We start from the raw sequence: 50,974 nt of genomic DNA on the forward strand, positions 1-50,974 counted from the left end.
GGATGAAGCGTCTGGTGATTGCTGGCGGCGTCAGCGCCAACAAGGCCTTGCGTGTTTCGCTGGAAAAAATGCTCGGCGACATGAGCGGCGATGTGTTCTATGCCCGCCCCGAGTTCTGCACCGACAACGGCGCGATGATCGCGTTTGCCGGTTGCCAGCGTTTGCAGGCGGGTCAGAAGGAAAGCCTGGCGATCAGCGTGCAGGCACGCTGGCCGATGGAACAGCTGTCGGCACTGTGATGAGCGCTATTTAAAAATGCCGTTCGCGCCCGGCAAACAGGTCGCGTAGATTGCCGCGGTGGCGCCAGACGATCAGTAGCGTCAACGCGCTCATCGGCAGCAGCGCTTCCGGTTCCTGCCAGGCCAGCAATGGCAGGGTCAGGGGCGTGGCGATCAGCGCCGCCAGCGAGCTGGTGCGGGTCAGGTAGAACGTCAGCAGCCAGGCGCACACCGCCAACAGCGCGGCGGGCGGATACAGGCCCAGCAGCATGCCGGCAGCGGTGGCGACGCCTTTGCCGCCGCGAAAACGGAAATACAGCGGGAACAGGTGACCGATCACGGCGCACACGCCGATCCAGGCCTGATCCTGCAGCGACAGGCCCATGGCCGCTGCGATCAGCACCGGCAACAGGCCTTTGCACAGATCACCCAGCAGGGTCAGGATCGCGAGTTTGCGGCCGGCCAGGCGCAGCATGTTGGTGGCACCGGCATTACCCGAGCCACTCATTCGCGGATCCGGATTTCCGGTCAGGCGGCTGAGCAAAATGGCGAAGGACAGAGAGCCGAGCAGGTAGGCGAAAGTCGCCAATAACCAAAACATGCTAACTATTCCGGGCGAGGACGCCCTGATTCTAACGGCGCATTGCGCCCTTGTCGTGCAGCGGAGAAAAGTGCTTGGACAGAGTGTTTATCGAGGGCCTGGAAGTCGACACCGTAATCGGTGCCTACGACTGGGAGCGCGGCATCCGCCAGTGTCTGCGTCTTGATCTGAGCTTCGCCTGGGACAATCGCCCGGCCGCGGCCGGTGACGACCTGACCCTGGCGCTCGATTACGCCAGCGTGTCTACGCGCATCCAGGCTTTTGCCGAGCAGGCACAGTTCCAATTGGTCGAGACCTTTGCCGAGCGGCTGGTCGAAGTGCTGATGGCCGAGTTCAAGATCACTTGGGTTCGGCTGAAACTGACCAAGCCCGGTGCCGTGCCAGCGGCCAAGGGTGGCGTGGGCGTGGAGATCGAGCGCGGATGTCGCTGACTCAGGTGTATCTCGGGCTCGGTAGCAATATCGAGCGCGAAACCCATTTGCGCGCCGGGCTCGACGCTTTGGCGACATTCCTCGTGGATATCCGCTGTTCGGCGGTGTTCGAGAGCCAGCCGGTGGGCATCAAGAGCGGGCCGTTCTTCAATTTCGTGGTCTCGGCGTTTACCGATCTGCCGTTGACGGAGCTGGATCGGCGCTTGAAATGCATTGAGGCCGATAACGGTCGCTATGCACCGGACCGCAAGGGGTTGCCGCTGGATATCGACGTGCTGTTGTACGGCGATCTGACGGGTAACTTCGACGGTTTGATCCTGCCGCGTGCCGAGATCCTGAAAAACGCCTTTGTGCTGTGGCCGCTGTCGCTGATTGCGCCGGATCGGGTGCATCCGGGTGTGGGAAAAAGCTTCGCAACGCTGTGGGCCGAGGCGCAGATCGATCAGGTGTTGGCGCCGGTGGCTTTTGAATGGCGCGGCGAACAGCTCACCCCTCCGAATCTTTAAAAGCAAAAGATCGCAGCCTGCGGCAGCTCCTACACGGGAATATGCGTTTCTCTGTAGGAGCTGCCGCAGGCTGCGATCTTTTGATCTTGCTTTAGCGGTTTTCCTTGTAAGCCTTCAACGCCTTGAGCCGCTCGCGCTTGAGCGCCTCACCCAATTCCGGGCCTTTGAATCCCTTCTCCAGCAGCGGCTGCACCGCGACTTCCCGCGCTGCCTTGGCCGCGCCGCGCAGGTAATCCGCCTGTGGATAACTGCGCTGCTCCAGTCCCTTGCGTCCGCGCGCATCCATCTCGCACGCGACGATGAATTCCTCAAAACGCTGCGGGCGGCGATACACGTCAAAGCTCTGTAACAGCTCCAGCAGGGTCGACGCCTTCAGCTCCAGAGCGCGGTGGCCGTGGGTGTGATACTGGCCGACCAGCAGCGCGAGTTCCTGGCAATCTTTCGGCGCCTTGAAGCGTTCGTTGACTGCTTTGATCAGCTTCAGCCCAGTGTGCTCGTGGGCGATGTGTCGCGGCCATTCTGCTTCGGGCGTCAGGCCTTTACCGAGGTCGTGCAGCAGGCAGGCCCAGCGCACGGTCAGCGGCTGTTTGTGAAGTGCCGCCTGTTCGAGCACGCTCAGGGTGTGGATGCCGGTGTCGATCTCCGGGTGATGGGCCTCCGGTTGCGGTACGCCAAACAGCGCATCCACTTCAGGCATCAAGACCTTCAATGCGCCGCAGTCGCGCAGCACCTGGATGAACACCTGTGGCTGATCCTCCATCAGCGCCCGAGAAATCTCCTTCCAGCTGCGCTCGGCGGTCAGTGCTTGCAGTTCGCCGGACTCGCTGAGCTGACGCATCAGTTCAAGGGTCTCCGGGGCAACAGTGAAACCCAGCGCGGCATAGCGAGCAGCGAAGCGCGCTACGCGCAATACCCGGAGCGGATCTTCGGCGAACGCCGGGGAAACGTGGCGCAGGATTCGGTTTTCCAGATCACGCTGGCCGTGATAAGGATCGGTCAGATTCTGCTGGCCGTCCTCGGCCATCGCGTTGATCGTCAGATCACGGCGAATGAGGTCTTCTTCGAGGGTCACTTCGGGGCTGGCGTGAAAGGTGAAGCCGCCATAACCGCGACCGCTTTTACGCTCGGTGCGGGCGAGGGCGTATTCCTCGCCAGTCTTGGGATGGAGAAACACCGGAAAATCCGCGCCAACCGGGCGATAACCCTGGGCAAGCATCTCTTCTGTCGTGGCCCCGACCACCACCCAATCGACATCGGTAACCGGTAGCCCGAGCAGGCGATCACGTACTGCGCCGCCGACCTTGTAAATCTGCATAAAAAACCTCCGTTGGCCCGACAGGATAACCCTTGCGTCGGACTTTCGGAGGCCAAAACCGGATCAAAGATGAATCACGGCCAGATCGAGCCTGCCGTAATCCCCTTCGCTGTGTTCACTGCGTGGCGGTACGTGGTGGGTTTTCATGATCTGGTCGCCCTGCAGGGTTTCCAGGTGAATGTCGAAGCCCCACAGGCGGTGCAGATGTTTCAGTACCTCGTCGGTGGAATCGCCCAAGGGTTTGCGGTCGTGCTGCTGATGACGCAGGGTCAGGGAACGGTCGCCACGCCGGTCGATGCTGTAGATCTGCACGTTCGGTTCGCGGTTGCCGAGGTTGTACTGTGCGGCCAGGGTCTCGCGGATGATCCGGTACCCGGTTTCGTCGTGTATCGCCGGCACCAGCAGGTCATCCTTCTGGTCGTCATCCAGAATGCTGAACAGCTTGAGGTCGCGGATGACCTTGGGTGACAGGTACTGCAGGATGAAACTCTCATCCTTGAAGCTGCTCATGGCGAACTTGATGCTCGACAGCCAGTCGGAGCCGGCGATGTCCGGGAACCAGCGACGGTCTTCCTCGGTCGGGTCTTCGCACATGCGACGGATGTCGCGATACATCGCGAAACCCAGTGCATAAGGGTTTATCCCGCTGTAGTAAGGGCTGTCAAAGCCCGGCTGGAACACCACGCTGGTGTGCGAGGTGAGGAATTCCATCATGAACCCGTCGGTCACCAGGCCCTCGTCGTACAGGTCGTTCATCAGCGTGTAGTGCCAGAACGTGGCCCAGCCTTCGTTCATCACCTGAGTCTGGCGCTGTGGATAGAAGTACTGGGCGATCTTGCGCACGATGCGCACGATTTCCCGCTGCCAGGGCTCCAGCAGCGGTGCGTGTTTCTCGATGAAGTACAGGATGTTTTCCTGCGGCTCGGCCGGGAAGCGCGCGTTGTCCTTGTCGCTGTATTTGTCCGCACCTTTGGGGATGGTGCGCCACAGGTCGTTGATCTGCTTCTGCATGTGTTCTTCGCGATCTTTCTGCCGCCGGCGCTCCTCTTCGGCGGAAATCGGATAAGGACGTTTGTAGCGGTCGACGCCGTAGTTCATCAGCGCATGGCAGGAGTCGAGCAGGTCCTCCACGGCATCAATGCCATGGCGCTCCTCGCACTGCATGATGTACTGCTTGGCGAACACCAGGTAATCGATAATCGAACTGGCGTCAGTCCAGGTGCGGAACAGGTAGTTGCCCTTGAAGAAGCTGTTGTGGCCATAGCACGCGTGCGCCACCACCAGCGCCTGCATGCAGATGGTGTTTTCTTCCATCAGGTAGGCGATGCAGGGGTCGGAGTTGATCACGATCTCGTAGGCCAGCCCCATCTGCCCGCGGCTGTAGGATTTCTCGGTACTGAGGAAGTGTTTGCCGTAGGACCAGTGGTGATAGCCCAGTGGCATGCCGACCGAAGCATAGGCGTCCATCATCTGCTCGGCGGTGATCACTTCGATCTGGTTGGGATAGGTATCCAGGGCATAGCCGGCCGCAATCCGGGCAATCTCGCGGTCGTAGGCCTGAATCAGCTCGAACGTCCATTCGGAGCCGGTGGAGATGGGTTGGCGTTTCTGCTCTTTGGCGGTCATGTCACTAACCTGCGCTGGAAGAGTTCACGGAAGACCGGATAGATATCCCCGGCCGAGACCAGCTGCTGCTGGGCAAACGTGTCGGAAAAGGCTTCGGCGATGCGTTCGTATTCGTACCAGAGGGCCTGGTGTTCGCGCGGGGTGATCTCCACATAAGTGTAGTACTGCACAAACGGCATGATCTGGTTGATCAGGATGTCGCGGCAGATGGGCGAGTCATCGTTCCAGTTGTCGCCGTCGGAGGCTTGCGCGGCGTAGATGTTCCATTCGTTGCTCGGATAACGCTCGGCCATGATCTCCTGCATCAGTTTCAGGGCGCTGGAAACGATGGTGCCGCCGGTTTCCCGTGAATAGAAGAACTCTTCTTCGTCCACTTCCCGGGCGCTGGTGTGATGGCGGATGAACACCACATCAATCTTGTCGTAGTTACGCTTGAGAAACAGGTACAACAGGATGAAAAAGCGCTTGGCGATGTCCTTGGTGGCCTGGGTCATGGAGCCGGAAACGTCCATCAGGCAGAACATCACCGCTTTGGAGCTGGGGTTGGGTTGCTTGACCAGCAGGTTGTATTTCAAGTCGAAGGTGTCGAGGAATGGCACGCGGTGAATGCGCGCGCTGAGTTTCTCGATTTCCGCCTCGAGTTCCTGAATATCGCCGAAGTTATCCGGTTCTTCCCGTTTGAGTCGCGCCAGTTCCTCTTTGGCTTCGCGAAGTTTGGCGCGACTGCTGCCGGACAGCGCAATGCGCCGGGCGTGCGCCGAGCGCAGTGTGCGAATGATGTTGATCCGCGACGGATTGCCTTCGTTGCTGATCCCCGCGCGCACGGTCTTGAAGGTGTCGGTGCCGCTCAGGTTGCGTTTGACCAGGTTGGGCAGTTCGAGATCTTCGAACATGAATTCGAGGAATTCTTCCTGAGTGATCTGGAAGACGAATTCGTCCATGCCTTCGCCGGAATTGCCGGCCTTGCCTGGGCCGCGTCCGCCGCCACCGCCCGGTGGCCTGGCGATGTGCTCGCCGGCGGTGAATTCCTTGTTGCCGGGGTGAACCACAGTCTGCTTGCCGCCACGGCCGTGGTGAAGCACCGGTTCGTCGATGTCGCGACCGGGAATGCTGATCTGTTCGCCGTGCTCCATGTCGGTGATGGAGCGCCGGCTGACCGCCTCTTCGACAGCCTTTTTGATGTGATCACGGTAACGCCGCAGGAAACGCTGGCGGTTCACCGTGCTCTTGTTCTTGCCATTGAGACGTCGGTCGATCACATAGCTCATAGACCCCTCCGGGGAGCTTCAAGTCATAAGCTTCAAGCTGCAAGAGAAAGCGCCCCCGTTCTCGAGATCGGTTGTTGCTGTTCTCTTGCAGCTTGTCGCTAGAAGCTTGCAGCTGCTTTATTGCGATTTGCGGACCCGTAGGTACCATTCGGAAAGAAGCCGTACCTGTTTGTCGGTGTAGCCGCGTTCGACCATTCGAGTAACGAAGTCGTTGTGTTTCTGCTGATCCTCTTTACTGGCCTTGGCGTTGAAGCTGATGACTGGCAGCAGATCTTCGGTGTTCGAGAACATTTTCTTCTCGATGACCACCCGCAGCTTCTCGTAGCTGAGCCAGGTCGGATTCTTGCCGTTGTTGTTGGCCCGGGCACGCAGGACGAAGTTGACGATTTCGTTGCGGAAATCCTTCGGATTGCTGATACCGGCCGGCTTCTCGATTTTCTCCAGTTCTTCGTTCAGCGCGACGCGGTTGAGGATCTCGCCGGTCTCCGGATCGCGGTATTCCTGATCCTGAATCCAGAAATCCGCATACAGCACGTAGCGGTCGAAAATGTTCTGCCCGTATTCGCTGTAAGACTCGAGATAAGCGGTCTGGATCTCCTTGCCGATGAATTCGATATAACGCGGCGCCAGGTATTCCTTGAGATAACGCAGATAACGCTCGCGGGTCTCTGCCTGGAACTGTTCCTGTTCGATCTGCTGTTCCAGCACATACAACAGGTGTACCGGGTTGGCGGCAATTTCATGCGGGTCGAAGTTGAACACCTTGGACAGGATCTTGAACGCAAAGCGGGTCGACAGACCGTTCATGCCCTCGTCAACGCCGGCCGAGTCGCGGTATTCCTGGATCGACTTGGCTTTCGGATCGGTGTCCTTGAGGTTTTCCCCGTCGTAGACGCGCATCTTCGAATAGATGTTGGAGTTTTCTGGCTCCTTGAGGCGCGACAGCACGGTGAATTGCGCCAGCATCTTCAGGGTATCGGGTGCGCAGTGGGCTTTGGCCAGGGAGCTGTTGAACAGCAACTTGTCGTAGATCTTCACCTCGTCGCTGACTCGCAGGCAGTACGGCACCTTGACGATGTAGATCCGGTCGATGAAGGCTTCGTTGTTCTTGTTGTTGCGGAAGGTGTGCCACTCCGATTCGTTGGAGTGAGCAAGCAGGATCCCGGTGAACGGAATCGCCCCCAGACCTTCGGTACTGTTGTAGTTACCTTCCTGGGTGGCGGTCAGCAGTGGGTGCAGCACCTTGATCGGTGCCTTGAACATTTCGACGAATTCCATCAAGCCCTGGTTGGCCCGGCACAGTGCACCGGAATAGCTGTAGGCGTCGGCGTCGTTCTGTGGGTATTCCTCGAGTTTGCGGATGTCGACCTTGCCCACCAGTGCCGAGATGTCCTGGTTGTTCTCGTCACCCGGTTCAGTCTTGGCCACGGCGATCTGGTTGAGGATCGACGGGTACAGCTTGACCACGCGGAACTGGCTGATGTCACCGCCGAATTCGGCCAGGCGCTTGGTCGCCCACGGCGACATGATGGTGTTCAGGTAGCGCCGTGGAATGCCGAAGTCTTCCTCGAGGATCGCGCCATCTTCGGTGGCGTTGAACAGACCCAAAGGCGATTCGAATACCGGCGAGCCCTTGATCGCGTAGAAGGGCACTTTTTCCATCAGCTGTTTCAGCTTCTCGGCCAGGGACGATTTACCGCCACCGACGGGGCCGAGCAGGTAGAGGATCTGTTTCTTCTCTTCCAGGCCTTGGGCGGCATGGCGGAAGTACGAAACGATCTGGTCGATGCATTCTTCCATTCCGTGGAAGTCTTCAAAGGCCGGATAGCGACGAATCACCTTGTTGGAGAAAATCCGCGACAGCCGCGAGTTGGTCGACGTGTCGAGCAGCTCGGGTTCGCCGATGGCCATCAATAGACGCTCGGCGGCGGAAACGTAAGCGCTGCGGTCCTTTTTGCACAGTTCCAGGTACTCCTGCAGCGAGAGTTCTTCCTGGCGTGTGGACTCGAAGCGTTGTTGGAAGTGGCTAAAGATACTCATGACGTCACCTCGCTCGATACGTGGAGCCGACGCCGGATCACTCAGTCGATGCTGGCAAGCAGCCGCGGTGGCCGCTTGTTTACCCCCCAGAACACTTTCGCGGTCGACAACCTTGAAAGTCACTCCCGATGACCCGTGCGCCGGTGTACCGGCTCTCCCCTGTTTTGGATGGCCTGGGCTTAAGGATAGTTGGGAATTCGGGAGGTAAAGGCGAGATACGTAATTATGTGTGGCAGACCGTTCGTCTGCCCCGCGCAGGCCCACGGCAGCCGGGGCCTGCGCGCAACAAAAAAATTATTCGGCGGTGCCTTGCGCGGTTTCCGACGGATAAGTCGTACGCCACAGCTCGAAGCCGCCGTCCATGCTGTAGACGTCGGAGAAGCCTTGGCTGATCAGGTAGGCCGCTGCACTTTGACTGGAGTTGCCGTGATAGCACACCACGACAGTCGGTGCGTCGAGGTCGGCGGCTCGGATGAAATCCGAGATAGAAACGTTATCCAGATGCTTGGAGCCGGCAATGTGCAGCGCGGCATAGGTTTGCGGATCGCGGATGTCGACCACTACGGCGCCCTGCTCGCGCAGGGCCTGGGCCTGTTCCGGGGGGATTCGTTTGAATTCGCTCATGGCGGGTTCCTGTAGCTCGGCAGAATGCGCAGTCTAACGCGGGACGCTGACTGGCGACGTTTCGGGGATAAGTGGTGCGACGGTTGGCGCAAGGCCGCCGTGTTCATCGCATTTGCATGACACGCGCTCGCCGCTGTCGACGTTCATCAGGGTCAGGCTGCCGCCCCAGACACAACCGGTGTCCAGCGCCGAAATGCCCGGTTCATGCACATCACCTTCCAGCGCGGCCCAGTGGCCGAAGATGATCCGCAGGCCGCGGGTCTTGCGCTCTTTATGCAGGAACCACGGCTTGTAGCCCGGCGGTGCGGTGTCGAGGCCTTCCTTGCTCTTGAGATCGAGCTTGCCGTCGGCAGTGCAGAAGCGCATGCGGGTGAAGTAGTTGGTGATGACGCGCAGCCGGGTGACGCCGGTGAGATCGCTGTCCCATTTGGCCGGCTCGTTGCCGTACATGCCATCGAGGTACAGCGGGAACAGGTTGTCGTCACGCAGCGCCGCTTCGGCTTCGGCGGCGTACTTCAAGGCCTTGCGCAGTGACCATTGCGGAGGAATGCCGGCGTGGACCATGGCGACTTCGCGTTGTTCGTCGTAGTGCACGAGTTTCTGCTGTCGCAGCCACTCGAGCAGATCGGCGGCATCGGGAGCTTCGAGAATCTCGCGCAGGGTGTCGGACTTCTTCAGCCGCTCGATGTTGTTGGCGGCGGCAAGCAGGTGCAGATCGTGATTGCCGAGCACGCAGACCAGTGACTCGCGCATGCCATAGAGAAAGCGCAGGGTCTCCAGCGATTGCGGGCCGCGATTGACCAGATCGCCAACCAGCCACAGCCGATCGAGCGCCGGGTCGAACGCGACTTGCTTGAGCAGGCATTTGAGCGGTTCGAGGCAGCCTTGCAGGTCGCCGACGGCGTACGTCCTCATCAGTGCAGGGCTCCGGGGACGGCGAGGCGGAAAGGCTTGATGATCGCGTCGAAATGTTTGCCATCGGTGGCGACCATTTCGTAGGTGCCCTGCATGGTGCCGACCTTGGTGGTCATCACTGTGCCGCTGCTGTAGGTATGGCTTTGGCCAACGTCGATCAGCGGTTGCTGGCCGACGACACCTGCGCCGCGAACCTCTTCGACATGGCCGTCACCGTCGGTGATCACCCAGTGCCGCGACATCAGGCGAGCCGGCTGCTCTCCGTTGTTCTGCACGGTGATGGTGTAGGCGAAGGCGAAGCGGTCGTGCTCGGGTTGCGATTGGTCTGCCAGGTAGTGGGTAACGACACTGACGTCGACCTGATAACGAGGATCGGACATGCAAAAAGGCCTTAAGCAAAGCGGAACGCGGGGCGTAGCTGATGGGAGTCAGTCTAGGCAAGTATCGGGCAGTAAACCAGAGTGGCGTCCTGCCCGATAGCGTTCATCGCCGGTCAGTCGGCGGCAGGGGAGGCCGGGACCTGTTCGGCGAGCTTGTCGGCCAGGCGCACGAAGGCGGCCAGGTCCAGTTGCTCCGGACGCAGGCTGCCGTCGACGCCGGCGGCTTCGATCTCGGCGGTGGTCATCAATTGCTTGAGGGTGTTGCGCAGGGTCTTGCGGCGCTGGTTGAAGGCTTCGCGAACGACGCGCTCCAGCAGGCGATGATCCTTGGCCGGGTGTGGCAGGACTGCGTGTGGCACCAGACGGACGATGGCCGAGTCGACTTTCGGCGGCGGGTTGAACGCACCCGGGCCGACATTGAACAGGTGTTCGACGCGGCAGTGGTACTGAACCATGATCGACAGGCGACCCCAATCACCGCCACCCGGGCCGGCGGCCAGGCGCTCGACCACTTCCTTCTGCAGCATGAAGTGCATGTCGCGGATGATGCCGGCGTTGTTCAGCAGGTGAAAGATCAGCGGTGTGGAGATGTTGTACGGCAGGTTGCCGACCACGCGCAGGCTGTTCGGTGCGGCATTCAGCGTATTGAAGTCGAACTTCAACGCATCGCCCTGATGCAGGTTGAAATTGCTCTTGCCGGCAAACTGCTGGTTGAGGATCGGGATCAGATCCTTGTCCAGCTCCACCACGTCCAGTTGCGCGCCGGAGTTGAGCAGGCCGGCGGTCAGCGCGCCCTGGCCCGGGCCGATTTCCAGCAGGCGGTCTTCGGACTTGGCACTGATGGAGCGCAGGATGCGGTCGATGACGCCGGCATCGTGCAGGAAGTTCTGGCCAAAGCGTTTGCGCGCCTTGTGTTGGTATTGCTCGGTCATAAACGGGTCTCGGCCATCTGGTAAGCGGTTTCCAGGGCGACCTGCAGGCTGCCGGTGTCGATCTTGCCGCTGCCGGCCAGATCCAGGGCAGTGCCGTGGTCAACCGAGGTGCGGATGATCGGCAGGCCGAGGGTCACATTGACCGCCGCGCCGAAGCCTTTGTACTTCAGCACGGGCAGGCCTTGGTCGTGGTACATCGCCAGCACTGCGTCGCAGTGCTCCAGATATTTGGGGGTAAACAGAGTGTCGGCAGGCAGCGGGCCACGAAGGTCCATGCCCTCGCCGCGCAGGCGCTCTAAGGTAGGTTCGATGATGTCGATTTCTTCATGGCCCAGATGCCCGCCTTCACCGGCGTGCGGGTTGAGTCCGCAAACCAGAATGCGTGGCCGGGCGATGCCGAATTTGTCTTGCAGGTCGGCGTGCAGAATCCGCGTGACCCGCTCCAGCCGCTCCGGTGTGATGGCGTCGGCAATCTCGCGCAGGGGCAGGTGGGTGGTGACCAGGGCCACGCGCAAACCGCGGGTGGCGAGCATCATCACCACTTGGGCGGTATGGGTCAGATCAGCCAGAAACTCTGTGTGCCCGGAGAAGGCAATGCCGGACTCGTTGATCACGCCCTTGTGTACAGGGGCGGTGATCATCCCGGCGAAGTCGCCGTTGAGGCAGCCGTTGCCGGCACGGGTCAGGGTTTCGAGGACGAACGCGGCGTTGGCCTTGTCCAGTTGCCCGGCAACCACGGGGGCGCTGAGCGGGGTGTCCCAGACGTACAGGCTGTCGGCGGGGGCCGGCGCGTCCGGCCAGTGACCGGGCGCCACCTCCAGCAAGGTGACGGCCAGCCCCAGCTGCGCGGCCCGCTCGAGGAGCAGGTCGCGGCTGGTGATGGCAATCAGGGGGTGTGGCTGGGCTTGCGAGGCGAGCAGCAGGCACAGGTCGGGACCGATGCCGGCTGGTTCGCCGGGTGTCAGCGCGAAACGCTTGGGTTTCACTGCGCTGCCTGGTCTGCACCAGGGAGTTTGATTTCTACGTAGGCTTCTTCACGAATCTGACGCAGCCAGTTCTGCAGCTCTTCATCGTACTTTTTGTTACGCAGAACGGTCATCGCTTGTTGCTCGCGGGCTTGTGCGGTGCTGTCGGTGGCGCGGCGGCCAAGGACTTCCAGCACGTGCCAGCCGTACTGGGTCTGGAACGGCTTGGACAGCTGACCTTGTGGGGTCTTGGCCATCACTTCGCGGAATTCCGGTACCAGTGCGTTCGGGTCGATCCAGTTCAGGTCGCCGCCGTTGAGCGCCGAGCCCGGGTCTTCGGAGTAGTTCTTCGCCAGTTCAGCGAAGTCCTCACCCGCCAGAATGCGGTCGTACAGCGATTGCACCAAGGCTTTGGTCTTGGCTTCGTCGCGGATCGGGCTTGGCTTGACCAGGATGTGGCGCACATGCACCTCATCGCGCATCTGCGCTTCGCCACCACGTTTGGCCAGCAGCTTGAGGATGATGAAGCCACCCGGCGTGCGTGCAGGTTGGGTGATATCGCCAACCGCCATGCTGCTCAGTTCACGGTCGAACGGCGGTGGCAGTTGCGCGGCTTTACGCCAGCCCATGTCGCCGCCTTCCAGCGCGTTGTCGCTGCCGGACTTGGCAACGGCCATCTGGCCGAAGTCAGCGCCTTGCTTGAGCTTCTGGTAAACCTCCATGGCCTGACGCGCGGCATTCTGAATCGCTTCAGAATTGGCGCTTTCCGGCGTAGGAATCAGGATGTTGGCCAGGTGCAGCTCTTCGGACAATTGCATCTTGCCCAGGTCGGAGGCTAGGAAGTTCTTCACTTCCTGCTCGGAGACCTGAATGCGTTCTGCCACACGGCGCTGGCGCACACGGCTGATGATCATTTCGCGCTTGATCTGGTCACGGGCGTCGTCGTAGTTCAGACCGTCGTGAGCCAGAGCAGCGCGGAATTGATCCACAGTCATGTTGTTACGCTGGGCGATAGTGCCAACAGCCTGGTTCAGCTCTTCATCGGTAATGCGGATGCCGGAACGCTCGCCGATCTGCAATTGCAGGTTTTCGACGATCAGACGCTCAAGCACCTGTTGATCCAGCACGCCCGGAGGCGGCATGCCGCCGCCACGCTTGGCGATGGTCTGCTGAACTTCGTGGACACGCTGGTCCAGTTGGCTCTGCATGACTACGTCGTTATCAACGATCGCGACCACTTTATCGATGGACTGTACTGCGGCGTTCGCCGCAGTACCCAGGAACAGCGCGCCCAGCAGCAGCGGGCGCAGAGAATCAGAAAGCTTGGTCTTCACGTTGACGATAACCTTGGATGCCTTTGTCGAGGAAGCTCTCTACCTTGGCGCCAGTCAGGCCGCCGAGTCCCTTCAGAACAATTTGGAGGAAGACGCCGTGGTCGCCTTTTTCGTTTTCCGGGGCGTTCTGACTGAATTCGTCATAGCTGACCCAGTAACGGTTGATCAGGCGCAGTTTCCAGCAGCAGTTGTCGTATTCGAAACCACCGAAGGCTTCCAGCGTACGGTTGCGGTTGTAGTCGTACTGCCAGCGGCTGATCGCGCTCCACTGCGGAACGATCGGCCAGATGACCGAGAAGTCATGCTGCTGGATCTTGTAGTAGTCCTTCACGTAGCCAGGCTGCCCCGGGGTTCCGTAGTCACCGCCGCCCACCGACCATTTACCAGTGTTCTGGTCGTAACGAACCTGGTCGTTGCGATAACGATAACCGACGTTGACCACCTTGTTCGGGTTGTCTTCAGGCTGGTAGTGGAACATCGCGCTGCCGGAGCGTGGGCTGCGGCTGTCCGGGTCCCAGTTGTAGTCGGCCGTGGTGCGCCAGTCGCGGTTCCAGCGGTATTCGTATTCCAGCGCGTATGGCGATACGTCGGACTGGGCATCTTTACGATCATTGAACGCGATGCCTGGCAGTTGTACTTCACGATCCTTGAAGTAGTAAGCCTGGCCGACGCTGATGCGCTGACGCTCGAAACCATTGTCTTCGATCCAGCGGCTGGTCACGCCCAGCGACAGCTTGTTCTCGTCGCCGACGCGGTCGGAGCCGGAGAAGCGGTTGTCGCGGAACAGCGAAGCGTAGTTGAAGGTGTATTCGCTGGTGTCGAAGACAGGGATGTCTTCCTGATCGACCTTGGGTACATACAGGTAGAACAGACGCGGTTCCAGGGTCTGGCGATAGTTCTTGCCGAAGTAGGACGTGTTGCGGTCGAAGTACAGGCCGCTGTCGACGCTGGCGATCGGTACGCCACGGCTCTGGTTGCTGTCGAAGGTGCCGTTGAGTTTGTTCTGCTCGGCATTTTGCGTGGCAATGTCTCGTTTGCCCTGGCCATCCAGATCCAACTGATATTGGGTGTACTGATACTTTAACGATGGCTTCAAGAAGCCATAGGTCCAGTTCATTGGCAGGCTGACGCCAGGTTTCAGATTCAGGCGGTCGCCGTTTGCACGAGCAAGGCCGAATATATTGGTATCCAACCGTGGTTGGGTAGTAATGCCATCTTCGTTGACAAAATTACCGGTTTTCAAATCACGATCGAAACGGACGATCTCGGTCTCGTAATCGAAATTCAGACCTTCCGGGTGATACGGCAACTGACCGTTGAAGGTGATCTGTGGCAGACGGCCATACGGCGTGATGTTCGAAACAGTAGCCAGTTGGTACTGCTGAGCATTCAAGCGTGCGGTGTAACTGTCACCACGGTAAGTCACCGAACCCTGCTGATTGACGAAGTCAGCACTCTTCACACCGATCTGATCGGTGGTCAGGTCCTGGAAGTAGTACGGATCGCTGATCTTGGTGTAGTCAACCTGAGTCATCACACGGGAGTCGAGACCGCCCTTGTGCTGCCAGTTGTACATGTAGCGATTCTTTTCGTAGTCGGTCTGCTTGCTGCGATCGGTATCTTCGTCGTTCAGATACGCCGCACCGAACTGACCTTCGCTGGTCTTGGTCAGGTAACGGAACTCGCCTTCGACCAGCATGCCGCGCTTGCTCATGTAACGCGGATACAACGTGGCATCGTAGTTCGGCGCCAGGTTGAAGTAGTACGGGGTAACCAGCGTAAAGCCGGTATCGCTGCCAGTGCCGATGGTCGGCGGCAGGAAGCCCGACTGGCGACGGTCGTCGATCGGGAAGTAGATGTACGGCGTGTACAGGATCGGAATGTCCTTGACCCGCAGCGTCACGTTGGTCGCGGTACCGAAGCCGGTGGCCGGGTTCAGGGTGATGTTGTTGCCCTTGAGCTGCCACGCGTTGCTGTTCGGTTCGCACGTGGTGTACGTGCCGTCCTTCAAGCGGATTATCGCGTTTTCGGCACGCTTGGCGTACAGCGCGTTACCGCGGATGCGCGATTTGTGCATCACGTATTCGGCGTTGTCGACCTTGGCTTCACCGGTGTCGAGCTGCACATCGGCGTGGTCGCCGACGATCAGTGCACCGTTGTCGCGGATGCGTACGTCGCCGTTGAGTTCGGCGCGGCTCTCGGCCTGATACAGGCTGGCCTCGTCGGACTCGACCTGCATGCTGCCCTGACGCAGGACCACGTCGCCGGCCAGCGTACCCACCTGATCTTCGGTGTTGTAGCGCGAGGCCTTGGCGCCGATAAAGGTCGGTGCGTCACTTTTATTCGTCTTGTCATTCATGCCAGGACGAATCGGTTCGATATAGGAACCAGAGCAGTAAGGGCCGGTCTCGGCCAATTGGGCGGCGGTGAGCTTCTCGCGCGGAACCCAGTCGAGGTGACTGTAGTCTTCGCTACGGGATTTCAGGCCGCGGCCCTTGGCTTGGGTGACCAGCACGGGCTTGGCGCCGGTGTCGGATGTGGAACCGTTCTGGGCCGGGGCTTCGCCGGCGGCGCTGACAGCGCTGCCGTCATGCACCGGACGCGGCGGCAAGGCAGCCGCCGGCGTCTTGGGCGCACACGCCCAGCCACCCGTTGCCGATACGGCGCAGTCATACTGCTCGGCGGCAACAACGAATTGACTGGCCAGAGGTTGCATAGCCAGCAGACTGCCGGTTACCAACAACGGAAATTTTTTACGAAACGCGGGGGATTTCAATGCCATCTTATTAGTCCGGGCTTCCTGCGTGCCATCTGCCCGCGGTGTGGGCCGCACGCCTCTCGATGGTCTGAAAAAGATGCTGGATAATAAAGCATGACCCGCTTGACGGCTAGCGCCGTCGGAGACCCTTGCAATGCCTGACCAAGATGTACGCTTGCAACACCTGAAAGTTTGGCTCGATGAGCAGTTGGCAATCCTGTTTGCAAATCAGGGCTGGGGCGCCGTGCCCCCGGCCACGTTGACCGCGGCCAGCAGCGACGCGAGTTTCCGGCGTTATTTCCGCTGGGAAGGAGAGGGCCGCAGTTTCGTCGTGATGGACGCGCCACCGCCCCAGGAAAACTGCAAACCGTTCGTGGATATCGCCTTTTTGCTGGCGAAATCCGGAATTAACGTGCCGAAAATTTATGCCGAAGACCTCGAACGCGGATTTCTTTTGCTCAATGACCTGGGCAACAAGACCTATCTGGACGTAATCGACGGCGAAAATGCCGACGCTTTGTTCAGCGATGCCCTGCAGGCCCTGTTGGCATTTCAGCAATTGCCGATGGTGGCACCGCTGCCAAGTTACGACGTGGCACTGCTGCGCCGCGAGCTGGAACTGTTCCCCGAGTGGTATGTGAAACGCGAACTCGGCATCGAGTTCGACGCGGCCCAGCAACAACAATGGCAAGCCGTCAGCGAGCTGCTGATCGACAGCGCCCTGGCCCAGCCGAAAGTGCTGGTGCACCGCGACTACATGCCGCGCAACCTGATGCTCAGCGAGCCGAATCCCGGCGTGCTGGATTTCCAGGACGCGGTGTATGGCCCGGTCACCTACGACGTGACCTGCCTGTTCAAGGACGCCTTCCTCAGCTGGCCTGAAGAGCGCGTGCGTGGCTGGCTGGAAAGTTACTGGCAGCAAGCCTCGGCACTGAACATCCCGGTGCAGACCGACTTCGAAGACTTCCTGCGCGCCAGCGACCTGATGGGCGTGCAGCGCCACCTGAAAGTCATCGGCATCTTCGCCCGCATCTGCCATCGCGATGGCAAGCCGCGTTACCTGGCCGACGTGCCACGCTTCTTTGCTTATATAGAAGCGGTGATTGCCCGTCGTCCTGAACTGGCGGATCTGCAGGCGCTGTTCGCCAGTCTGCGTGGCGGAGTGACTGCATGAAGGCCATGATTCTGGCGGCAGGCAAGGGCGAACGCATGCGCCCGCTGACCCTGACCACCCCCAAACCGCTGGTGCGTGCCAGCGGCGTGCCGTTGATCGAATATCACCTGCGGGCGCTGGCGGCGGCCGGTTTCAGCGAAATCGTGATCAATCATGCCTGGCTCGGTCAGCAGATTGAGGATTACCTGGGCGACGGTTCGCAATACGGCGTGAGCATTCAGTACTCGCCGGAAGGCGAGCCGCTGGAAACCGGCGGCGGAATCTTCCGCGCCTTGCCGTTGCTCGGTGACGATGCCTTCCTGGTAGTCAACGGCGATATCTGGACTGATTACGACTTCAGCGTGCTGCACCAACCGATCAACGGTCTGGCCTATCTGGTGCTGGCGGACAACCCGGCCCATCACCCGACAGGCGATTTCACCTTGGCCGACGGTCAGGTGCTCGACGCCCGGGCGGACGCGCCAACCCTGACCTACAGCGGCATCGCGGTCCTGCATCCGCAGTTGTTCGATGGCTGCACGGACGGCGCGTTCAAGCTGGCACCGCTGCTGCGCAAGGCCATGGCCGAAGGACAGGTCACGGGCGAGCGCTTGAAAGGTCACTGGGTCGATGTCGGTACGCACGAGCGTCTGGCCGAAGCTGAAGCATTGATAAAAGCGAGTCGTTGATATGTTGTGGCCAGGGACTCTGATTGGAGCCGGAGCGGGTTTTGCAATTGCCAGTATTCCGGGGGCCATGCTTGGGGCGTTGTTGGGGCAGGCGCTGGATCGGCGCCTGCATTTGCAGAGCTGGGGACATCTGCGGGAAAGACTCGGCGGTCGGCCGATGCTGCGCAACGACGAACTGCTGTTCGTGTTGCTCGGGCGTCTGGCAAAAAGCGATGGACGGGTGACGGACGGGCATATCCAGCAGGCGCGCCATGAAATGAACGCCCTGGAAATGAGTGAACCGGCACGGCGACGGGCCATTGCCGCGTTCAATCGCGGCAAGTCCGGTGGTGATCACTTGCGCGGCTATTTACGACGCCTGAGTGCCCAGCCGCATGCGGCCGAAGGCGTGTTGCGCGCCTGCTGGCGGATGGTCTGGGCCGACGGTCGCGCCGGCGTTAGCGAGCGTGAACTGCTGGCGCAGTGGGGCAAGTGGCTGGGGTGGACAACGCAGCAGATCCAGGCGCTGGCCAGTGATTACGAACCGAACAAGCGCCCGATCGTCAGTGCAGCGGTGAGTTATCAGGAGGCAATGCGCCTGCTCGGCGTGTCGGCGACCAGCGAACCGGCGCAGATCAAGCGCGCCTACCGGCGCCTGCTCAGCCGTCATCATCCGGACAAGATTGCCGGCAGCGGTGCCACGCCGGAACAGGTGCGAGAAGCGACCGAGAAAACCCGCGAGCTGCACAACGCGTTTACCCTGATTCGGACGCGGCGGGATTTTCGCTGATCGTTGCCGTTAAAGATGGGTTTTTCTGAAAGGGCCTCATCGCGAGCAGGCTCACTCCTACAGGTGGTCGAGTTCCTTCAGATGGAATGCGATCAACTGTAGGAGTGAGCCTGCTCGCGATTGCGGGCAACTCGATTTATCAGTCAGCCTTCTGCGGATTCAACCAGCCGCGAACCCGCCGGAACAGCTGCTCCTGCTCAGCCTTTTTATCCGGCAACGCCTTGAGCGCGACCTGGCTGAACGCTGAAGTCTTCAAACGCTTGCTGGCCTGCATGCGTTCCAGTGCTGCGTTGCGGTCCAGCGCCTTGTCCATATAGAAGATGTCGGCCGTCGGCAGTTTCAGGGTCGGCGTCAGTTCCGCCAGCTGCGGCTTGGCCTTGCTCGGCGTTTGCGCATCCACCATCACCAGCTTCTCGACCTGAGAACTCTGCCGCTCACTGAGAAAACGCGCCGCCCAGTAGGCGCCCGTGCCGTGACCGAGGACGACGACACGGCGTGCGCTCTGTTGTTCGGCATAGGCGATTGCCGCGTCGATCCGCGCAAAGATTCGCTCGGCATCGGCCTTGGACTGTTCTTCAGTCGTTTCGGCGACCACCTGATCCGCGACGTCCGCTTCACCGCCCGCCGCCTGCTCGATCGGTTGGGCGGTGGTCGAATCCTTGCTGCCGCTTTCCGGGGCTTTCGGCGCCGCCGCGGCTGCAATCACCCGGGGTGCGATGGCATCGCTTTGCAGGTCGGGCAGGGTGATACTCAGGCTGCTCCACTCGACGTCGGGCAATTTGCTGCGCAGCGGGCCGATCACTTGCGGCCAGTCAGCGGTTTCGCCAGCGCCGGGGACGATAATCACAGCGCCTTTGGGCTCGGCGGTGTTGGCCGGTTTCCACAGCGCGAGGAAGGTGTCGGCGCCGGCCTGCAATTGTTGCTGTTCTTGCGCCGGGACTTGGCGTTCGAGTGCTGCGGCTTCTTCCTGACTACGCTCAAGCAGTGGCTGGCGTTCGGCCGGTTTGTCGGCGGCCGCTTGCTCGGCAGTGGAGGCGGGCGCCGGATCGGCGGCTTCGACGGAAAACGCACAAGGCAGGATCAGCGACAGGCACAATGCTGGCATTGCCAGGCGGTAGACAGAGGGCATCGGTTATTCCAGGCCAGAAAAGTATCCCGGCAGCCTAATGGGTTGGTCAGAATTTGTCAGTGTACGAGACTTCAATGATGCGTTTTTGCTGCCTGTGGGTTATCGGCTGGTTGTGTTTTCCCTTGATGGGCTGGGCGGCGTCTGCGCCAGCGGCGCATGCGGCGTCCTTGACCTTCAGCGAGCAGCAATGGCTGGCGCAGCACCGTGAACTGCGCGTGGGGCTGGTCCTGCAGGCGCCGTACGCGCAATACGACCGGCGCCTGCAGCGGCTGTCCGGGGCCAACGTCGAGTTGATGAAGGCGCTGGCCAAGACGCTGAATGTCGAGCTGAGCTGGCGCAATTTCCAGGATCTGGCGCAGCTGGAGGAAGCCGCCCACGCAGGCGAGATCGACATCGCCCCGGGCCTGACACAGACCCCGGGCGCGCTGCGTCTGTGGCTGTTTTCCGATCCGTACATGCGCGTGCCGCAACTCGTGGTCAGCGACCAGAAGAGCAGCGGCGTGGTGGAACTGGAGAAAGTCGACAGCCTCGCCCGCGTCGCCGTGCGCACGCCCAGCGCCACCGCCGATTACTTGCGCAGCAATTATCCGCACCTGAATCTGCAAGGCGTGCCGCTGGAGCGTCAGGCGCTGCAACTGCTGTTGAGTCAGCAGGCGTCCTACGCCGTGGTGGATGAAGCGCAACTCGGGCGCTTGTCGGCTGAACCGGAGTTCGCCGGGTTGGTGGTGGTCGGTGATATCGGGCTGCCGCAACTGTTGCGGGTCGCCACGCGACGCGACTGGCCGGAGCTGGCCGGGATCGTCGAAAGCGCCTTGCGAGCGATCCCGGCCAAGGATCTGGAGCGCCTGCACACGCAGTGGCTGCAACCCAAATATCCGCGTCTGTCGGAGTCGCCGGGGTTCTGGCAGAACCTGAGCCTGTTGTTCGCGGTGCTGCTGCTCAGTTGTATCGCCATCGTCTGGTGGCAGCGCCGTCAGCAGCACAGCCTTGAGCACCGGTTACGGGCGGCGCGAGAGGACATCGCGCTGCGCGCGGCCAGCGAAGAAGCCCTGCGTCTGACCCAGTTCTCCATCGATCAAAGCACCGTCGGCATTCTCTGGGTCAACTGGGACAGCCATGTGCGTTACGCCAACCGTGCGGCGGAAAGCATGCTCGGTTATCCACAGGGCGCGCTCATCGAACGGCCGCTGATCGACTTCGAACCCGGGCTGCACATGGACCGCTGGCTCAACCTGTGGAAACGCGCGCGGGCCAGTGAAGAAGGGCCGCTGAGTTTTGAAACCAGTTGCGTGCGCGCCGATGGCAGCATCCTGCCGGCCGACGTCTCGCTGAGTTTTTTGCGCTTTCGCGACAGCGAGTATCTGGTGGTTTATCTCACCGACGTCACCGAACGGCGCCGCGCCCTGGCCGCCCTGCAGGAAAGTGAAGCGCGCTTGCAGGGCATTGCCGCCAACGTGCCGGGGCTGGTGTTCCGCCTGGAGCGGGCGCCGGTGACCGGGCAGATCGATTTCGCCTACATCAGTGAGGGCAGCGAAAGTCTGGTCGGTTACGCGCCGGCCGTTATCGCGCACCGTGACATGGGCCTGCGCAGCCTGGTGCATCCCGACGACAAGGCCAGTTACCACCAGACCCAGGATCAGGCGCTCGACACCGACAGTGACTGGTCGTGGCAGGGCCGCATTCTCACCCGTCAGGGCGAACAACGCTGGGCCGAGATCAAGGCGATCACCCGGCAACTGGAAGACGGCGCCTATGTCTGGGACGGCATCGTCTGGGACATCAGCGAAAGCAAGCGCATTGAACTGGAGTTGGCGGCGTCCCGCGAGCAACTGCGCGAGCTGTCGGCGCACCTGGAAAGCGTGCGTGAAGAAGAGAAGGCGCGCATTGCCCGGGAAGTGCACGATGAGCTGGGGCAGATGCTCACGGTGCTGAAACTGGAAACCTCGATGTGCGAACTGGCTTATGCGCAACTCGACCCCGGGCTGAACGAGCGGCTCAACAGCATGAAACGCCTGATCGCCCAGTTGTTCCAGCTGGTGCGCGATGTAGCAACGGCGCTGCGCCCGCCGATTCTCGATGCCGGGATCGCTTCGGCGATTGAATGGCAGGCGCGGCGATTTGAAGCGCGTACGCAGATTCCGTGTCTGGTGCAGGTGCCGGACAATCTGCCGGCGCTCAGCGATGCCAAGGCCATTGGCCTGTTCCGGATTCTGCAGGAGGCGCTGACCAATGTGATGCGGCATGCCCAGGCGCATACTGTGGAACTGACGCTGGCGCTGGAAGGCGACGAATTGTGTCTGACGGTCAGCGACGATGGCGTAGGCTTTGTCGTCGCGAGCGATCGGCCGACCTCCTTTGGCCTGGTCGGCATGCGCGAGCGGGTGCTGATCATGGGCGGACGCTTGCGGCTTGAGAGTGAGCCGGGGGAGGGCACCAGCCTGAATGTCTGGGTGCCGATTTCCGAGGTCTGAAGATTTGCGGTGTTTGAGCTGACGCTATCGCGAGCAGGCTCACTCCTCAGGGGGAATGCATTGCAATGTGGGAGCGAGCCGGCTCGCGAATGATCCTGACGCTGAATAAGAACAATGGAGAAGAACGTGATCCGTGTACTGGTAGCCGAAGACCACACCATCGTCCGTGAAGGGATCAAGCAATTGATCGGCCTGGCCAAGGACCTGCAAGTGGTGGGGGAGGCGAGCAATGGCGAGCAGTTGCTGGAAACCCTGCGCAGCGTGCCGTGCGAGGTGGTGCTGCTGGACATCTCGATGCCCGGGGTCAACGGGCTGGAGGCGATCCCGCGGATTCGCGCGCTGAACAACCCGCCAGCAATTCTGGTGCTGTCGATGCACGACGAAGCGCAAATGGCCGCCCGCGCGCTGAAGGTCGGCGCGGCCGGTTATGCAACCAAGGACAGTGATCCGGCATTGCTGCTGACCGCCATTCGCAAAGTCGCGGCCGGCGGGCGCTACATCGACCCGGAACTGGCCGACCGGATGGTCTTCGAAGTCGGCCTGACCGACACGCGTCCGTTGCATTCGTTGCTGTCCGAGCGCGAGTTCTCGGTGTTCGAACGCCTGGCCCAGGGCGCCAACGTCAACGACATCGCCCAGCAACTGGCCCTGAGCAGCAAGACCATCAGCACCCACAAGGCGCGGCTGATGCAGAAGCTCAACATCACCTCCCTGGCCGATCTGGTCAAATACGCGATGGAACACAAACTCCTCTAAAGATCACCGCAGTTAAAACTGTAGGAGTGAGCCTGCTCGCGATAGCGATCTGTCAGGCAACACTTCGGTGACTGAGCCACCGCTATCGCGAGCAGGCTCACTCCTATAGGGGATCTTCATAGCACCCTAAATTGTGGGCATATCTGTTAGCGACAACCGCTTTTGCTTGTTCTTGTGGCTTGCAGCTCGACGCTTGCAACTGCCTTGTCCATTAGCGCCATCCTTGTAGGGCGATCCCTACCCCCAACCTTCCATCCGGCTGAGGCGATTCTCTCCTGCGCCCCGATTTGCGTGGCTGGCGCCAGCCACTAGGCTTGTTCCACAGCAGTTACCAATAACAAAGGTGTGGGTATGAGCCAGGTCGATTCAAACGCAGGGGCCAGTGACGTGCTGGTCAGCTTTCGTGGAGTGCAGAAGAGCTACGACGGCGAGAACCTGATCGTCAAAGACCTCAACCTGGACATTCGCAAAGGCGAGTTCCTGACCCTGCTCGGGCCGTCCGGCTCCGGCAAGACCACCAGCCTGATGATGCTCGCCGGCTTCGAAACACCGACCGCCGGCGAAATCCTTCTGGCCGGTCGCGCAATCAACAACGTGCCGCCGCACAAGCGTGACATCGGCATGGTGTTCCAGAACTACGCGCTGTTCCCGCACATGACCGTGGCCGAGAACCTCGCCTTTCCGCTGACCGTGCGCGGCCTGAACAAGAGCGATGTCAGCGACAAGGTCAAGAAAGTCCTGAGCATGGTCCAGCTCGACGCCTTCGCGTCGCGCTATCCGGCGCAACTCTCTGGCGGCCAGCAGCAGCGGGTGGCACTGGCCCGCGCGCTGGTGTTCGAGCCGCAACTGGTACTGATGGACGAACCGTTGGGCGCGCTCGACAAGCAGCTACGCGAACACATGCAGATGGAGATCAAGCACCTGCACCAGCGTCTTGGCGTGACCGTGGTCTACGTGACCCACGACCAGGGCGAAGCGCTGACCATGTCCGACCGTGTGGCCGTGTTCCATCAGGGCGAGATCCAGCAGATCGCCCCGCCACGCAGCCTTTACGAAGAACCGAAAAACACCTTCGTCGCCAACTTCATCGGCGAGAACAACCGCCTCAACGGTCGCCTGCTCAGCCAGAGCGGCGAGCGCTGCGTGGTCGAGCTGAGTCGTGGCGAGAAGGTCGAGGCGCTGGCGGTCAACGTCGGCCAGACCGGCGAACCAGTGACCCTGTCGATCCGTCCGGAACGCGTCAGCCTCAATGGCTCGAGCGACCAATGCGTCAACCGCTTCTCAGGGAGGGTGGCGGAATTCATCTATCTGGGCGACCACGTCCGGGTGCGCCTGGAAGTCTGCGGCAAGACCGACTTCTTCGTGAAACAGCCGATTGCCGAGCTCGATCCCGCGCTCGCCGTCGGGGACGTGGTACCGCTTGGCTGGCAGGTCGAGCACGTTCGTGCACTTGACCCGCTGTTAGAGGCGAACTGATCGCCCCCGCAATACCAACACCAACCCTGCACGTGGAGAGAACAATAAATGTTGAGATCCCTGAAGTTCACCGCCCTGACCCTGGGCCTAATGGGCGCGGCCAGCGCCATGGCCGCTGGCCCGGATTTGACTGTGGTGTCGTTTGGCGGGGCGAACAAGGCTGCGCAGGTCAAAGCCTTCTATGCACCGTGGGAAGCGGCGGGCAATGGCAAGATCGTCGCCGGCGAGTACAACGGCGAAATGGCCAAGGTCAAAGCCATGGTCGACACCAAGAGCGTGTCGTGGGACCTGGTGGAGGTCGAATCGCCGGAACTGGCCCGTGGCTGCGATGAAGACATGTTCGAACCGCTGGACCCGGCGCTGTTCGGCAAGTCCGAAGATTACGTCAAGGGTGCGATCCAGCCTTGCGGCGTGGGTTTCTTCGTCTGGTCGACCGTGCTCGCGTACAACGCCGACAAGCTGAAAACCGCACCGACCAGCTGGGCCGATTTCTGGGACACCAAGAAATTCCCGGGCAAGCGTGGCCTGCGCAAAGGCGCCAAGTACACCCTCGAATTCGCTTTGATGGCCGATGGTGTGGCCCCGAAAGACGTCTACAAAGTGCTGGCCGGCAAGGACGGCCAGGACCGTGCGTTCAAGAAACTCGATGAACTCAAGCCAAGCATCCAGTGGTGGGAAGCCGGCGCGCAACCGCCGCAATACCTCGCTTCCGGTGACGTGGTCATGAGCTCGGCCTACAACGGTCGTATCGCTGCGGTGCAGAAAGAATCCAACCTGAAAGTGGTGTGGAACGGCGGCATCTACGACTTCGACGCGTGGGCCATCCCGAAAGGCCTGGACAAGGCGCGTGCTGAAGCGGCGAAGAAATTCATCGCCTACTCGGTCCAGCCACAGCAGCAGAAGACCTACTCGGAAAACATCGCCTACGGCCCGGCCAACACCCAAGCCGTTCCGCTGCTGAGCAAGGACGTGCTGAAAGACATGCCGACCACCCCGGAAAACATCGCCAACCAGGTGCAGATCGACGTCAGCTTCTGGGCTGACAACGGCGAGCAACTGGAGCAGCGCTTCAACTCCTGGGCGGCGAAGTAACCCGGCTCCGACTGGATGAGAGACTTTGTGGCAAGGGAGCTTTTGTGGCGAGGGGATTTATCCCCGATGGGTTGCGCAGCAGCCCCGAAGCCATACCCGCTCGGTGTGTCAGATAAACCGGATTCTCAGGTTTTACGACTGCTGCGCAGCCGATCGGGGATAAATCCCCTCGCCACAAAGGTTCGCTCTCTCAGCAAGGCTCGCTCCCACCGGTAGTGGTGTTTCAACACAACAGAGGTGGTTCGCCACCTCTGTAACGATCAAAGATTTGCGGAGTACGTCATGGCCATCGCCGTTCCCCTGAACGAGGGCGCCAGCCCCACCTTGAAGCAGAAGCTCAAGCGCGCCGAGCGGGTCAACCGCTGGAAGGCCCAGGCGTTGATTGCGCCGCTGGTGCTGTTTCTGTTGCTGGTGTTCCTGGTGCCGATCGTGGCGCTGCTCTATAAAAGCGTCGGCAACCCGGAAGTGGTCGGCGGCATGCCGCGCACCGTGGCAGCCATCGCCAGTTGGGACGGCCGCGGCCTGCCCGCTGAACCGGTGTACAAAGCGGCCGGCGAAGACCTCGCCGAAGCGCGCAAAAACCAGACGCTGGGCGACCTGTCCAAGCGCTTGAACATGGAGTTGGCCGGCTATCGCAGCCTGCTGACCAAAACGGCCCGGGCGCTGCCATTTGCCAGCGAGCCGGCCTCTTATAAAGAAGCACTCGAAGGCCTCGATGAGCGCTGGGGCGATCCGGCCTACTGGCAAGCGGTCAAACGCAACACCAGCAGCATCACCCCGTATTATCTGCTGGCGGCGGTCGATCACCGTATTGACGACCTCGGCGAACTCGCCCCGGCGACCCCGGATCAGGCGATCTACCTCGACATCTTCGCCCGCACTTTCTGGATGGGCCTGATCATCACGGTGATCTGCCTGCTGCTCGCTTATCCACTGGCGTATCTGCTGGCCAACCTGCCATCGCGCCAGAGCAACCTGTTGATGATTCTGGTGCTGCTGCCGTTCTGGACCTCGATTCTGGTGCGGGTCGCCGCGTGGATCGTGTTGCTGCAATCGGGCGGTCTGATCAACAGCGCACTGCTGGCGATGGGCATCATCGATAAGCCACTGGAACTGGTGTTCAACCGCACCGGGGTCTACATCTCGATGGTGCACATCCTGCTGCCGTTCATGATCCTGCCGATCTACAGCGTGATGAAAGGCATCTCACCGACCTACATGCGCGCCGCAATTTCGCTGGGCTGCCACCCGTTCGCCAGTTTCTGGCGGGTGTACTTCCCGCAGACCTATGCCGGTGTCGGCGCTGGTTGCCTGTTGGTGTTCATCCTCGCCATCGGCTACTACATCACCCCGGCGCTGCTGGGCAGCCCGAACGATCAAATGGTCAGCTACTTCGTCGCGTTCTACACCAACACCAGCATCAACTGGGGCATGGCCACTGCGTTGGGCGGCTTGCTGCTGCTGGCGACCGTGGTGCTTTATCTGATTTACAGCTGGCTGGTGGGCGCCAGTCGCCTGCGTCTGAGCTAAGGGGAATTTGAAATGCTGAGTCCTTACATGTCGCCCATCGAACGGGTGTGGTTCTACAGCTTGCGGATTCTCTGCGGCCTGATCCTGCTGTTCCTGATTCTGCCGGTGCTGGTGATCGTGCCGCTGTCGTTCAACTCGGGCAGTTTCCTCGTGTATCCGTTGCAGGGTTTTTCCCTGCACTGGTACCAGGACTTCTTCGCCTCGGCCGAATGGATGCGCGCGCTGAAGAACAGCATCATCGTCGCCCCGGCCGCGACCGTGCTGGCGATGGTCTTCGGGACCCTGGCCGCCATCGGCCTGACCCGTGGCGACTTCCCCGGCAAATCGCTAGTGATGGCGCTGGTGATTTCACCGATGGTGGTGCCGGTGGTGATCATCGGTGTCGCCAGTTATCTGTTCTTCGCGCCGCTGGGCCTGGGCAACAGTTTCTTCTCGCTGATCGTGGTGCATGCGGTGCTGGGTGTGCCGTTCGTGATCATTACCGTGTCGGCAACGCTGCAGGGCTTTAACCACAACCTGGTACGGGCGGCGGCCAGCCTAGGCGCTTCACCGCTGACCGCGTTCCGCCGGGTGACCCTGCCGCTGATTGCACCGGGGGTGATTTCCGGGGCGCTGTTCGCCTTCGCGACGTCGTTCGATGAGGTGGTGGTGACGCTGTTCCTCGCCGGCCCCGAGCAGGCGACGCTGCCACGGCAGATGTTCAGCGGGATCCGCGAGAACTTGAGCCCGACGATTGCCGCTGCGGCTACATTGCTGATCGCCTTTTCCGTCATCCTGCTGCTGACCCTGGAATGGCTGCGAGGCCGCAGCGAAAAACTGCGTACCGCTCAGGTCTGACGCCGATCCCCTGTAGGAGCAGCCTTCGGCAGCTCCTACAGGGGGTAATTGTTTAAAGGGTTCTTGCGGTCATTCACGACCTGAATAACAGACAACCCCAAATCCCCAGCTAATCTTGTGCCCAGCTCCCACATCTATAAGAGGCTGCGCACGATGAGTCTGTCCCAGTTCAAAATCGCTCACAAACTGATCACCGGCGCCGGGGCCATCGAGCAACTGGCGGCGGAACTCACGCGCCTGGATATCGACAACCCGCTGATCGTCACCGACGCTGCGCTGGTCAAGTCCGGCACCGTCGAGCTGGCGCTGTGCCAATTGGGTGGGCGCGATTACGAGATTTTCGACCGGGTGCTGCCGGACCCGGAAATCGCCATCGTCGAAGACTGCATGCGCGTCTATCGCGAAGGCGGGCATGACGGCTTGATCGGTTTGGGTGGCGGCAGTGCCATCGACATCGCCAAGAGTGTCGCCGCGTATGCCGGATACCACGGCGCGCTGGAGGACCTGTTCGGCGTCGATCAAGTGCCGCGCAAAGGCCCGCCGCTGATTGCCATCCCGACCACCGCCGGCACCGGTTCGGAAGTGACCAACGTGGCGATCCTTTCCGACAAGGTTGCGCAACTGAAGAAAGGCATCGTCAGCGACTATCTGTTACCGGACGTCGCGCTGGTCAGCCCGCAAATGACCCTGACCTGTCCGCGCAGCGTCACTGCCGCCAGTGGTGTCGATGCGCTGGTGCATGCCATCGAATCCTATCTGTCGGTCAACGCTTCGCCGATTACCGACTCGCTGGCACTCGGCGCGATCAAACTGATCGCCAGGTCGTTGCCCAAGGCCTACGCCAACGGCGCCAACCTGCAAGCCCGCGAAGACATGGCCACCGCGAGCCTGATGGCCGGCATGGCGTTCGGCAATGCCGGGGTCGGCGCGGTGCATGCGTTGGCCTATCCGCTGGGCGGACGTTTCAACATCGCCCACGGCGTCAGCAATGCCTTGCTGCTGCCGTATGTCATGACCTGGAACAAGATGGCCTGTGTCGAGCGCATGCAGGATATCGCCGAAGCCATGGGGCTGAAGACCGCTCATCTGAGTGCCAGCGAAGCGGCGGACAAAGCCGTGCAGGCGATGACCGACTTGTGCGTGGCGGTGGAAATTCCCGTCGGCCTGCGCAGTTTCGGTGTACCGGAAGATGCGATCCCGGCCATGGCCGTGGAGGCCGCGGGAATCGAGCGCTTGATGCGCAATAACCCGCGAAAGCTCAGCGCCATCGATATCGAGAAGATCTACCGCGCAGCCTACTGATCATCGCGGTCACGGTGCGCGCGCGGAAACTTGAGGTATACAATGCGCGCCATCGTGATTTAGCTCAGAAAAGGTGCGTCATGCAGCCCTTCGTAATTGCTCCGTCGATTCTCTCCGCCGACTTCGCCCGCCTCGGCGAAGAAGTGGACAACGTTCTGGCCGCCGGTGCGGACTTCGTTCACTTCGATGTCATGGACAACCACTACGTGCCGAACCTGACCATCGGTCCGATGGTCTGCGCGGCACTGCGCAAGTACGGCATCACCGCGCCGATCGACGCGCACCTGATGGTCAGCCCGGTGGATCGCATCGTCGGCGACTTCATTGAGGCCGGCGCCACCTACATCACCTTCCACCCGGAAGCCACGCTGCACGTCGATCGCTCGCTGCAACTGATCCGTGAAGGCGGCTGCAAATCCGGCCTGGTGTTCAACCCGGCGACCCCGCTGGACGTGCTCAAGTACGTGATCGACAAGGTCGACATGGTCTTGCTGATGAGCGTCAACCCGGGCTTCGGCGGCCAGAAGTTCATTCCCGGCACCCTCGACAAACTGCGCGAAGCGCGGGCGATCATCGATGCCTCGGGCCGCGACATTCGCCTGGAAATCGATGGCGGCGTCAACGTCAACAACATCCGTGAAATCGCTGCCGCTGGCGCTGATACCTTTGTCGCCGGCTCGGCGATCTTCAATGCGCCGAACTATCAGGAAGTCATCGACAAGATGCGTTCCGAACTGGCGCTGGCGCGCCCATGAGCGGTTTTGAGCAGCTGTTCCCGGGGCAACTGCCACGGTTGGTGATGTTCGATCTGGATGGCACGCTGATCGACTCGGTTCCCGACCTGGCGGCGGCGGTGGACACCATGCTGCTCTCTCTCGGCCGCAAGCCTGCCGGCATCGAGTCGGTGCGCGAGTGGGTCGGCAATGGCGCACCGGTGCTGGTGCGCCGGGCGCTGGCCGGCGGCATCGATCATTCGGCAGTGGACGACGTCGAGGCCGAGCACGCGCTGGAAGTGTTCATGGACGCCTACGGCGCCAGCCATGAGCTGACTGTGGTCTATCCCGGCGTGCGCGACACGCTCAAGTGGCTGCACAAGCAGGGCGTGGTCATGGCGCTGATCACCAACAAGCCGGAGCGTTTTGTCGCGCCGTTGCTGGATCAGATGAAGATTGGCCGTTACTTCAAGTGGATCATCGGTGGCGATACCTTGCCGCAGAAGAAACCCGATCCGGCCGCGCTGTTCTTCGTGATGAAAATGGCCAATATCCCGGCCTCGCAATCGCTGTTCGTCGGTGATTCGCGCAGCGATGTGCTGGCGGCGAAAGCGGCGGGGGTCAAATGTGTTGGGTTGAGCTACGGCTACAACCACGGCCGGCCGATTGCCGAGGAATCCCCGGCGCTGGTGATCGACGATCTGCGCCAGCTAATTCCCGGTTGCCTCGGTACAGCCGCTGAGATAACGTTGCCCGACGCTTCTCAATCCCATTCTGGAAACGCCATCGTGGTGGTCACTCGCAAACTCTGGATGAAAGTCATCAAGGCTCTGGCCCGCTGGCGTTGGCGCGCCTGACTGGTTCCTGGCCGGCATGCCGGCGCGTTTGCATACCTGACTGTCAGCACCTCACACCACGAGGCACCTCATGATCCGCGAAGAATTCCTGCGCTTGGCCGCCGACGGCTACAACCGCATTCCGTTGGCCTGCGAAACCCTGGCCGACTTCGACACGCCGCTGTCGATCTATCTGAAACTGGCTGACCAGCCCAACTCCTACCTGCTCGAATCGGTGCAGGGCGGCGAGAAATGGGGTCGCTATTCGATCATCGGCCTGCCGTGCCGCACCGTGCTGCGGGTTCACGACCATCACGTGAGCATCACCGTCGACGGCGTCGAGACCGAAAGCCATGACGTCGAAGACCCGCTGGCCTTCGTCGAAACCTTCAAGGCCCGCTACAACGTGCCGACCATCGCCGGTCTGCCGCGTTTCAACGGTGGCCTGGTCGGTTACTTCGGTTATGACTGCGTGCGCTATGTGGAAAAGCGTCTGGGCAAGTGCCCGAACCCGGATCCGCTGGGCGTACCGGACATTCTGCTGATGGTGTCCGATGCGGTGGTGGTGTTCGATAACCTCGCCGGCAAGATGCACGCGATCGTCCTGGCCGATCCTTCGCAGGCTGATGCCTACGAGCAAGGTCAGGCGCAATTGCAGGGGCTGCTGGAGAAACTGCGTCAGCCGATCACCCCGCGCCGTGGCTTGGATTTCAGCAAGCAGCAAGCAGCTGACCCGGTATTCCGCTCCAGTTTCACCCAGGACGATTACGAAAAAGCCGTCGACACCATCAAGGAATACATCCTGGCCGGTGACTGCATGCAGGTCGTGCCGTCGCAGCGTATGTCGATCGACTTCAAGGCCGCGCCGATCGATCTGTACCGCGCCCTGCGTTGCTTCAACCCGACGCCGTACATGTACTTCTTCAACTTCGGCGACTTCCACGTCGTCGGCAGTTCGCCGGAAGTGCTGGTGCGGGTCGAAGACAACCTGATCACCGTGCGCCCGATTGCCGGTACGCGTCCGCGTGGCGCCACCGAAGAAGCCGATCGGGCGCTGGAAGAAGACCTGCTGTCGGACGACAAAGAGATCGCCGAGCACTTGATGCTGATCGATCTGGGTCGCAACGACACCGGGCGCGTCTCGGAAATCGGTTCGGTGAAGCTCACCGAGAAGATGGTCATCGAGCGCTATTCCAACGTGATGCACATCGTCTCCAACGTCACAGGCCAGTTGAAGGCCGGGCTGACGGCGATGGATGCACTGCGGGCGATTCTGCCGGCGGGCACCTTGTCAGGCGCACCGAAGATTCGCGCGATGGAAATCATCGACGAGCTGGAACCGGTCAAACGTGGCGTGTATGGCGGCGCGGTCGGTTACTTCGCCTGGAACGGCAACATGGACACCGCGATTGCGATTCGTACCGCGGTGATCAAGAACGGCGAGCTGCACGTGCAGGCCGGGGGCGGCATCGTGGCCGACTCGGTGCCGGCGCTGGAATGGGAAGAAACCCTGAACAAGCGACGCGCGATGTTTCGCGCGGTGGCCCTGGCCGAGCAAACCCCGGAAGTTTGATTCACGTTATCCCCTGTAGGAGCGAGCCTGCTCGCGAAGAGGACGTGTCAGTCGTTATAGATGTTGGCTGATACACCGCCATCGCGAGCAGGCTCGCTCCTGCACTGGATTGTGTTCAGCCATAAAAAAACGCGGCGCCTGTAAGGGCGCCGCGTTTTTATGTCCGCCAATCAGAAATCCAGACTGACCCCGACGTTAACCCCTTGCTGGGTAAAGTCGTCATCCTTGCGCACGTTGTAGCTGGCGCGCAGGGCCAGGTCCTGAGTGAGCTTGTGGCTCACGCCCAGGTTCAGGCGATTGAGGTTGGTCTGCGGCTCGTAGCCTTCGAGGGTGAAACGGTTGCCTGGCAGGCTGTTGAGGTTGATGGTCAAGTCTTGCCGGTCATCGTTGTACTCACGCTCGTGGGCGAATTCGCCGAACACTTCGGTCTGCGCGGTGATCTGGTACTTGCCCTGGATACCCACGCCCAGGCGCCGAGAGTTGCGCGACTGGTCATCGAAGGTCAGCGCCGTCGAGTCCGCGCCTTTTTCCGAGTAACCATCGACTTCGGTCTTGCCAAAATCGGCGCTGACAAATGGCGACAGATGCCATGGGCTGCTGGCCTGCTGCGCGATGTCGTAACCGATGCGGCCACTGATCGCCAGCACGTAGCCGTCGGTATCGCCTTTTTCCCCGCGCTCGTTGACCCCGAGCTGGAATTTGCGCTTGAGGCTGTCGTAGTCGAGTTTGCCGGCGGTCATCGCCAGATCGCCCCACCAGCGGTTTTGCTGGTACTGAGCGAACGCGGTGCCCATGTAGGAATTGAGTTTGTATTCCGAGTCGGCGTCGCCGGCTTCGAGTTTCTGGTTATAGAAACCTGCGGCCAAACCGATGCGCCAGGCTTCGTTGACGCGATAGCTGCCGCCGATGTTCAGGTTATAGCCGTTGCCATCGGCACTGGCGGCGCTGTGCTGGCCGTCGAAGTCCTGATGCTGACCGCCACCGGCGACGATCGCGCGCCATTGGCCGATGCCCTGCCAGTTTTCCCAGTCGGCCAGCCATTGATTGCGCAGTTCATCCTGGTGCGCGCGCAATGAGCCTTGGGCCATTTCCGGGAGCAAGGTCAGTTCCCAGGGGGCCGCTAGCAGCGAGTAGGCGTAATCGGCAATCAGGCGCTGACCCGCTTCGGTCGGGTGCACCGAGTCGTTGTAGATCAGCTTGGTCGGGTCCGGTGTGGCGCTGTTGATGCCGTATCTGGCGTTCTCTGTGCAACTGTTGCCGCTGAAGCAGGTGGCCGTCAGGTTCTGGTCGGTTGCGAGGCCGAACTGTGCCGGATTGGCGAAGGCCTCTTTGAGCAGCACCGGAATGTTCAACGGAATGATTTCGGCGTTGATGCCCTGCAACTGGCTGACCAGTTCGGTGTTGAACCGAGCGCTGAGTTGCGAGGTGAAAGACTGCAGCGGCGAGTCGTTGATCGCCGGGGTCAGGCCGATGTCCGGCAGCAGCCAGACCATGATGTATTTGGCGCCGGCGCCTTGCAGCGTACGTGCGCTGTCAGCCAGGCGATCAGCCGCCGAACTGGCCTGATCGAGACTGAGCACGCGGCCCTGGAGGAAGTCGTTACCGCCTCCGGACAGGTAATACAGCGCATTCGGGTCGGCGCGGAAGCCGTTCGAAGGCAGGTAACCGCTGCGGGTGCGTTCGCCGGTGGCGGACTGCGTGGTAATCGAGTCGAGAATCTGGTCGGTACGGTAACCGCCCACCGCCCAGTTATTGCCATCGGCCAGACCTTCGCCGGCCCGTACGGCCGAGGACGAAGACGCGGTCTGATCAGGGCTGAAGCCCAGTTTGCCGCCGATGATCTGGGTGGCGTTGAGGTCGCGGTTCTCGCCGGTACCGTCCTTGTACAACGGGCCGGTGCGGTTGGTGTAGCGCTGCGTGGCGCCGGCCGGACCGCCGGTGTCCTTGAAGGTCCCGGCATCGTTCAGGCTGTCGCCGAAGACGATGAAATTGGAGTAGGGCGCGGGTGCTGCGTACGCCTGGGCACATGCCATGGCGAGCAGGCATCCGGCGAGCGGTACAAACAACGTCTGTTTGATCATGAGCAAGTCCGTTTATTTATTGTTGTAGGTGAACGAAACGACAGTACCAAAAACTCCCGGCCTTTTGCCATCGGTCGTGAACCCTCGCAAAGTTTGTTCCCCTGCCGGCCCCGCCATATTGCACGCTCCGCCCAGCTAAGTTACTGTGCCAGAACGTATGAACGAGACCTTCCCCGTGTTGATCGTCAGCAAACTTCTGGATCAAGTCATCAAGGCACACGCCCGTTGGCGTTGGCGCGCCTGAATCTTTTCTGCCGGCCCGGCCGGATCTGTATCGCTTTGCCTTCCTTACCCGTTTGAAATACCGCTGTGCCGACGTGCATTCCCGCGTCCGACATCGTGCAGCGCCCTGCGGGCAAGTCATCTGAAGGCTGTCTTCAAGTCAGAATTCAAGAGGTTCGAAACGCCATGTTGCTGATGATCGACAACTACGACTCCTTTACTTACAACGTTGTGCAATACCTCGGCGAGCTGGGTGCCGAGGTCAAGGTGGTGCGCAACGACGAGCTGACCATCGCCGAAATCGAAGCGCTCAACCCGGAGCGCATCGTGGTCTCCCCTGGTCCGTGCACGCCGAGTGAAGCCGGCATCTCCATCGACGCGATCAAGCACTTTGCCGGCAAACTGCCGATCCTCGGCGTTTGCCTGGGTCACCAGTCCATCGGTCAGGCCTTCGGCGGCGATGTGGTGCGCGCCCGTCAGGTAATGCACGGTAAGACTAGCCCGGTATTCCACGAGGACAAGGGCGTTTTCCAAGGTTTGAATCATCCGCTGACGGTTACGCGCTATCACTCGCTGATCGTCAAGCACGATACTTTGCCCGAGTGCCTGGAGCTGACCGCGTGGACGCAACACGATGACGGCTCGGTCGACGAAATCATGGGCCTGCGTCACAAGACCCTGAACATTGAGGGCGTACAGTTCCACCCTGAATCGATCCTGACCGAGCAGGGCCATGAACTGTTTGCCAACTTCCTCAAACAAACCGGCGGCACGCGCTAAGGACTTCCCATGAATATCAAGACAGCCCTGAGCCGTATCGTCGATCACCTTGACCTCAGCACCGATGAAATGCGCGACGTGATGCGCGAAATCATGACCGGCCAATGCACAGATGCGCAGATCGGCGCGTTCATGATGGCCATGCGCATGAAGAGCGAAAGCATCGATGAAATCGTCGGCGCCGTATCGGTGATGCGCGAACTGGCCGATCAGGTCGAACTCAAGACCCTCGACGGCGTGGTCGATGTGGTGGGGACTGGCGGTGACGGCGCGAACATCTTCAACGTGTCGACGGCCTCTTCGTTTGTCGTCGCGGCAGCCGGTTGCACCGTGGCCAAGCACGGCAACCGTGCGGTATCGGGCAAGAGCGGCAGCGCCGACTTGCTCGAAGCCGCCGGCATCTACCTGAACCTGACGCCGGTCCAGGTTGCCCGATGCATCGACAACGTCGGCATCGGTTTCATGTTTGCCCAGACCCATCACAAAGCCATGAAGTACGCCGCCGGCCCGCGCCGCGATCTCGGGCTGCGTACGCTGTTCAACATGCTCGGCCCGCTTACGAATCCGGCCGGTGTGAAACATCAGGTGGTGGGCGTGTTCACCCAGGCCCTGTGCCGGCCATTGGCCGAAGTCTTGCAGCGTCTGGGCAGCAAACACGTGTTGGTGGTGCATTCGAAGGACGGTCTGGACGAATTCAGCCTGGCCGCGCCGACGTATGTCGCCGAACTGAAAAACAACGAGATCAGCGAGTACTGGGTCGAGCCGGAAGATCTGGGCATGAAGAGCCAGAGCCTGCACGGCCTCTCGGTCGAAGGACCGGAAGCGTCGCTGGCGCTGATCCGCGATGCGCTGGGCAAGCGCAAAACCGAAAACGGCCAGAAAGCCGCTGAAATGATTGTGCTCAATGCCGGTGCAGCGCTGTACGCCGCTGACCTGGCCACGAGTTTGAAAGAAGGCGTGGCGCTTGCGCACGACGCCCTGCATACCGGTCTTGCTCGGGAAAAACTCGAGGAGTTGGGTGCCTTTACCGCGGTATTCAAAGTGGAGAATGAGGGATGAGTGTACCGACGGTTCTGGAAAACATTCTGGCGCGCAAGGTTCAGGAAGTCGCCGAGCGCAGCGCTCGCGTCAGCCTGAGCGAGCTGGAAGGTCTGGCCAAGGCGGCCGATGCACCCCGTGGTTTTGCCAAGGCATTGATCGATCAAGCCAAGACGAAACATCCCGCCGTCATCGCCGAAATCAAGAAGGCTTCGCCGAGCAAAGGCGTGATTCGCGAGCACTTCGTGCCTGCCGACATCGCCAAGAGCTACGAGAAGGGCGGGGCGACCTGCCTGTCGGTGCTGACTGACATCGATTACTTCCAGGGCGCCGACATTTACCTGCAACAGGCCCGCGCCGCGTGCAAGCTGCCGGTGATCCGCAAGGACTTCATGATCGATCCGTACCAGATCGTCGAAGCCCGTGCGCTGGGCGCCGACTGTGTGCTGTTGATCGTCTCCGCACTGGACGACGTGAAAATGGCCGAGCTGGCTTCGGTTGCCAAAGGCGTCGGTCTCGACGTGCTGGTGGAAGTGCACGACGGCGATGAGCTGGAACGTGCACTGAAAACCCTCGACACACCATTGGTCGGGGTCAACAACCGTAACCTGCACACCTTCGATGTCAGCCTGGAAACCACCCTCGACCTGCTGCCGCGCATTCCACGCGATCGCCTGGTGATCACCGAGAGTGGCATCCTCAACCGCGCCGATGTCGAGTTGATGGAAATCAGCGACGTCTACGCGTTCCTGGTGGGCGAGGCGTTCATGCGCGCCGAAAGCCCGGGCACCGAACTGCAGCGGTTGTTCTTCCCGGAGCGCGGTGGTCCGGTAGTCAGCGGTTCGACCCTCGACTGATATTCTTTCTGGCCGAGTCGACGCCATCGTCGGAACGCCGCCCGGAGCAGGCTCACTCCTACACTTGGAATGCGTTCCCCCTGTAGGAGTGAGCCTGCTTGCGATGAGGCCCTCGAAATCCCCAAAGATTCCAAATCTGCCGGAGCCCGCCATGTCGCTGCCCACCTCCCTGACCATCGAAGCCGGCCTGCAAGCCGAACAGGACTTGCTGGCCTCTGTCTGCGCCGGCGACGCCGAATTCGGTTTGCTGTTCTGGCAACCCAGCGATCACGCCTTGGTCATGCCGCGCCGCCTCAACCGTCTGCCCGGTTTCGAGCAAGCCTGCGACATTTCTGCCGCTGCCGGCTGGCCAGTGCTGCTGCGTGAAACCGGTGGCGAACCGGTCCCGCAATCCGCTTCAACCATCAACATCGCGTTGGTCTACGCTCCGCCCCGCAGCGAAGGCGATCTGAACCGCATCGAAACCGGTTACCGGCGATTGTGTGATCCGATCTGCGCATTGCTGGATGAGCTGGGTGGTCAGTCGTCCCTGGGTGAAATCGACGGTGCGTTCTGCGACGGTCGTTTCAACGTCAATCTCGACGGGCGCAAGATGGTCGGCACGGCCCAGCGCTGGCGCCAGAGTCAGGGCGGTCAGCGTCCGGTGTGTCTGGTGCACGGGGCGATGCTGATAGATAACGAGCGCGAGTCGATGGTCGCGGCAGTCAATCGCTTCAATGAGGCTTGTGGCCTTGAGCAGCGGGTGCGGGCTGAAAGCCATATTGCCCTGCACGAGAAGTTCGCCGCGCCACATGCCTTGGCGCGTCTGGATGAACTGTTTCGTTTGATGCTGGCGCAGGTCTATAGCGCCTGACGTTGCGCGCTTAGCGGGTGCCGAAGACCACCATGGTCTTGCCTTTCACATCGACCAGGTTGCGTTCTTCAAGATCCTTGAGCACGCGACCGACCATCTCCCGCGAACAACCAACGATCCGCCCGATTTCCTGACGGGTTACCTTGATCTGCATGCCGTCCGGATGAGTCATGGCGTCGGGCTGCTTGCACAGCTCCAGCAGGCAGCGCGCCACGCGCCCCGTGACGTCGAAAAACGCCAGGTCGCCGACCTTGCGCGTGGTATTGCGCAGACGTTGTGCGATTTGTCCGCTGAGGACGTAAAGAATGTCTGGATCCTGTTGCGACAATTCGCGGAACTTCACGTAGCTGATTTCCGCGATCTCGCATTCGACCTTGGCCCGCACCCAGGCACTGCGTTGCTGTTCCTGTCCCGCCTGCTCAAACAGACCCAGCTCACCGAAGAAATCCCCGGCATTGAGGTAGGCGATGATCATTTCGCGACCGTCGTCATCCTCGATCAGGATGGTGACCGAACCTTTGATGATGAAGTACAGCGTGTCCGAGCGATCACCGGCGCAAATGATGTTGCTCTTGGCCGCATGGCGACGGCGCTGGCAATGCATCAACAGCTTGTCGAGGTTCTTGATTTTGGGTGTGGGGGTAATAGCAACCATGGTTGTATCCCGAAAAGACTGCACGGTGATGTTTGATTTTTTTATGAGGCGTTGAAGGCGGTCGCTACAGGCTGACAATTGGCGCCAGCGAATTGGCGCCAGCTTACCAGACACTTCGTCGCAAATTCGAGAAATTACCTACGCAGTAAAGGCATCCGTCCTAGGAATGCCGCACGCTGCCGGAGCAAAGGCCTGTGCTAAGCTGGCGACCCTTTTTTCTACAGTGGAGTCTTGGCGATGAAGGCACGCATCCAATGGGCTGGCGAAGCCATGTTCCTCGGCGAATCCGGTAGCGGTCATGTCGTGGTCATGGACGGTCCGCCGGACGCCGGTGGTCGTAATCTGGGTGTTCGCCCGATGGAAATGCTCCTGCTGGGTGTTGGCGGTTGCAGCAACTTCGACGTGGTCAGCATCCTGAAGAAGTCGCGTCAGGCGGTTGAAAGCTGCGAAGCATTCCTCGAAGCCGAGCGTGCGACCGAAGATCCGAAGGTGTTTACCAAGATTCACATGCACTTCGTGGTCAAGGGGCGTGGCCTGAAAGAAGCCCAGGTCAAACGCGCCATCGAACTGTCTGCCGAGAAGTATTGCTCGGCCTCGATCATGCTCGGCGCGGCCGGCGTGGCAATCACCCACGATTATGAAATCGTCGAACTCGGTTGAACCGACATTCAACTATCATAAAAGCAGTGCAGACTCTGGCGATCCCTCGCTGACGTCTGCATAATGCGCCACTTTTTTCAGGGCAGTGATCGGTCAGCCGACGGGTCATCCGCCTGAACAGATAACCAAAATCGCCATCGCGAAGAGGTGTTAACCGTCCTACGCAGGTGCGTTGTTCGCACTTGACGGGCATGCTTGATCACGCGGCTGCGCCGCATACATAGAGAGTTTTTAACGGTGAAAAGCAAACTCAAGCTCCACGGGTTCAATAACCTGACAAAGACCTTGAGCTTCAACATCTATGACATCTGCTACGCGGAAACCCCGCAAGACCAGCAGGCTTACGTCGAGTACATCAATCAAGAGTACAACGCCGAACGCCTGACGCAGATCCTCACGGAAGTTGTCGAAATCATTGGTGCCAACATTCTGAACATTGCCAGTCAGAACTATGAGCCTCAGGGTGCCAGCGTCACGATTCTGATCTCGGAAGAGCCGGTGACCCCGACTGACAGCCAGATCGAAGAGTCTCCGGGTCCATTGCCCGAAATCATCCTTGCCCACCTCGACAAGAGTCACATCACGGTGCATACCTACCCGGAAATTCATCCGGACGCCGGTATTGCGACGTTCCGTGTGGACATCGACGTGTCGACCTGTGGTGTCATTTCACCGCTTAAAGCGCTCAACTTCCTCATTCACCAGTTCGATTCGGACATCGTGACTGTGGATTACCGTGTGCGCGGCTTCACCCGTGACGTTGAAGGCAACAAGCACTTCATCGATCACGAGATCAACTCGATCCAGAACTACCTTTCCGAAGACACCCGCGACGCGTACCAGATGACCGACGTGAACGTGTATCAGGAAAACCTGTTCCACACCAAAATGCTGCTGAAGAACTTCGAGCTGGATAACTACCTGTTCGGCGACGCCACCAGCAATCTTTCCTCGGAGCAGCGTGCTCAGGTGACCGAGCGTGTGAAACACGAAATGCTGGAGATCTTCTACGCGCGCAACATGCCGGCGTAAGATTTTACGGGCACAAAAAAGGCGACTTCGGTCGCCTTTTTTAATGTCTGCCGCATGCCCCGGCAGGAGCGAGTCTGCTCGTGAAGGGGGCTTATGCAGCGCTACAGGATTCAGATCCGATATGTACTCTTGGTCATCACCTTGGCCAACAGACTCATTCCGAACTTCACTGGCGCCGGAAAACGGAAACCGCCGGCATCCAGTGCACTCTCCGCATGATGTTCTTCATCAATGCGCATCTGCTGCAGAATCGCCCGGGACTTCTCGTCTTCGGCTGGTAATTGCTCCAGGTGCTCGTTCAAGTGCTTGCACACCTGGTGCTCGGTGGCCGCGACGAAACCGAGACTGACCTTGTCACTGATCAGGCCGGCCACCGCGCCAATGCCGAACGACATGCCGTAGAACAGCGGATTGAGCACGCTGGTGTGGCTGCCCAGTTGATGGATGCGCTGCTCGCACCACACCAGATGATCGATTTCTTCTTCGGCGGCGTGCTCCATGGCTGCACGCACTTGCGGCAATTTGGCGGTCAGCGCCTGACCCTGATACAACGCCTGGGCGCAGACCTCACCGGTGTGGTTGATGCGCATCAGGCCGGCCACGTGGCGGGTGTCCTCGTCGCTCATCTGCGCTTCCGGCTGCACGATCGCTGGCGACGGACGGTAAGGCTGACCGCTGAAGGGCAGCAGGGTGCGCATCGCGGCATCGGCTTGCAGCAGAAGACGGTCAATCGGCGAGTAGTGACGTTGGGTAGTCATGCTGACCTCCGGGAAAAATCTCGGCGATCAGTTTAACCGAATCGGCCGGGGAAGGTTTGCGCTGGGTCATTTGCTGCTGTGTTGCGGTTGCTTCGCTTCATGCAGGAGCAGCCTTGGGCGGCTCCTGCACTGGTTGCAGTGAATCAGCCCGGCGGCCAGTTCATCTGACGTTGTCCCAGTACATGCATATGAATGTGATAGACGGTCTGCCCACCCTTCTCATTGCAGTTCATCACCACCCGGAAGCCTTCTTCGCAGCCCAGCTCCAGCGCCAGCCGCTGGGCAGTGAACAGAATGTGCCCGGCCAATGCCTTGTCGTCTTCGGTCAGGTCATTGAGGGTGCGCACCGGTTTCTTCGGGATGACCAGAAAATGCACCGGTGCCTGAGGGGCGATGTCGTGGAACGCCAGAACCTGGTCGTCCTCGTAGATGATCTTGGCCGGAATCTCCCGGTTGATGATCTTGGTGAACAGAGTATCCACTGCTGTTTTCTCCGTGGTGTGGGCTGGCCTGAGTGTACTCATGGGAAATGACCCCGCCCAGTGTTTTGCCGTAGGACAGTTCAGCGCGGGCAGTAAGCCTTGTTGACCATGCCGACGATAGTGCGATTGAGCCAGCGCGAACCAAGGCGCGGCAGGAAGGCGAACCAGCGGTTGCGCCGTCCCGGAATGATGATTGCGCGGTTTTTCTCCAGCGCACGCACGGTGTACAGCGCGACTTCCTCGGGACTCATCAGCAGCTTGCTGTCCTTGAGTTTGTCGTCGTTGAGCTGCGCGGTGCGGAAAAACGCGGTGCGGGTCGGGCCGGGGCAGAGCACCGACACCTTGACCGCGCTCTGTTTGAGTTCAACCCGCAGGGCTTCGGAGAAGTGCAAGACGTAAGCCTTGCTGGCGTAGTAGGTGCTCATCCACGGACCGGGATTGAACGCCGCCACCGAGGCTACGTTGAGAATCTGCCCGCCGCCCTGCAGCGCCATGCTGTTGCCGATGGCGTGGCACAGGCGGGTGAGGGCGAGGATGTTCACTTCGATCAGGTCCTGCTCGGTCATCCAGTCCTGAGCCAGAAACGGGCCGCAGGTGCCGATGCCGGCGCAGTTGACCAACAGGTCGATCTGTCGATCGCCTTCTTCCAGCTCCAGCAGGAAACCGGACAGGCGCAACGGCTCGCCGAGGTCGCAGGCACGGAACAAGACTTCCACGCCAAAGCGCTGGGTCAGTTCGATCGCGATACTTTCCAGCTGATCACGCTGTCGGGCCACCAGAATCAGGCTGCGGCCGCGCCGGGCCAACGCTTCGGCCATGGCCAGGCCGATGCCGCTGGAAGCGCCAGTGATCAGAGCGTAACGGGTCATGCAATTCTCCATCGCAACAGCTCCGCGCCAGCGACGCAGGTGTCACGGCGGGGAGCGTTGTTCATTCTTTCGCAGAGTCTACAGGGGCCGGGGCCGCTTCGGCTGCATCATCCACCGAATTCGCCGCGGGTGCAGTCTCGACCTCGACTTCATCGGTGGTGACCGAGCCGCTTTCATAGCTGCTCTCGAGGTTGCTTTCGTATTCCTGCTGAATGGCCGAGATGCCGCCCAGCATGCCGCCGGCAAATACCAGTGCAAAGAACACGATCCACAGCGAGCACAACACCTTGACCGCGGTGCTGTTGGGCGGTGGCGGGGGACCGTAGCGGTTGGCACCGGTGTTACCCGGCATGACCATGATCACCAGCGGGAAGAAGCTGCCCACGAAGGGCACCAGGTTCAGCAACCACAGCCAGCCGGACCAGCCGATGTCGTGCAGGCGCTGCACGCTGAACAGGATGCTGACAATGATGAAACCAAGGAACAGGAAGAACGCAAAAATGCCGCCGATGATCAGGCCTGTGGTCGTGTCGCCGCTGACCAGACCGAGACCGATCAGGGCGAATACGCCAACGATCGGCAGGGTGACCAGACTCAGCACCATCGTCCAGGCGAGGAAGCGCAGGCGACCGATCCGTCCTTCGACACTGAAAGGCTTTAGTACGGCGAATGGCGGCAGGTTCTCGCCAACATCGGCGCGTGGTGGTGCGTATGGGGAGTCCGGCTCTGCAACGGTGGTCGGGTGTTCGCGCACGTCGGCCAGATTCAGCTCGATCGCCGTTTCGGTTTCGATTCGCGCATCGATTCCGGTCTTGCTCAGCGCTTGCAGATAGGTCTGCGCATCACTGTGGGACAAGTCACGCTTGAGGGCGATGGTATTGCCGTTGAACAGGCGCTCGATGCCGGCGACATCGCTCTTGAACAGGGCCGCCAGATTGAGCTTGGCGGTGGTGAGATCGACACCGGGCTGGAGAGCACCGTCGAAAACGATCTTGTAACGGGGTTCGCTCATGGCCGAGGCATCCTTGTCGCGAATGAATTGAAGGTCGAATTGTAAGGCCAGTCGGACGGTAACTGGCCGGGTTTTTCTCAGCGCGGCCAGCGTTTCGGCAACTGCGCTGCGCGTTCCAGCGCCTGACGGTATTGCGCGTCGAGCCGGGCGATCAACTGATCCACGCTCGGCAGATCATCGATTTGCCCTACGCCCTGGCCGGCGGACCACACGGTCTTCCAGGCCTTGGCTTCATCATTGATTGGCTTGAGCTTGTCACCGAAGTTGACCTCACCTTTGCCTTGCAGCGCAGCCATGTCGAAACCCGCCGCCTCCAGGCTTTGGCGCATGAAACTGGCCGGTACCCCAGAGACCGCAGGAGTATGAATGATGTCCGCTGCTTTGGCCGTCAGCAGCATCTGCTTGTAAGCGTCAGGCGCATGGCTTTCAGTGGTGCCGATAAATCGCGTACCGAAGTAGGCCAAATCCGCGCCAAGCAGCTGTGCGGCGAGAATCTCATGGCCGTGGTTAAGACATCCTGCAAGCAGCAGGGTTTTATCGAAGAACTCACGGATCTCGGCGATCAGCGCAAACGGACTCCAGGTTCCGGCATGGCCGCCGGCACCGGCCGCGACGGCAATCAAACCGTCGACACCGGCCTCGGCCGCTTTCTCGGCATGGCGGCGGGTGGTCACATCGTGGAATACCAGACCACCGTAGCTGTGAACTGCGTCGACCAGTTCCTTCACCGCGCCGAGGCTGGTGATGACAATCGGCACCTTGTGCTCGACACAAATGTTCAGGTCCGCCTGCAGGCGCGGGTTGCTGTTGTGAACGATCAGGTTCACGGCATACGGCGCCGGGTTGTCCAGCGTCGCCAGTCCCGCTTCGATCTGCTCCAGCCAGGCTTTGAAACCGCTGCTTTCGCGTTGGTTCAGGGCCGGGAAACTGCCGACCACGCCGTTGCGACAGCAGGCGAGCACCAGCTCCGGGTTGGAAATCAGGAACATCGGCGCCGCCACGACGGGCAGACGCAGACGTTGTTCGAGCAGAGCGGGCAGCGACATTGGAAATCCCCCGAGTGTGGTGTCTGTTGAAGTTAGAACGGCTTGACCACCACCAGAATTACGATAGCCAGCAATATCAGAACCGGTACTTCATTGAACCAGCGATAAAAGACATGGCTGCGGGTGTTCTCGCCACGGGCGAAGCGTTTTACCTGCGCGCCGCACATGTGGTGATAGCCGATCAGCAAGACCACTAGCGTCAGCTTGGCATGGATCCAGCCGCCCATGCTGAAGATGCCCGGATTGAGGTAGATCAGCCAGCCGCCGAAGATCAGCGTGGCGATCATCGCCGGGCCCATGATGCCGCGGTACAACTTGCGCTCCATGATGCTGAAGCGTTCCTTGCTGATCGCGTCTTCGCTTTGCGCGTGATAAACGAACAGCCGCGGCAAGTAGAACAGCCCGGCAAACCAGCACACGACGCTGACGATATGCAACGCTTTGATCCATAGATAGAGCATTTTGGTTATTCCCAGATTCTCGGTAGCCGGGATAGTAGAGGCTTGAGCGTCCGCACGTCACCTTGATGGTTGTCGCAGACGCGCGCGGCCCCTATTATCGACGGCTTTCCAGTGGGTTCGTTGAGGGCAGGTTTATGGTCAAGGTCGGTATTGTCGGCGGCACGGGTTACACCGGTGTCGAACTGCTGCGTCTGTTGGCACAGCATCCGCAGGCAGAAGTGGTGGTGATCACTTCCCGATCCGAGGCCGGTCTGGCCGTGGCTGATATGTACCCGAACCTGCGCGGCCACTATGACGGCCTGGCGTTCAGCGTGCCGGACATCAAGACCCTGGGTGCTTGCGACGTGGTGTTTTTCGCCACCCCGCACGGCGTCGCCCATGCTCTGGCCGGTGAGCTGCTGGCAGCCGGCACCAAGGTGATCGATCTGTCGGCAGATTTCCGTCTGCAAGACGCTGAAGAGTGGGCCAAGTGGTACGGCCAGCCGCACGGCGCGCCGGCGTTGCTGGACGAAGCGGTCTACGGTTTGCCCGAAGTCAATCGCGAACAGATCAAGAAGGCGCGCCTGATCGCCGTTCCGGGTTGCTATCCAACCGCGACACAACTGGGTTTCCTGCCGCTGCTGGAAGCGGGTCTGGCCGATACTTCGCGTCTGATCGCCGACTGCAAATCCGGTGTCAGCGGTGCCGGTCGTGGCGCAGCGGTAGGCTCGCTGTACTCCGAGACGTCGGAAAGCATGAAGGCTTACGCGGTGAAAGGTCACCGTCACCTGCCGGAAATTCGCCAAGGCCTGCGTCGCGCCGCCGGTAAGGACGTCGGCCTGACCTTCGTTCCGCACCTGACGCCGATGATCCGTGGCATTCACTCCACGCTCTACGCGACCGTGGTTGATCGCTCGGTGGATCTGCAGGCGCTGTTCGAAAAGCGTTATGCCAACGAGCCGTTCGTCGATGTGATGCCGGCCGGCAGCCATCCGGAAACGCGCAGTGTGCGCGGCGCCAACGTCTGCCGCATCGCCGTGCACCGTCCGCAGGATGGCGATCTGGTGGTGGTGTTGTCGGTGATCGACAATCTGGTCAAAGGTGCGTCGGGTCAGGCTGTGCAGAACATGAACATCCTGTTCGGGCTGGACGAGCGCTTCGGTTTGTCCCACGCTGGTATGCTGCCGTAACACGTTCGGCAACACAGCAAAAAGGCCCGTCAGACGGGCCTTTTTGCATTCTGGGCAGTTGGTCGGGTTTATTGATATACCGTAACAATAGTTGACCGATTTTCTAGGACAAGCGGATAATGCGCGTCATCACGCATTATGGCGGCGTAACGCCGGGAGATAGTCAGCATGAGCGTCGAATCCTTCACCCCCACGGCTTTGCAATTCACCCAAGGTGCTGCGCACAAGGTGAAGAGCCTGGTCGATGAAGAGGGGAATGATCGCTTGAAGCTGCGCGTATTCGTTACGGGCGGCGGTTGTTCAGGGTTTCAGTACGGTTTCACCTTCGATGAAGATGTGGCCGAGGACGACACCATCGTCGAGCGCGAAGGCGTGAGCCTGGTGGTTGATCCGATGAGCTTCCAGTACCTGGCCGGTGCCGAAGTCGACTACCAGGAAGGTCTGGAAGGTTCGCGCTTCGTGATCAAGAACCCGAACGCCACCACGACCTGTGGTTGCGGTTCTTCGTTCTCGATCTGATCGCACTGCGCTGCACACAATAAAACGCCGCAGAGCCCTAAGGTTCTGCGGCGTTTTTTGTTGTCTGAATTTTCAGTTGGGATAGATGGCGCCGAGTACGCGCAGACCTTTGGCGCCCGTGACACTCGGTCGATTGGCGGCAACGCCTTCCAGGCAGCAATGGGCCAGCCAGGCGAAGGCCATGGCCTCGACCCAGTCCGGATCGACGCCGTGGCTGGCAGTGCTGGCAACGACCGCATTGGGCAGCAGATCCGCGAGGCGTTTCATCAGTGTGGCATTGTGTGCGCCGCCGCCGCAGACCAGCATCTCCCGGGTATCGGCTTGAGCGCTTTGCAGCGACTCGACGATGCTCAGTGCCGTCAGCTCCAGCAGCGTCGCCTGGACGTTTTCAGCGGCAAAGGTCGGCAGTCTTGAGAGGTGCTGTTCCAGCCAAGGCAGGTTGAACACTTCCCGGCCCGTGCTTTTCGGGCCTTTGGTCACGAAGAACGGGTCGCTGAGCAGCGCATTCAGCAAGGCGGGCTCGACCTTGCCGGTGGCTGCCCATTGGCCATTGCGATCGTAGTTCTCGCCGCGTTGCTGGTGAATCCAGGCATCCATCAGCACATTCCCAGGGCCGCAGTCGAAACCGGCTACAGGCCGTGTCGGCTCAATCAGACTGAGATTGCTGAAACCACCGACATTCAGCACCGCACGATTGCCGCTACGCTCTTCAAACAACGCCTCGTGGAAGGCCGGCACCAGCGGGGCGCCCTGACCACCTGCGGCCACATCGCGGCTGCGGAAGTCACTAACGACGGTGATGCCGGTCAGCTCAGTAAGTAGCGCAGGATTGCCGATCTGCACGGTGAAACCGCGGGCGGGTTCATGGCGAATGGTTTGCCCATGGCTGCCAATGGCGCGAATGGCTTCGGGCTTGAGCTGCTGCTGGTCGAGGAGAGTATTGATCCCCTGCGCGGCGAGCTTCACCCAGTGTTGCTGGGCAACCGCCGAGCGGGCAATTTCGTCGGGGCCGCTGGCGCACAAGCTCAACAGCTCGGCGCGCAGGGAGTCAGGCATGGGGATGTAGTGTGTGGCGATCAGCTTGATTGCCTGGGTCTGCTCGATCAGCGCGATGTCCAGTCCATCGAGGCTGGTTCCGGACATCACACCGATATAGAGGGCCATGGCTTAACGCTTGCTCGAAGCCAGCATGGTGGCCTTCTCTTGGTCCATGCGCGCCATCAACGGCTGGCTCTGGGCAAGGAAGCGTGCGCGTTCGGACTTGGCGATCGGGTCGGCCATCGGCAGCTTCTGGCCCAGTGGGTCGACATGGACGCCGTTGACCTGGAACTCATAGTGCAAGTGCGGGCCGGTGGACAGGCCGGTGGTGCCGATATAACCGATCACCTGACCCTGCTTGACGGTACCGCCGGTCTTCACGCCTTTGGCGAAGCCCTGCATGTGCCCGTAGAGCGTACGGTAGGTATTGCCGTGTTGAATGATCACGGTGTTGCCGTAGCCACCGCGGCGACCGGCCAGCAGCACTTTTCCGTCGCCAGCAGCCTTGATCGGTGTACCGCGTGGTGCCGCGTAATCAACGCCTTTGTGGGCGCGGATCTTGTTGAGGATTGGGTGTTTGCGGCCCATGGAGAACTTCGAGCTGATGCGGGCAAAGTCCACCGGCGTGCGGATGAACGCCTTGCGCATGCTGTTACCGTCGGCGGTGTAATAGCTGCTGTTGCCTTGCTTGTTGGTGTAACGCACGGCGGTGTAAGTCTTGCCGCGGTTGGTGAAGCGCGCAGACAGGATAGGACCTGTGCCGACAGCCTTGCCGTTGACCACTTTCTGCTCGTAGATCACGTCGAATTCGTCACCCTGGCGAATGTCCTGGGCGAAATCGACGTCGTAGCCGAAGACACTGGCCATATCCATGGTCAGGCTATGGGAGAGACCAGCGCGAGCGGCGGATTGTGACAGCGAGCTATTGATGACGCCGTGGACGTAAGCGGTGCGAACGGTAGGCTTCGCAGTGACCCGGTTGAACGCATAACCCTTGTCATTCTTGGTCAGGGTGATGGTTTCGACGTCGCTGACCTTGCTGTGCAGACTGGTCAGTTGGCCTTGCGGGTTGAGTTCGAATTCAAGTTTCTGGCCGTGCTTGAGCTGGCTGAACTGTTTGGCTTGCTTGTCGCTGGCCAGTACTTCATGCACGGCAGCGGCAGGCAGGCCAACTTTTTCAAACAGGGTGGACAGCGTGTCGCCCTTGGCGACGATCACTTCCCGATGGCCGGGCGCCTTTGGTTTTTCGGCGACCGGAGTCGGCGCAGGCGCGGTTTCAGCGGTTTGCGGGGTGTTTTCTTCTGTGTTTTCGATCTGGGCAAATGGCGAGGCGACGGGCTCATTTGTGGCTTGAACTGCGTCAGCGGCGTCTTGATCTTGTCTCAGTTGTTCAGCAGGACTTTCCAGTTCAAGGCTCAGGGTCGTCTTTTTGGCTTCAACGTCACTGGAAGGGAATACCAGTAGCGCCAGGCTGAGAAGGGCGGCGATTCCACTTGCGGCGAGCAGGTGGGTCTTCGGGTAAAGCGGTGGCGCTTTAGACGGTTCAGTGGTCATAAGTAATTTTGACTTTGAAAAAAGATGAATTGGAAAAGATGAATGACATGATGAAGATGAAATAACTGTATAAAATATAACCAAATCATCCCCGAAGCAAGTCTACAGACAGCCTGTCTGCAGATTGGTGTCCGTGCGCCGGGCAAAACTTGTAATTGGTGCGCGATCTTGTATGGTTGGTTCCCTTTGAATCTGAGCCTTGCGGGTCTGTTATGAAGTCGGTTGAAGAGCAGCTAGCGCTGATTAAACGTGGTGCGGAAGAACTATTGGTCGAGTCCGAGCTGATCGAGAAGCTCAAGCGCGGCCAGCCGCTGCGTATTAAGGCTGGTTTCGACCCAACCGCTCCGGATCTGCACTTGGGTCACACCGTGCTTATTAATAAGTTGCGCCAGTTCCAGGAGCTGGGGCATCAGGTGATCTTCCTTATAGGTGACTTCACCGGGATGATCGGTGATCCGAGCGGCAAGAGCGCGACCCGCCCTCCGTTGACTCGCGAGCAGGTTCTGGAAAATGCCGAGACTTATAAGTCTCAGGTATTCAAGATTCTTGATCCGGCCAAGACTGAAGTGGCGTTCAACTCCACCTGGATGGATCAGATGGGGCCGGCGGACTTCATTCGTCTGACTTCGCAATACACCGTCGCTCGCATGCTCGAGCGTGATGACTTCGACAAGCGCTACACCACCAATCAGCCAATCGCTATCCATGAGTTCCTCTATCCGCTGGTTCAGGGCTATGACTCGGTTGCTCTGCGCGCGGACGTCGAGTTGGGCGGTACCGACCAGAAGTTCAACCTGCTGATGGGGCGTGAGCTGCAACGTGGTTATGGTCAAGAAGCTCAATGCATTCTGACCATGCCGTTGCTTGAAGGTCTGGATGGCGTGAAGAAGATGTCCAAGTCGTTGGGCAACTACGTCGGTATTCAGGAAGCGCCGGGTGTGATGTATGGCAAACTGGTTTCGATCCCGGATGCGTTGATGTGGCGTTACTTCGAACTGCTCAGCTTCCGCTCGATGGATGAGATCAATGCTTTCCGCGCGGATGTAGAGGCAGGGGCTAACCCGCGCGACATCAAGATCAAGCTGGCGGAAGAAATTGTGGCGCGTTTCCATGGTGAGGAAGCGGCAGCCAATGCTCATCGTGCTGCGGGCAACCGCATGAAAGATGGCGAGCTGCCGGATGATCTGCCAGAGATCGAACTGACTTCTGCTGAAGATATGCCGATTGCTGCTGTCCTTAATAAGGCAGGCCTGGTGAAGAACTCGGCGGCGGCCCGCGATCTGTTGGCTTCTGGTGGTGTGCGTGTTGATGGTGAGGTGGTTGATCGCTCCTTTATATATGTAGTGGGTGCGATCCACGTTTGCCAGGCGGGCAAGAAGGCATTTGCACGTATCACATTGAAATCTGAATAAATTTTGAAATAGGGGTTGACGGCGAATTCCAGAGGTCTATAATTCGCCCCACTTCCGGCGCAGTCGAAACGGAAAACTCCTTGAGATTCAATGAGTTACGCAGTTTTCGACAGTGGCTAGCTTCAGTTCATTGAGGCCTGGAAGGAGTTGAAAGAGTGGTGATGTTTGGCTCTTTTAACGGTTCGATCTTCTCGGTCGAAAGCGGAGAAAAAGAGGTGTTGACAGCAGCGTGTAACG

Annotated in this window: 48 protein-coding genes (1 of these 48 running past the window's edge); 25 read left to right on the top strand and 23 right to left on the bottom strand. The window is 60.3% G+C overall.

The annotated features are described in order from the left end of the window. Positions 1 to 239 carry the 3' portion of a tRNA (adenosine(37)-N6)-threonylcarbamoyltransferase complex transferase subunit TsaD gene (tsaD, locus tag J5M57_RS25210; RefSeq protein ID WP_207849916.1) on the top strand. It extends 787 nt beyond the left edge of the window, so 239 of the gene's 1,026 nt are visible here — the last part of the coding sequence; the start codon falls outside the window, past its left edge; the stop codon is at positions 237 to 239. 10 nt (positions 240 to 249) lie between these two features. Here the strand turns inward: tsaD and plsY are convergent, their stop codons facing one another. Continuing rightward, on the bottom strand, positions 250 to 819 hold the full coding sequence (plsY, locus tag J5M57_RS25215; protein WP_064589506.1) for a glycerol-3-phosphate 1-O-acyltransferase PlsY: 570 nt from the start codon (positions 817 to 819) through the stop codon (positions 250 to 252). Positions 820 to 893: 74 nt separating this feature from the next. Here plsY and folB point away from each other — a divergent pair, with 74 nt between their 5' ends. Both folB and folK read left to right on the top strand, forming a co-directional pair. Next, entirely contained in the window at positions 894 to 1,250 is a 357-nt protein-coding gene (gene folB, locus J5M57_RS25220; RefSeq protein ID WP_016772885.1) for a dihydroneopterin aldolase, read from the top strand. Continuing rightward, positions 1,241 to 1,756, top strand: coding sequence for a 2-amino-4-hydroxy-6-hydroxymethyldihydropteridine diphosphokinase (folK, locus tag J5M57_RS25225; RefSeq protein WP_169843495.1), 516 nt, complete (start codon positions 1,241 to 1,243; stop codon positions 1,754 to 1,756). The genes folB and folK overlap by 10 nt, the downstream gene beginning before the upstream one ends. Before the next feature lie 91 nt (positions 1,757 to 1,847). Here folK and J5M57_RS25230 read toward each other — a convergent pair whose 3' ends face one another. The 11 genes from J5M57_RS25230 to J5M57_RS25280 all read right to left on the bottom strand — a co-directional run bounded on the left by J5M57_RS25230 (position 1,848) and on the right by J5M57_RS25280 (position 15,937). Beyond that, complete coding sequence (locus J5M57_RS25230; RefSeq protein WP_207849915.1) at positions 1,848 to 3,071, bottom strand: multifunctional CCA addition/repair protein; 1,224 nt, start codon at positions 3,069 to 3,071, stop codon at positions 1,848 to 1,850. 63 nt (positions 3,072 to 3,134) lie between these two features. Then, a complete protein-coding gene (locus J5M57_RS25235; protein WP_064589502.1) occupies positions 3,135 to 4,697 on the bottom strand; it encodes a SpoVR family protein in 1,563 nt (520 codons plus the stop codon). After that, a complete protein-coding gene (locus J5M57_RS25240; RefSeq protein WP_041070055.1) occupies positions 4,694 to 5,965 on the bottom strand; it encodes a YeaH/YhbH family protein in 1,272 nt (423 codons plus the stop codon). The genes J5M57_RS25235 and J5M57_RS25240 overlap by 4 nt, the downstream gene beginning before the upstream one ends. Positions 5,966 to 6,082: 117 nt before the next feature. Next, the gene (locus J5M57_RS25245) at positions 6,083 to 8,005 is read right to left on the bottom strand and encodes a PrkA family serine protein kinase (RefSeq protein ID WP_003228848.1); all 1,923 of its coding nucleotides are present in this window, start codon (positions 8,003 to 8,005) and stop codon (positions 6,083 to 6,085) included. A 294-nt stretch (positions 8,006 to 8,299) separates the two neighbouring features. Then, on the bottom strand, positions 8,300 to 8,629 hold the full coding sequence (glpE, locus tag J5M57_RS25250) for a thiosulfate sulfurtransferase GlpE (protein ID WP_169843497.1): 330 nt from the start codon (positions 8,627 to 8,629) through the stop codon (positions 8,300 to 8,302). A 33-nt stretch (positions 8,630 to 8,662) separates the two neighbouring features. Then, positions 8,663 to 9,544 (bottom strand): symmetrical bis(5'-nucleosyl)-tetraphosphatase, encoded by an 882-nt coding sequence (locus tag J5M57_RS25255; protein WP_169843498.1) that lies wholly within the window; start codon positions 9,542 to 9,544, stop codon positions 8,663 to 8,665. Next, entirely contained in the window at positions 9,544 to 9,924 is a 381-nt protein-coding gene (gene apaG, locus J5M57_RS25260) for a Co2+/Mg2+ efflux protein ApaG (RefSeq protein ID WP_064589499.1), read from the bottom strand. Before apaG ends, J5M57_RS25255 begins: the two co-directional genes overlap by 1 nt. Before the next feature lie 113 nt (positions 9,925 to 10,037). Continuing rightward, positions 10,038 to 10,856 (bottom strand): 16S rRNA (adenine(1518)-N(6)/adenine(1519)-N(6))-dimethyltransferase RsmA, encoded by an 819-nt coding sequence (gene rsmA / locus J5M57_RS25265; protein WP_083367753.1) that lies wholly within the window; start codon positions 10,854 to 10,856, stop codon positions 10,038 to 10,040. Continuing rightward, positions 10,853 to 11,842 carry a 4-hydroxythreonine-4-phosphate dehydrogenase PdxA gene (gene pdxA, locus J5M57_RS25270; RefSeq protein WP_169843499.1) on the bottom strand — a complete coding sequence of 330 codons (990 nt, stop codon included), beginning with the start codon at positions 11,840 to 11,842 and terminating at the stop codon, positions 10,853 to 10,855. Before pdxA ends, rsmA begins: the two co-directional genes overlap by 4 nt. Then, positions 11,839 to 13,155 (bottom strand): peptidylprolyl isomerase, encoded by a 1,317-nt coding sequence (locus tag J5M57_RS25275; protein ID WP_169843500.1) that lies wholly within the window; start codon positions 13,153 to 13,155, stop codon positions 11,839 to 11,841. Before J5M57_RS25275 ends, pdxA begins: the two co-directional genes overlap by 4 nt. After that, positions 13,136 to 15,937, bottom strand: a complete 2,802-nt coding sequence (locus J5M57_RS25280) for an LPS-assembly protein LptD (RefSeq protein ID WP_169843501.1) — start codon at positions 15,935 to 15,937, stop codon at positions 13,136 to 13,138. The genes J5M57_RS25275 and J5M57_RS25280 overlap by 20 nt, the downstream gene beginning before the upstream one ends. Before the next feature lie 130 nt (positions 15,938 to 16,067). Here J5M57_RS25280 and J5M57_RS25285 point away from each other — a divergent pair, with 130 nt between their 5' ends. Genes J5M57_RS25285 through J5M57_RS25295 form a run of 3 tightly spaced genes read left to right on the top strand, consistent with a single transcriptional unit; the run spans position 16,068 to position 18,524 of the window. Beyond that, complete coding sequence (locus J5M57_RS25285; protein WP_169843502.1) at positions 16,068 to 17,087, top strand: phosphotransferase; 1,020 nt, start codon at positions 16,068 to 16,070, stop codon at positions 17,085 to 17,087. Beyond that, the gene (murU, locus tag J5M57_RS25290; RefSeq protein ID WP_169843503.1) at positions 17,084 to 17,755 is read left to right on the top strand and encodes an N-acetylmuramate alpha-1-phosphate uridylyltransferase MurU; all 672 of its coding nucleotides are present in this window, start codon (positions 17,084 to 17,086) and stop codon (positions 17,753 to 17,755) included. Before J5M57_RS25285 ends, murU begins: the two co-directional genes overlap by 4 nt. Position 17,756: 1 nt before the next feature. Further along, positions 17,757 to 18,524: a TerB family tellurite resistance protein gene (locus J5M57_RS25295; protein WP_083367758.1), complete on the top strand. Its 768-nt coding sequence runs from the start codon at positions 17,757 to 17,759 to the stop codon at positions 18,522 to 18,524. A 139-nt stretch (positions 18,525 to 18,663) separates the two neighbouring features. Here the strand turns inward: J5M57_RS25295 and J5M57_RS25300 are convergent, their stop codons facing one another. Then, on the bottom strand, positions 18,664 to 19,653 hold the full coding sequence (locus J5M57_RS25300) for an alpha/beta hydrolase family protein (RefSeq protein WP_207849914.1): 990 nt from the start codon (positions 19,651 to 19,653) through the stop codon (positions 18,664 to 18,666). Between the two features lie 74 nt (positions 19,654 to 19,727). Here J5M57_RS25300 and J5M57_RS25305 point away from each other — a divergent pair, with 74 nt between their 5' ends. From J5M57_RS25305 to trpE, 10 genes are all read left to right on the top strand, one after another. Further along, positions 19,728 to 22,124, top strand: a complete 2,397-nt coding sequence (locus tag J5M57_RS25305; protein WP_169843505.1) for a sensor histidine kinase — start codon at positions 19,728 to 19,730, stop codon at positions 22,122 to 22,124. Positions 22,125 to 22,238: 114 nt separating this feature from the next. After that, positions 22,239 to 22,880: a response regulator transcription factor gene (locus tag J5M57_RS25310; protein WP_169843506.1), complete on the top strand. Its 642-nt coding sequence runs from the start codon at positions 22,239 to 22,241 to the stop codon at positions 22,878 to 22,880. A gap of 351 nt (positions 22,881 to 23,231) precedes the next feature. Next, complete coding sequence (locus J5M57_RS25315) at positions 23,232 to 24,356, top strand: ABC transporter ATP-binding protein (RefSeq protein WP_064589489.1); 1,125 nt, start codon at positions 23,232 to 23,234, stop codon at positions 24,354 to 24,356. 48 nt (positions 24,357 to 24,404) lie between these two features. Continuing rightward, complete coding sequence (locus J5M57_RS25320; RefSeq protein ID WP_025113554.1) at positions 24,405 to 25,448, top strand: ABC transporter substrate-binding protein; 1,044 nt, start codon at positions 24,405 to 24,407, stop codon at positions 25,446 to 25,448. A 282-nt stretch (positions 25,449 to 25,730) separates the two neighbouring features. Continuing rightward, positions 25,731 to 26,978 (top strand): ABC transporter permease, encoded by a 1,248-nt coding sequence (locus tag J5M57_RS25325; RefSeq protein WP_064589487.1) that lies wholly within the window; start codon positions 25,731 to 25,733, stop codon positions 26,976 to 26,978. A gap of 12 nt (positions 26,979 to 26,990) precedes the next feature. Continuing rightward, the gene (locus J5M57_RS25330; protein ID WP_064589486.1) at positions 26,991 to 27,815 is read left to right on the top strand and encodes an ABC transporter permease; all 825 of its coding nucleotides are present in this window, start codon (positions 26,991 to 26,993) and stop codon (positions 27,813 to 27,815) included. 153 nt (positions 27,816 to 27,968) lie between these two features. Then, positions 27,969 to 29,117, top strand: a complete 1,149-nt coding sequence (locus J5M57_RS25335; protein WP_169843507.1) for an iron-containing alcohol dehydrogenase — start codon at positions 27,969 to 27,971, stop codon at positions 29,115 to 29,117. A gap of 80 nt (positions 29,118 to 29,197) precedes the next feature. Then, positions 29,198 to 29,872, top strand: coding sequence for a ribulose-phosphate 3-epimerase (gene rpe, locus J5M57_RS25340; RefSeq protein ID WP_003228808.1), 675 nt, complete (start codon positions 29,198 to 29,200; stop codon positions 29,870 to 29,872). Continuing rightward, positions 29,869 to 30,687, top strand: a complete 819-nt coding sequence (locus tag J5M57_RS25345; RefSeq protein ID WP_207849913.1) for a phosphoglycolate phosphatase — start codon at positions 29,869 to 29,871, stop codon at positions 30,685 to 30,687. Before rpe ends, J5M57_RS25345 begins: the two co-directional genes overlap by 4 nt. Positions 30,688 to 30,757: 70 nt before the next feature. Next, positions 30,758 to 32,239, top strand: coding sequence for an anthranilate synthase component I (gene trpE / locus J5M57_RS25350; RefSeq protein ID WP_207849912.1), 1,482 nt, complete (start codon positions 30,758 to 30,760; stop codon positions 32,237 to 32,239). A gap of 170 nt (positions 32,240 to 32,409) precedes the next feature. Here the strand turns inward: trpE and estP are convergent, their stop codons facing one another. Continuing rightward, positions 32,410 to 34,320 carry an esterase EstP gene (gene estP, locus J5M57_RS25355; protein WP_207849911.1) on the bottom strand — a complete coding sequence of 637 codons (1,911 nt, stop codon included), beginning with the start codon at positions 34,318 to 34,320 and terminating at the stop codon, positions 32,410 to 32,412. A 408-nt stretch (positions 34,321 to 34,728) separates the two neighbouring features. On the opposite strand from estP, the gene J5M57_RS25360 reads away from it, so the two are divergent. The 4 genes from J5M57_RS25360 (at position 34,729) to J5M57_RS25375 (ending at position 38,070) form a co-directional block, all read left to right on the top strand. Beyond that, entirely contained in the window at positions 34,729 to 35,322 is a 594-nt protein-coding gene (locus J5M57_RS25360) for an aminodeoxychorismate/anthranilate synthase component II (RefSeq protein WP_207849910.1), read from the top strand. Positions 35,323 to 35,331: 9 nt separating this feature from the next. Then, positions 35,332 to 36,381: an anthranilate phosphoribosyltransferase gene (gene trpD, locus J5M57_RS25365; protein ID WP_083367763.1), complete on the top strand. Its 1,050-nt coding sequence runs from the start codon at positions 35,332 to 35,334 to the stop codon at positions 36,379 to 36,381. Then, entirely contained in the window at positions 36,378 to 37,217 is an 840-nt protein-coding gene (trpC, locus tag J5M57_RS25370) for an indole-3-glycerol phosphate synthase TrpC (RefSeq protein ID WP_207849909.1), read from the top strand. Before trpD ends, trpC begins: the two co-directional genes overlap by 4 nt. Positions 37,218 to 37,368: 151 nt before the next feature. Then, the gene (locus J5M57_RS25375; protein ID WP_207849908.1) at positions 37,369 to 38,070 is read left to right on the top strand and encodes a lipoate--protein ligase family protein; all 702 of its coding nucleotides are present in this window, start codon (positions 37,369 to 37,371) and stop codon (positions 38,068 to 38,070) included. Positions 38,071 to 38,080: 10 nt separating this feature from the next. Here J5M57_RS25375 and crp read toward each other — a convergent pair whose 3' ends face one another. Next, positions 38,081 to 38,725 (bottom strand): cAMP-activated global transcriptional regulator CRP, encoded by a 645-nt coding sequence (gene crp, locus J5M57_RS25380; protein WP_007966430.1) that lies wholly within the window; start codon positions 38,723 to 38,725, stop codon positions 38,081 to 38,083. Between the two features lie 237 nt (positions 38,726 to 38,962). Here crp and J5M57_RS25385 point away from each other — a divergent pair, with 237 nt between their 5' ends. Together J5M57_RS25385 and speD are read left to right on the top strand one after the other, a co-directional pair. Next, positions 38,963 to 39,385 (top strand): OsmC family protein, encoded by a 423-nt coding sequence (locus J5M57_RS25385; protein ID WP_003228794.1) that lies wholly within the window; start codon positions 38,963 to 38,965, stop codon positions 39,383 to 39,385. Between the two features lie 237 nt (positions 39,386 to 39,622). Further along, positions 39,623 to 40,417, top strand: a complete 795-nt coding sequence (gene speD / locus J5M57_RS25390) for an adenosylmethionine decarboxylase (RefSeq protein WP_027610737.1) — start codon at positions 39,623 to 39,625, stop codon at positions 40,415 to 40,417. Between the two features lie 110 nt (positions 40,418 to 40,527). On the opposite strand, the gene coq7 is transcribed toward speD, so the two are convergent. The 6 genes from coq7 to hemJ all read right to left on the bottom strand — a co-directional run bounded on the left by coq7 (position 40,528) and on the right by hemJ (position 45,045). Next, on the bottom strand, positions 40,528 to 41,175 hold the full coding sequence (gene coq7, locus J5M57_RS25395; RefSeq protein ID WP_064589477.1) for a 2-polyprenyl-3-methyl-6-methoxy-1,4-benzoquinone monooxygenase: 648 nt from the start codon (positions 41,173 to 41,175) through the stop codon (positions 40,528 to 40,530). A 143-nt stretch (positions 41,176 to 41,318) separates the two neighbouring features. Next, complete coding sequence (locus J5M57_RS25400) at positions 41,319 to 41,657, bottom strand: histidine triad nucleotide-binding protein (RefSeq protein WP_003228789.1); 339 nt, start codon at positions 41,655 to 41,657, stop codon at positions 41,319 to 41,321. A gap of 80 nt (positions 41,658 to 41,737) precedes the next feature. Then, on the bottom strand, positions 41,738 to 42,526 hold the full coding sequence (locus J5M57_RS25405) for an SDR family oxidoreductase (protein ID WP_064589476.1): 789 nt from the start codon (positions 42,524 to 42,526) through the stop codon (positions 41,738 to 41,740). Positions 42,527 to 42,587: 61 nt separating this feature from the next. Then, the gene (locus J5M57_RS25410) at positions 42,588 to 43,538 is read right to left on the bottom strand and encodes a DUF805 domain-containing protein (RefSeq protein ID WP_169843514.1); all 951 of its coding nucleotides are present in this window, start codon (positions 43,536 to 43,538) and stop codon (positions 42,588 to 42,590) included. Positions 43,539 to 43,615: 77 nt separating this feature from the next. Next, entirely contained in the window at positions 43,616 to 44,584 is a 969-nt protein-coding gene (locus tag J5M57_RS25415; protein WP_169843515.1) for a nitronate monooxygenase family protein, read from the bottom strand. Positions 44,585 to 44,616: 32 nt separating this feature from the next. Next, the gene (hemJ, locus tag J5M57_RS25420; protein ID WP_083367769.1) at positions 44,617 to 45,045 is read right to left on the bottom strand and encodes a protoporphyrinogen oxidase HemJ; all 429 of its coding nucleotides are present in this window, start codon (positions 45,043 to 45,045) and stop codon (positions 44,617 to 44,619) included. A 134-nt stretch (positions 45,046 to 45,179) separates the two neighbouring features. Here hemJ and argC point away from each other — a divergent pair, with 134 nt between their 5' ends. Both argC and erpA read left to right on the top strand, forming a co-directional pair. Further along, positions 45,180 to 46,214: an N-acetyl-gamma-glutamyl-phosphate reductase gene (gene argC / locus J5M57_RS25425; RefSeq protein WP_064589472.1), complete on the top strand. Its 1,035-nt coding sequence runs from the start codon at positions 45,180 to 45,182 to the stop codon at positions 46,212 to 46,214. Positions 46,215 to 46,382: 168 nt separating this feature from the next. Beyond that, positions 46,383 to 46,733, top strand: a complete 351-nt coding sequence (gene erpA / locus J5M57_RS25430; RefSeq protein WP_003228776.1) for an iron-sulfur cluster insertion protein ErpA — start codon at positions 46,383 to 46,385, stop codon at positions 46,731 to 46,733. 72 nt (positions 46,734 to 46,805) lie between these two features. Here the strand turns inward: erpA and J5M57_RS25435 are convergent, their stop codons facing one another. Both J5M57_RS25435 and J5M57_RS25440 read right to left on the bottom strand, forming a co-directional pair. After that, complete coding sequence (locus tag J5M57_RS25435) at positions 46,806 to 47,897, bottom strand: anhydro-N-acetylmuramic acid kinase (protein WP_207849907.1); 1,092 nt, start codon at positions 47,895 to 47,897, stop codon at positions 46,806 to 46,808. A 3-nt stretch (positions 47,898 to 47,900) separates the two neighbouring features. Continuing rightward, the gene (locus J5M57_RS25440; RefSeq protein WP_169843518.1) at positions 47,901 to 49,325 is read right to left on the bottom strand and encodes a peptidoglycan DD-metalloendopeptidase family protein; all 1,425 of its coding nucleotides are present in this window, start codon (positions 49,323 to 49,325) and stop codon (positions 47,901 to 47,903) included. A gap of 212 nt (positions 49,326 to 49,537) precedes the next feature. Between J5M57_RS25440 and tyrS the strand changes: the two genes are divergently transcribed. Then, a complete protein-coding gene (gene tyrS, locus J5M57_RS25445; protein ID WP_083367772.1) occupies positions 49,538 to 50,737 on the top strand; it encodes a tyrosine--tRNA ligase in 1,200 nt (399 codons plus the stop codon). Positions 50,738 to 50,974 lie beyond the last annotated feature (237 nt).

The sequence above is a fragment of the Pseudomonas sp. 86_A genome (genome assembly GCF_017491705.1).
Classification (GTDB): domain Bacteria; phylum Pseudomonadota; class Gammaproteobacteria; order Pseudomonadales; family Pseudomonadaceae; genus Aquipseudomonas; species Aquipseudomonas koreensis.

What these genes read in the sequence shown, in the direction of transcription:
- plsY (WP_064589506.1), bottom strand. Translation starts at nt 819, where the DNA reads ATGTTTTGGTTATTGGCGACTTTCGCCTACCTGCTCGGCTCTCTGTCC.
- folK (WP_169843495.1), top strand. Translation starts at nt 1,241, where the DNA reads ATGTCGCTGACTCAGGTGTATCTCGGGCTCGGTAGCAATATCGAGCGC.
- J5M57_RS25230 (WP_207849915.1), bottom strand. Translation starts at nt 3,071, where the DNA reads ATGCAGATTTACAAGGTCGGCGGCGCAGTACGTGATCGCCTGCTCGGG.
- J5M57_RS25235 (WP_064589502.1), bottom strand. Translation starts at nt 4,697, where the DNA reads ATGACCGCCAAAGAGCAGAAACGCCAACCCATCTCCACCGGCTCCGAA.
- J5M57_RS25240 (WP_041070055.1), bottom strand. Translation starts at nt 5,965, where the DNA reads ATGAGCTATGTGATCGACCGACGTCTCAATGGCAAGAACAAGAGCACG.
- J5M57_RS25245 (WP_003228848.1), bottom strand. Translation starts at nt 8,005, where the DNA reads ATGAGTATCTTTAGCCACTTCCAACAACGCTTCGAGTCCACACGCCAG.
- glpE (WP_169843497.1), bottom strand. Translation starts at nt 8,629, where the DNA reads ATGAGCGAATTCAAACGAATCCCCCCGGAACAGGCCCAGGCCCTGCGC.
- J5M57_RS25255 (WP_169843498.1), bottom strand. Translation starts at nt 9,544, where the DNA reads ATGAGGACGTACGCCGTCGGCGACCTGCAAGGCTGCCTCGAACCGCTC.
- apaG (WP_064589499.1), bottom strand. Translation starts at nt 9,924, where the DNA reads ATGTCCGATCCTCGTTATCAGGTCGACGTCAGTGTCGTTACCCACTAC.
- rsmA (WP_083367753.1), bottom strand. Translation starts at nt 10,856, where the DNA reads ATGACCGAGCAATACCAACACAAGGCGCGCAAACGCTTTGGCCAGAAC.
- J5M57_RS25280 (WP_169843501.1), bottom strand. Translation starts at nt 15,937, where the DNA reads ATGGCATTGAAATCCCCCGCGTTTCGTAAAAAATTTCCGTTGTTGGTA.
- J5M57_RS25285 (WP_169843502.1), top strand. Translation starts at nt 16,068, where the DNA reads ATGCCTGACCAAGATGTACGCTTGCAACACCTGAAAGTTTGGCTCGAT.
- murU (WP_169843503.1), top strand. Translation starts at nt 17,084, where the DNA reads ATGAAGGCCATGATTCTGGCGGCAGGCAAGGGCGAACGCATGCGCCCG.
- J5M57_RS25295 (WP_083367758.1), top strand. Translation starts at nt 17,757, where the DNA reads ATGTTGTGGCCAGGGACTCTGATTGGAGCCGGAGCGGGTTTTGCAATT.
- J5M57_RS25300 (WP_207849914.1), bottom strand. Translation starts at nt 19,653, where the DNA reads ATGCCCTCTGTCTACCGCCTGGCAATGCCAGCATTGTGCCTGTCGCTG.
- J5M57_RS25305 (WP_169843505.1), top strand. Translation starts at nt 19,728, where the DNA reads ATGATGCGTTTTTGCTGCCTGTGGGTTATCGGCTGGTTGTGTTTTCCC.
- J5M57_RS25310 (WP_169843506.1), top strand. Translation starts at nt 22,239, where the DNA reads ATGGAGAAGAACGTGATCCGTGTACTGGTAGCCGAAGACCACACCATC.
- J5M57_RS25315 (WP_064589489.1), top strand. Translation starts at nt 23,232, where the DNA reads ATGAGCCAGGTCGATTCAAACGCAGGGGCCAGTGACGTGCTGGTCAGC.
- J5M57_RS25320 (WP_025113554.1), top strand. Translation starts at nt 24,405, where the DNA reads ATGTTGAGATCCCTGAAGTTCACCGCCCTGACCCTGGGCCTAATGGGC.
- J5M57_RS25325 (WP_064589487.1), top strand. Translation starts at nt 25,731, where the DNA reads ATGGCCATCGCCGTTCCCCTGAACGAGGGCGCCAGCCCCACCTTGAAG.
- J5M57_RS25330 (WP_064589486.1), top strand. Translation starts at nt 26,991, where the DNA reads ATGCTGAGTCCTTACATGTCGCCCATCGAACGGGTGTGGTTCTACAGC.
- J5M57_RS25335 (WP_169843507.1), top strand. Translation starts at nt 27,969, where the DNA reads ATGAGTCTGTCCCAGTTCAAAATCGCTCACAAACTGATCACCGGCGCC.
- rpe (WP_003228808.1), top strand. Translation starts at nt 29,198, where the DNA reads ATGCAGCCCTTCGTAATTGCTCCGTCGATTCTCTCCGCCGACTTCGCC.
- J5M57_RS25345 (WP_207849913.1), top strand. Translation starts at nt 29,869, where the DNA reads ATGAGCGGTTTTGAGCAGCTGTTCCCGGGGCAACTGCCACGGTTGGTG.
- trpE (WP_207849912.1), top strand. Translation starts at nt 30,758, where the DNA reads ATGATCCGCGAAGAATTCCTGCGCTTGGCCGCCGACGGCTACAACCGC.
- estP (WP_207849911.1), bottom strand. Translation starts at nt 34,320, where the DNA reads ATGATCAAACAGACGTTGTTTGTACCGCTCGCCGGATGCCTGCTCGCC.
- J5M57_RS25360 (WP_207849910.1), top strand. Translation starts at nt 34,729, where the DNA reads ATGTTGCTGATGATCGACAACTACGACTCCTTTACTTACAACGTTGTG.
- trpD (WP_083367763.1), top strand. Translation starts at nt 35,332, where the DNA reads ATGAATATCAAGACAGCCCTGAGCCGTATCGTCGATCACCTTGACCTC.
- trpC (WP_207849909.1), top strand. Translation starts at nt 36,378, where the DNA reads ATGAGTGTACCGACGGTTCTGGAAAACATTCTGGCGCGCAAGGTTCAG.
- J5M57_RS25375 (WP_207849908.1), top strand. Translation starts at nt 37,369, where the DNA reads ATGTCGCTGCCCACCTCCCTGACCATCGAAGCCGGCCTGCAAGCCGAA.
- crp (WP_007966430.1), bottom strand. Translation starts at nt 38,725, where the DNA reads ATGGTTGCTATTACCCCCACACCCAAAATCAAGAACCTCGACAAGCTG.
- J5M57_RS25385 (WP_003228794.1), top strand. Translation starts at nt 38,963, where the DNA reads ATGAAGGCACGCATCCAATGGGCTGGCGAAGCCATGTTCCTCGGCGAA.
- coq7 (WP_064589477.1), bottom strand. Translation starts at nt 41,175, where the DNA reads ATGACTACCCAACGTCACTACTCGCCGATTGACCGTCTTCTGCTGCAA.
- J5M57_RS25405 (WP_064589476.1), bottom strand. Translation starts at nt 42,526, where the DNA reads ATGACCCGTTACGCTCTGATCACTGGCGCTTCCAGCGGCATCGGCCTG.
- J5M57_RS25410 (WP_169843514.1), bottom strand. Translation starts at nt 43,538, where the DNA reads ATGAGCGAACCCCGTTACAAGATCGTTTTCGACGGTGCTCTCCAGCCC.
- J5M57_RS25415 (WP_169843515.1), bottom strand. Translation starts at nt 44,584, where the DNA reads ATGTCGCTGCCCGCTCTGCTCGAACAACGTCTGCGTCTGCCCGTCGTG.
- hemJ (WP_083367769.1), bottom strand. Translation starts at nt 45,045, where the DNA reads ATGCTCTATCTATGGATCAAAGCGTTGCATATCGTCAGCGTCGTGTGC.
- argC (WP_064589472.1), top strand. Translation starts at nt 45,180, where the DNA reads ATGGTCAAGGTCGGTATTGTCGGCGGCACGGGTTACACCGGTGTCGAA.
- erpA (WP_003228776.1), top strand. Translation starts at nt 46,383, where the DNA reads ATGAGCGTCGAATCCTTCACCCCCACGGCTTTGCAATTCACCCAAGGT.
- J5M57_RS25435 (WP_207849907.1), bottom strand. Translation starts at nt 47,897, where the DNA reads ATGGCCCTCTATATCGGTGTGATGTCCGGAACCAGCCTCGATGGACTG.
- J5M57_RS25440 (WP_169843518.1), bottom strand. Translation starts at nt 49,325, where the DNA reads ATGACCACTGAACCGTCTAAAGCGCCACCGCTTTACCCGAAGACCCAC.
- tyrS (WP_083367772.1), top strand. Translation starts at nt 49,538, where the DNA reads ATGAAGTCGGTTGAAGAGCAGCTAGCGCTGATTAAACGTGGTGCGGAA.